Source organism: Sphingobacterium tenebrionis, assembly GCF_037126265.1.
In the GTDB taxonomy this organism is placed as follows: Bacteria; Bacteroidota; Bacteroidia; order Sphingobacteriales; family Sphingobacteriaceae; genus Sphingobacterium; species Sphingobacterium tenebrionis.
The window spans coordinates 1-57,671 of record NZ_JAYLLN010000021.1; the positions used below are offsets into that span (position 1 = coordinate 1).

At 36.1% G+C, this 57,671-nt stretch carries 53 protein-coding genes (1 of these 53 running past the window's edge); 17 read left to right on the forward strand and 36 right to left on the reverse strand.

Translation table 11 applies throughout. The annotated features are described in order from the left end of the window. Positions 1-227: 227 nt before the first annotated feature. The 4 genes from lysA to serC form a co-directional block, all read right to left on the reverse strand. A complete protein-coding gene (lysA, locus tag VJ786_RS09600) occupies positions 228-1,382 on the reverse strand; it encodes a diaminopimelate decarboxylase (protein ID WP_134776417.1) in 1,155 nt (384 codons plus the stop codon). Between the two features lie 7 nt (positions 1,383-1,389). After that, on the reverse strand, positions 1,390-2,703 hold the full coding sequence (locus tag VJ786_RS09605) for an aspartate kinase (protein WP_134776416.1): 1,314 nt from the start codon (positions 2,701-2,703) through the stop codon (positions 1,390-1,392). Positions 2,704-2,815: 112 nt separating this feature from the next. Further along, positions 2,816-3,763, reverse strand: coding sequence for a D-2-hydroxyacid dehydrogenase (locus VJ786_RS09610; RefSeq protein ID WP_134776415.1), 948 nt, complete (start codon positions 3,761-3,763; stop codon positions 2,816-2,818). A gap of 6 nt (positions 3,764-3,769) precedes the next feature. Beyond that, the gene (gene serC / locus VJ786_RS09615; protein WP_099366250.1) at positions 3,770-4,837 is read right to left on the reverse strand and encodes a 3-phosphoserine/phosphohydroxythreonine transaminase; all 1,068 of its coding nucleotides are present in this window, start codon (positions 4,835-4,837) and stop codon (positions 3,770-3,772) included. Between the two features lie 343 nt (positions 4,838-5,180). Here serC and gyrA point away from each other — a divergent pair, with 343 nt between their 5' ends. Genes gyrA through VJ786_RS09630 form a run of 3 tightly spaced genes read left to right on the forward strand, consistent with a single transcriptional unit; the run spans position 5,181 to position 10,030 of the window. Further along, entirely contained in the window at positions 5,181-7,733 is a 2,553-nt protein-coding gene (gene gyrA, locus VJ786_RS09620; protein ID WP_099366249.1) for a DNA gyrase subunit A, read from the forward strand. Beyond that, entirely contained in the window at positions 7,717-8,835 is a 1,119-nt protein-coding gene (locus tag VJ786_RS09625) for a tetratricopeptide repeat protein (RefSeq protein WP_134776414.1), read from the forward strand. Before gyrA ends, VJ786_RS09625 begins: the two co-directional genes overlap by 17 nt. A 19-nt stretch (positions 8,836-8,854) precedes the next feature. After that, a complete protein-coding gene (locus VJ786_RS09630) occupies positions 8,855-10,030 on the forward strand; it encodes a tetratricopeptide repeat protein (RefSeq protein WP_134776413.1) in 1,176 nt (391 codons plus the stop codon). A 60-nt stretch (positions 10,031-10,090) separates the two neighbouring features. Here the strand turns inward: VJ786_RS09630 and VJ786_RS09635 are convergent, their stop codons facing one another. From VJ786_RS09635 to VJ786_RS09645, 3 genes are all read right to left on the reverse strand, one after another. Beyond that, positions 10,091-10,909 (reverse strand): ZIP family metal transporter, encoded by an 819-nt coding sequence (locus tag VJ786_RS09635; RefSeq protein WP_099366246.1) that lies wholly within the window; start codon positions 10,907-10,909, stop codon positions 10,091-10,093. A 126-nt stretch (positions 10,910-11,035) separates the two neighbouring features. After that, positions 11,036-11,506 carry a Dps family protein gene (locus VJ786_RS09640; protein ID WP_134776412.1) on the reverse strand — a complete coding sequence of 157 codons (471 nt, stop codon included), beginning with the start codon at positions 11,504-11,506 and terminating at the stop codon, positions 11,036-11,038. Between the two features lie 45 nt (positions 11,507-11,551). After that, the gene (locus tag VJ786_RS09645; RefSeq protein WP_134776411.1) at positions 11,552-12,511 is read right to left on the reverse strand and encodes an aldo/keto reductase; all 960 of its coding nucleotides are present in this window, start codon (positions 12,509-12,511) and stop codon (positions 11,552-11,554) included. A gap of 175 nt (positions 12,512-12,686) precedes the next feature. Between VJ786_RS09645 and VJ786_RS09650 the strand changes: the two genes are divergently transcribed. The 4 genes from VJ786_RS09650 to VJ786_RS09665 are packed head-to-tail and all read left to right on the forward strand — an operon-like array spanning position 12,687 to position 16,056. Next, complete coding sequence (locus VJ786_RS09650) at positions 12,687-14,369, forward strand: RluA family pseudouridine synthase (RefSeq protein ID WP_134776410.1); 1,683 nt, start codon at positions 12,687-12,689, stop codon at positions 14,367-14,369. Between the two features lie 42 nt (positions 14,370-14,411). Next, on the forward strand, positions 14,412-14,984 hold the full coding sequence (locus VJ786_RS09655) for a Crp/Fnr family transcriptional regulator (protein ID WP_134776409.1): 573 nt from the start codon (positions 14,412-14,414) through the stop codon (positions 14,982-14,984). 8 nt (positions 14,985-14,992) lie between these two features. After that, positions 14,993-15,565, forward strand: coding sequence for a pentapeptide repeat-containing protein (locus VJ786_RS09660; protein ID WP_134776408.1), 573 nt, complete (start codon positions 14,993-14,995; stop codon positions 15,563-15,565). 2 nt (positions 15,566-15,567) lie between these two features. Next, a complete protein-coding gene (locus tag VJ786_RS09665) occupies positions 15,568-16,056 on the forward strand; it encodes a L,D-transpeptidase family protein (RefSeq protein ID WP_336557653.1) in 489 nt (162 codons plus the stop codon). 50 nt (positions 16,057-16,106) lie between these two features. Here the strand turns inward: VJ786_RS09665 and VJ786_RS09670 are convergent, their stop codons facing one another. The 4 genes from VJ786_RS09670 to VJ786_RS09685 form a co-directional block, all read right to left on the reverse strand. Further along, a complete protein-coding gene (locus tag VJ786_RS09670) occupies positions 16,107-17,282 on the reverse strand; it encodes an ABC transporter permease (RefSeq protein ID WP_134776406.1) in 1,176 nt (391 codons plus the stop codon). Positions 17,283-17,294: 12 nt separating this feature from the next. Then, positions 17,295-18,257, reverse strand: coding sequence for an HlyD family secretion protein (locus VJ786_RS09675; protein WP_134776405.1), 963 nt, complete (start codon positions 18,255-18,257; stop codon positions 17,295-17,297). 2 nt (positions 18,258-18,259) lie between these two features. Beyond that, on the reverse strand, positions 18,260-19,657 hold the full coding sequence (locus VJ786_RS09680; RefSeq protein ID WP_134776404.1) for a TolC family protein: 1,398 nt from the start codon (positions 19,655-19,657) through the stop codon (positions 18,260-18,262). 79 nt (positions 19,658-19,736) lie between these two features. Then, the gene (locus VJ786_RS09685; protein WP_134776403.1) at positions 19,737-20,303 is read right to left on the reverse strand and encodes a Crp/Fnr family transcriptional regulator; all 567 of its coding nucleotides are present in this window, start codon (positions 20,301-20,303) and stop codon (positions 19,737-19,739) included. 129 nt (positions 20,304-20,432) lie between these two features. On the opposite strand from VJ786_RS09685, the gene VJ786_RS09690 reads away from it, so the two are divergent. The 7 genes from VJ786_RS09690 to VJ786_RS09720 all read left to right on the forward strand — a co-directional run bounded on the left by VJ786_RS09690 (position 20,433) and on the right by VJ786_RS09720 (position 28,482). Further along, positions 20,433-22,514, forward strand: a complete 2,082-nt coding sequence (locus VJ786_RS09690) for a TonB-dependent receptor plug domain-containing protein (protein ID WP_167554219.1) — start codon at positions 20,433-20,435, stop codon at positions 22,512-22,514. Between the two features lies 1 nt (position 22,515). Next, positions 22,516-23,574 (forward strand): HmuY family protein, encoded by a 1,059-nt coding sequence (locus VJ786_RS09695; RefSeq protein WP_134776401.1) that lies wholly within the window; start codon positions 22,516-22,518, stop codon positions 23,572-23,574. 1 nt (position 23,575) lies between these two features. Then, a complete protein-coding gene (locus VJ786_RS09700) occupies positions 23,576-24,451 on the forward strand; it encodes a heme/hemin ABC transporter substrate-binding protein (protein ID WP_134776400.1) in 876 nt (291 codons plus the stop codon). Beyond that, positions 24,448-25,494, forward strand: coding sequence for a FecCD family ABC transporter permease (locus tag VJ786_RS09705; protein ID WP_134776399.1), 1,047 nt, complete (start codon positions 24,448-24,450; stop codon positions 25,492-25,494). Before VJ786_RS09700 ends, VJ786_RS09705 begins: the two co-directional genes overlap by 4 nt. Next, a complete protein-coding gene (locus VJ786_RS09710) occupies positions 25,491-26,270 on the forward strand; it encodes a heme ABC transporter ATP-binding protein (protein WP_134776398.1) in 780 nt (259 codons plus the stop codon). The genes VJ786_RS09705 and VJ786_RS09710 overlap by 4 nt, the downstream gene beginning before the upstream one ends. Positions 26,271-26,611: 341 nt before the next feature. Beyond that, positions 26,612-27,640, forward strand: coding sequence for a hemin-degrading factor (locus tag VJ786_RS09715; RefSeq protein ID WP_134776397.1), 1,029 nt, complete (start codon positions 26,612-26,614; stop codon positions 27,638-27,640). Continuing rightward, positions 27,637-28,482 (forward strand): ChaN family lipoprotein, encoded by an 846-nt coding sequence (locus VJ786_RS09720; RefSeq protein ID WP_134776396.1) that lies wholly within the window; start codon positions 27,637-27,639, stop codon positions 28,480-28,482. Before VJ786_RS09715 ends, VJ786_RS09720 begins: the two co-directional genes overlap by 4 nt. A gap of 41 nt (positions 28,483-28,523) precedes the next feature. Here the strand turns inward: VJ786_RS09720 and pdeM are convergent, their stop codons facing one another. Both pdeM and VJ786_RS09730 read right to left on the reverse strand, forming a co-directional pair. After that, positions 28,524-29,171 (reverse strand): ligase-associated DNA damage response endonuclease PdeM, encoded by a 648-nt coding sequence (gene pdeM / locus VJ786_RS09725; RefSeq protein ID WP_099365546.1) that lies wholly within the window; start codon positions 29,169-29,171, stop codon positions 28,524-28,526. Continuing rightward, positions 29,164-31,599, reverse strand: coding sequence for a ligase-associated DNA damage response DEXH box helicase (locus VJ786_RS09730; protein WP_134776395.1), 2,436 nt, complete (start codon positions 31,597-31,599; stop codon positions 29,164-29,166). The genes pdeM and VJ786_RS09730 overlap by 8 nt, the downstream gene beginning before the upstream one ends. A gap of 104 nt (positions 31,600-31,703) precedes the next feature. On the opposite strand from VJ786_RS09730, the gene VJ786_RS09735 reads away from it, so the two are divergent. Further along, a complete protein-coding gene (locus tag VJ786_RS09735; RefSeq protein WP_134776394.1) occupies positions 31,704-32,264 on the forward strand; it encodes an NADPH-dependent FMN reductase in 561 nt (186 codons plus the stop codon). A gap of 185 nt (positions 32,265-32,449) precedes the next feature. Here VJ786_RS09735 and VJ786_RS09740 read toward each other — a convergent pair whose 3' ends face one another. Together VJ786_RS09740 and VJ786_RS09745 are read right to left on the reverse strand one after the other, a co-directional pair. Further along, positions 32,450-33,088 (reverse strand): carbohydrate-binding family 9-like protein, encoded by a 639-nt coding sequence (locus VJ786_RS09740; protein ID WP_134776393.1) that lies wholly within the window; start codon positions 33,086-33,088, stop codon positions 32,450-32,452. Position 33,089: 1 nt separating this feature from the next. Then, positions 33,090-34,220, reverse strand: a complete 1,131-nt coding sequence (locus VJ786_RS09745; protein ID WP_134776392.1) for a phosphotransferase enzyme family protein — start codon at positions 34,218-34,220, stop codon at positions 33,090-33,092. Between the two features lie 135 nt (positions 34,221-34,355). On the opposite strand from VJ786_RS09745, the gene VJ786_RS09750 reads away from it, so the two are divergent. Then, positions 34,356-35,675 carry a hemolysin family protein gene (locus VJ786_RS09750; protein WP_134776391.1) on the forward strand — a complete coding sequence of 440 codons (1,320 nt, stop codon included), beginning with the start codon at positions 34,356-34,358 and terminating at the stop codon, positions 35,673-35,675. A gap of 288 nt (positions 35,676-35,963) precedes the next feature. Here VJ786_RS09750 and trxA read toward each other — a convergent pair whose 3' ends face one another. After that, entirely contained in the window at positions 35,964-36,266 is a 303-nt protein-coding gene (gene trxA, locus VJ786_RS09755) for a thioredoxin (RefSeq protein WP_134776390.1), read from the reverse strand. A 28-nt stretch (positions 36,267-36,294) separates the two neighbouring features. Continuing rightward, positions 36,295-37,146, reverse strand: a complete 852-nt coding sequence (locus VJ786_RS09760; RefSeq protein WP_134776389.1) for a GH25 family lysozyme — start codon at positions 37,144-37,146, stop codon at positions 36,295-36,297. Positions 37,147-37,194: 48 nt separating this feature from the next. Between VJ786_RS09760 and VJ786_RS09765 the strand changes: the two genes are divergently transcribed. Continuing rightward, positions 37,195-38,079: a bestrophin family protein gene (locus VJ786_RS09765; protein ID WP_134776388.1), complete on the forward strand. Its 885-nt coding sequence runs from the start codon at positions 37,195-37,197 to the stop codon at positions 38,077-38,079. A gap of 70 nt (positions 38,080-38,149) precedes the next feature. On the opposite strand, the gene VJ786_RS09770 is transcribed toward VJ786_RS09765, so the two are convergent. The 19 genes from VJ786_RS09770 to VJ786_RS09860 form a co-directional block, all read right to left on the reverse strand. Continuing rightward, positions 38,150-40,552, reverse strand: a complete 2,403-nt coding sequence (locus VJ786_RS09770) for a GumC family protein (RefSeq protein ID WP_336557654.1) — start codon at positions 40,550-40,552, stop codon at positions 38,150-38,152. A 4-nt stretch (positions 40,553-40,556) separates the two neighbouring features. Beyond that, the gene (locus VJ786_RS09775; protein ID WP_134776386.1) at positions 40,557-41,348 is read right to left on the reverse strand and encodes a polysaccharide biosynthesis/export family protein; all 792 of its coding nucleotides are present in this window, start codon (positions 41,346-41,348) and stop codon (positions 40,557-40,559) included. Between the two features lie 10 nt (positions 41,349-41,358). After that, the gene (locus tag VJ786_RS09780; RefSeq protein WP_134776385.1) at positions 41,359-42,246 is read right to left on the reverse strand and encodes a hypothetical protein; all 888 of its coding nucleotides are present in this window, start codon (positions 42,244-42,246) and stop codon (positions 41,359-41,361) included. A gap of 23 nt (positions 42,247-42,269) precedes the next feature. Further along, on the reverse strand, positions 42,270-43,898 hold the full coding sequence (locus VJ786_RS09785) for an ABC transporter ATP-binding protein (RefSeq protein ID WP_336557655.1): 1,629 nt from the start codon (positions 43,896-43,898) through the stop codon (positions 42,270-42,272). Further along, positions 43,895-45,004 carry a nucleotidyltransferase domain-containing protein gene (locus tag VJ786_RS09790; RefSeq protein WP_336557656.1) on the reverse strand — a complete coding sequence of 370 codons (1,110 nt, stop codon included), beginning with the start codon at positions 45,002-45,004 and terminating at the stop codon, positions 43,895-43,897. The genes VJ786_RS09785 and VJ786_RS09790 overlap by 4 nt, the downstream gene beginning before the upstream one ends. Continuing rightward, positions 45,004-45,285 carry a PqqD family protein gene (locus tag VJ786_RS09795; RefSeq protein WP_099365560.1) on the reverse strand — a complete coding sequence of 94 codons (282 nt, stop codon included), beginning with the start codon at positions 45,283-45,285 and terminating at the stop codon, positions 45,004-45,006. Before VJ786_RS09795 ends, VJ786_RS09790 begins: the two co-directional genes overlap by 1 nt. Positions 45,286-45,309: 24 nt before the next feature. Further along, the gene (locus VJ786_RS09800; protein ID WP_134776382.1) at positions 45,310-45,774 is read right to left on the reverse strand and encodes a S24/S26 family peptidase; all 465 of its coding nucleotides are present in this window, start codon (positions 45,772-45,774) and stop codon (positions 45,310-45,312) included. Between the two features lie 106 nt (positions 45,775-45,880). Further along, the gene (locus VJ786_RS09805) at positions 45,881-46,990 is read right to left on the reverse strand and encodes a glycosyltransferase (RefSeq protein ID WP_134776381.1); all 1,110 of its coding nucleotides are present in this window, start codon (positions 46,988-46,990) and stop codon (positions 45,881-45,883) included. Further along, positions 46,987-47,988 (reverse strand): acyltransferase family protein, encoded by a 1,002-nt coding sequence (locus VJ786_RS09810; protein ID WP_134776380.1) that lies wholly within the window; start codon positions 47,986-47,988, stop codon positions 46,987-46,989. Before VJ786_RS09810 ends, VJ786_RS09805 begins: the two co-directional genes overlap by 4 nt. 10 nt (positions 47,989-47,998) lie before the next feature. After that, a complete protein-coding gene (locus VJ786_RS09815; protein ID WP_134776379.1) occupies positions 47,999-49,102 on the reverse strand; it encodes a glycosyltransferase in 1,104 nt (367 codons plus the stop codon). After that, entirely contained in the window at positions 49,099-50,187 is a 1,089-nt protein-coding gene (locus tag VJ786_RS09820) for a glycosyltransferase family 4 protein (RefSeq protein WP_245153276.1), read from the reverse strand. Before VJ786_RS09820 ends, VJ786_RS09815 begins: the two co-directional genes overlap by 4 nt. A gap of 10 nt (positions 50,188-50,197) precedes the next feature. Beyond that, positions 50,198-51,514, reverse strand: a complete 1,317-nt coding sequence (locus tag VJ786_RS09825) for a hypothetical protein (RefSeq protein ID WP_209023096.1) — start codon at positions 51,512-51,514, stop codon at positions 50,198-50,200. Positions 51,515-51,527: 13 nt separating this feature from the next. Next, on the reverse strand, positions 51,528-52,523 hold the full coding sequence (locus tag VJ786_RS09830; protein WP_099365566.1) for a glycosyltransferase family 2 protein: 996 nt from the start codon (positions 52,521-52,523) through the stop codon (positions 51,528-51,530). Further along, positions 52,520-53,623 (reverse strand): acyltransferase family protein, encoded by a 1,104-nt coding sequence (locus VJ786_RS09835; protein ID WP_134776377.1) that lies wholly within the window; start codon positions 53,621-53,623, stop codon positions 52,520-52,522. The genes VJ786_RS09830 and VJ786_RS09835 overlap by 4 nt, the downstream gene beginning before the upstream one ends. Continuing rightward, positions 53,620-54,498, reverse strand: coding sequence for a beta-1,6-N-acetylglucosaminyltransferase (locus VJ786_RS09840; protein WP_134776376.1), 879 nt, complete (start codon positions 54,496-54,498; stop codon positions 53,620-53,622). Before VJ786_RS09840 ends, VJ786_RS09835 begins: the two co-directional genes overlap by 4 nt. Further along, positions 54,495-55,340, reverse strand: coding sequence for a beta-1,6-N-acetylglucosaminyltransferase (locus tag VJ786_RS09845; protein ID WP_134776375.1), 846 nt, complete (start codon positions 55,338-55,340; stop codon positions 54,495-54,497). Before VJ786_RS09845 ends, VJ786_RS09840 begins: the two co-directional genes overlap by 4 nt. Before the next feature lie 2 nt (positions 55,341-55,342). Beyond that, positions 55,343-56,242 (reverse strand): capsular polysaccharide synthesis protein, encoded by a 900-nt coding sequence (locus VJ786_RS09850; RefSeq protein ID WP_134776374.1) that lies wholly within the window; start codon positions 56,240-56,242, stop codon positions 55,343-55,345. A gap of 20 nt (positions 56,243-56,262) precedes the next feature. Continuing rightward, on the reverse strand, positions 56,263-57,189 hold the full coding sequence (locus VJ786_RS09855; protein WP_134776373.1) for a glycosyltransferase family 8 protein: 927 nt from the start codon (positions 57,187-57,189) through the stop codon (positions 56,263-56,265). A 20-nt stretch (positions 57,190-57,209) separates the two neighbouring features. Next, positions 57,210-57,671 carry the final stretch of a glycosyltransferase gene (locus VJ786_RS09860; RefSeq protein ID WP_134776372.1) on the reverse strand. It continues 465 nt past the right edge of the window, so the window shows 462 of its 927 coding nt (coding positions 466-927); its start codon lies beyond the right edge, outside the window — the gene reads right to left on this strand; the stop codon is at positions 57,210-57,212.

Genomic DNA, 57,671 nt, shown 5'->3' on the forward strand with positions numbered 1-57,671 from the left:
ACCAATGACGATTAAAAATCTTACTCCCTCTCTCGCTGTATCCTAAATGAAATACAAAATTATATTCTGTTTCTTTAATTCCTATAACTTCCCTACAAACTTACGATGACGAAGGACTCCTCGCAATGACGCGGGGTGGAAAAAATAAAAAGAGGAACAAATGTTCCTCTTATTCAATATCCACATAGGTCTAACGTCTAAAATCTATCATCTAACGTCTAAAAAACCTACCCATACACATACCTTATCTCATCCCTTAAATTATACCGGGATGCCATGACTTCACCATAGGCGCCGGCGGTACGGATAGCGATCAGGTCTCCCCTTTCTGAAATAGGAAGGGTAACTTCCTTTCCAAAGCAGTCGGAGCTTTCACAGATAGGACCTACCACATCATAATTAAGTAATTCTTCCTGGTTTGAGCTGCCTAATTTTTCGATCTTATGGTAGGCTTGGTATAAAGCTGGACGCATTAATTCCGTCATTCCGGCATCTAAAATCAAAAAGTTCTTTTTGATTCCGCTTTTGGTGTACAGCACCTGGCTTACCAAGGTTCCGGATTGAGCCACAAGCGCTCTACCTAATTCAAAATGTACTTCCTGATTGGGATTTCGCTCCAAGAACTTATCAAAAACATCAAAATAGGCTTCAAAGTCAGGCATCGGGTTTTCATCAGGCTGTTGGTAATCAACGCCTAATCCCCCTCCTACGTTCAATACTTTAATGGTCGTTCCACGCTCTTCAAACCAATTCTTCCATTCATTCACCTTTACACAAAGGCTTTTGAATACATTCATATCGGTGATCTGCGAACCAACATGAAAATGCAGACCCAACAGGTTCACATGCTCACAGGATCGTAGTACTGATGCCGCTTTCTCCAATTCGGAATTGGGAACCCCGAATTTATTCTCATCCAGACCGGTGGTGATGTAATGGTGTGTATGCGCATCCACATTCGGATTGATCCGAAGGGAAATATTCGCTTTTACACCCAATTTACCAGCTAATTCATCAATGATCAACAGCTCTTGGATAGATTCCACGTTGAACGCAAATATTTGTTGTTCCAAGGCCAGGATGATCTCCTTATCGGATTTGCCTACGCCAGCAAAAGTAATCTGCGAAGCTGGGAAACCCATATCGATGGATTTTTGTACCTCATTGCCACTCACACAGTCGGCCCCATATCCCTTTGATTGGATAAGTTCCAAAATACGGTCGTTGAAGTTCGCTTTAAGGGCGTAGTGTAAATGAAATCCCCGCTTGTCAGCAGCTTTTTTAGCGGCATCCAAGGTATTTGCCAAAAGCTCCATATCATAATGGTAGAATGGCGTTTCTAAGGATTTCAAATGATTGATATCTAATTGATGTATGTTCATTATAGGTTTAGAAAAGTCTGTTATGTAAAGATCTTAGGGCTTCCACTTTATGTTCAGAATCCAACAGGATGGAAACGTTATAATCGGAACCGCCATAAGACACCATGCGTAATGGAAGATGTTTTACAGCATCTAATACGCGCGCTGCATAGCCATGGGTGTTGGCACCAAAATCACCAACCACACAGATGATAGTCTGATTTCTGTCAACACTTACCCTACCGAAGTCTTCCACTTCGCGGATGATGTCGCCCAGGTTCTTGGTATCGTCGATGGATAAGGACACAGCCACTTCGGAGGTGGTAATCATATCGATCGGTGTTTTATAACGCTCAAAAATCTCAAAGATCTTACGTAGGAAACCATAGGCTAATAGCATTCTGGAGGAATGGATATGGATAGCCGTAATTTCATCCTTAGCAGCTACCGCACGGATAAATCCTTTCTGTCCACCATCTTTCGAAATCAGGGTTCCATAGGCTTTCGGATCCATGGTATTCAATAATCGTACAGGCACATTATATTTTTGTGCTGGGAATACGCTTTGAGGATGCAGGATCTTAGCTCCAAAGTAGGCCAATTCTGCCGCTTCATCAAAGCTAAGGTTAGCGATTGGAGTCGTGTTCTTCACGATACGAGGGTCATTGTTATGCATCCCATCAATATCCGTCCAGATCTGAACCTCATCAGCTTGAATTGCTGCACCGATCAAGGAAGCGGTATAATCTGATCCACCGCGACGCAGGTTATCAATCTCACCGAAGGAATTGCGACAGATAAAACCTTGCGTGATGAACAGGGTGTTTTCTGGTGTTTCTTCTAAAATAGCCTCCAACTTCTCTTTGATAAAAGGCACGATAGGTTCATTATCCTCATCGATTTTCATGAAATCCAATGCTGGCAATAGCACAGACTTCACTCCTTTTTCCTGTAAATACAGGTGCCAAAGATTAGTGGACATCAATTCCCCTTGCGCAAGGATGATCTTATCCTCCACAGGCGTAAACAGGTCGTTTGATAAGGAGGAGATCAAGTTAAAGTGATAATCGATCAATTCTTTTCCATTCTTATATCCGTTCTCTGTGCTGAAGAGTTCCTTGATTAAGTTTTCGTACTTATCCTTATGTTCACTAATTAATTGTTTGGCCTCGTCCTTCTTACCATTTAAAAGGGCTTTAGCAATTTCTACCAAGGCATTGGTCGTTCCAGCAACAGCTGAAAGTACAACAATTTGACGTTCTGCGGGATTTACTATGTCTAGTAATCCTTTGATACGTTCAGCACTTCCTACGGATGTTCCTCCGAATTTTAGAATTTTCATATCTACTTTTTATACAATTTTTTTTTGCGGGTGTGAATATAGGTTTTTTCACAAAAAAAGCGGCACAAATTCCTAAATGGTTTTGTGCCGCATACATTTCTATGCGGAAGAACTACTTCTTCAGGTTCTCAATCAACAACTGAGCAAGTTCTTCACCGATTCTTTCCTGCGCCTCATTGGTCGCAGCACCAATATGTGGTGTCAAGGAAATCCTCGGATGTGTTAATATTTCTGTTCTAGGGCTAGGCTCGTTGTCAAAAACATCAAGTGCTGCAAAGGAAACTTTGCCGGAATTCAATGCTTCAACCAATGCCAGTTCATCGATTACACCACCCCTAGAGGCGTTTACCAATCCTGCTCCATCTTTTAATAAGGCGAATTCTTCTTTTCCAATGACAGGTTTATCGGTAAATGGAACATGCAGGGAGATGAAGTCAGCTTGACGGAAAATAGTTTCCAGATCAGCCTGTTCAACTGGAACTTCCACTTGGATTCCGCCGGAAAGTGTTAATGTTAAGGATTTAGGTCCTTCAAAAAGATCAGAATATAACACATTCATCCCTAATCCCAAGGCAATTTTGGCTGTTTCGCGGCCAATACGACCAAAACCAACCACGCCTAATGTTTTTCCCTGTAATTCTACGCCAGCTGCATAAGCTTTTTTTAATGCACCAAAATTGGTCCCGCCCTCTAGAGGCATCTTGCGATTGGCATCGAATAAAAACCGAACGCCATTCAATAAATGGGCAAATACCAATTCCGCAACGGAATGCGAAGATGCAGCAGGTGTGTTGACTACAGCAATTCCCTTTGATACGGCATAATCCACATCAATGTTGTCCATACCTACGCCACCACGACCGATAACTTTAAGATTTGGACAAGCATCGATCAATGCCTGTCTTATTTTTGTTGCACTACGAACGGTTACTGCATCGTAATCGTTCAAACGAAGAGCAAGCTCCTCTTGAGGAATATGGATGGTATCTACGATAAATCCTGCATCCTCTAATATCTTTTTACCGATGGGATTAATTCCATCGTTTGCTAAAATTCTCATTAATTATTATTTGTGATTTTCTTCAAATTCTCTCATGGTATCGACTAAAGCATTGATGGATGAAATGGTCAATGCATTGTAAACCGATGCACGGAATCCACCAACGGAACGATGACCTTTGATACCTACTAAATTACGTTCTTTTGCTAACGCTAAGAATTCAGCTTCCAATTCAGGGCTGTCCATAACAAACGTAATATTCATTCTCGAACGGTCTTCTACAGCGGCTGTTCCCTTGAAGAATGGGTTTCTGTCAATCTCCTCGTACAAAGTACGTGCTTTAATGATGTTCTCCTGCTCAATGACATCCACCCCTCCTTTCGCTTTTAACCAACGAAGGTTTAACATGGAAACATAAATGGAGAATACTGGCGGCGTATTATACATGGATCCTGCTTTTGCGTGGGATTCGTAATCAAAAATAGTTGGGAAGGTACGGCCTGATTTTCCGAACAATTCATTTTTGATGATCACAAGCGTTACACCTGCCGGTCCCATGTTTTTCTGAGCGCCAGCGTAGATCAGATCGAACTCGGAAACATCAATTTTTCGGCTTAGGATATCCGAAGACATGTCTACTACCGTTGGAACTGCAGTTGCTGGTTTTTCAAAAACTTCGGTTCCATAAATGGTATTATTCGACGTATAATGGAAGTATGCTGCATCTGCTGGGATTTGGAAATCCTTGGGGATGTAGGAATAATTCTGGTCACTCGAAGAAGCCACGATCTCGACATGTCCTACTTTTTTTGCTTCTTTAGCGGCCTTAGTTGCCCAAACACCGGTATCTAAATAAGCTGCCCTCCCATTTTCTGGAAGAAGATTCATAGGAACCATGGCAAATTGTTGCGTAGCACCACCTTGTAAGAAAAGAATGGAATAATCTTCAGGGACATTCAATAGCTCCCTAACGAGACGCTCAGTCTCTACGACTACCTCTTCAAATTCTTTGGAACGATGCGAAACCTCTAAGATAGAAAGACCTGTACCATTAAAATCAAGCACTGCTTTTGCAGCTTCTTCAAAGACTTCCTTTGGTAGAATACAAGGACCTGCACCGAAATTATGTTTCATTTTTTACTGTTAAATTGTTAAAAATAAGGATGATAAATCGTCTGGTGAAACGGATTTTATCGTAAGAAAGAACAAAGGTAAAACATTTTTAAAATTTTTTAAAGCAAATTCCTTATTTGTTTTAAAAATCACAAAATATATTATTGTTTGATATTAATTTGTCATACAAAAGGCATTTAGGCTTCCATAAATTCTTTTGTCAAAAAAATTAACAATTGCCTTTGAATGTTGATATTTTTAATGCCTTAAATACTGTTTAATGCCACAAAAATTGTGTACCTTCGCCTGTTAGGTGTAATCAATTGGATGATGCACCTGAATGTTTGATTGAAACCAAAAAAGAATGGCTGAAGAAACAGAAAACGAAAACAACTTAGTACCTGCCGAAAACAGGATTATCCCCATCAATATTGAAGACCAAATGAAATCGGCCTACATCGATTATTCGATGTCGGTTATCGTTTCTCGCGCCCTACCGGATGCACGTGATGGTTTCAAACCGGTTCACCGCCGTGTATTGTACGGTATGTTGGACTTGGGGGTAACTAGTGGAAAACCTTTTAAGAAATCTGCCCGTATTGTCGGGGATGTATTAGGTAAGTATCACCCACATGGTGACTCATCAGTTTACGATACGATGGTTCGTATGGCTCAAGATTGGTCCTTACGCTATCCATTGGTCGATGGACAGGGAAACTACGGTTCCCTAGATGGTGACCCACCAGCGGCAATGCGTTATACCGAGGCTAGACTTCGGAAGATCGCTGAAGAAATGCTTGCCGATATCCAAAAGGACACGGTAGACTTTCAATTGAACTTTGATGATTCCCTTCAGGAACCAACCGTTCTTCCGACCAGGATCCCGAACCTATTAGTAAATGGTGCTTCCGGTATTGCGGTAGGTATGGCCACCAATATGGCGCCTCATAACCTAACGGAGGTGATCGATGGTACTATTGCTTATATTGATAATAGAGACATTGAGATTTCGGAATTGATGACCTATGTAAAAGGTCCTGACTTCCCTACCGGAGGTTTGATCTACGGATTTTCTGGGGTTAAAGATGCATTCGAAACTGGTCGTGGCCGTATTGTGATGCGCGCTAAGGCGGAGATCGAAACGACCAAAACCGGTAAGGAAATTATTGTGGTAACCGAGATCCCTTACCAAGTGAACAAAGCAGAGATGATTAAACGTACTGCTGACTTGGTTCATGAAAAGAAAATCGAGGGAATTTCTGAGATCAGAGATGAATCGGCGAAAGATATCCGTGTGGTTTATGAAATTAAGCGTGACGCCAATGCCAATGTGGTATTGAACAACTTATATAAGTACACCGCTTTACAGACTTCTTTCTCGGTAAACAATATCGCCTTGGTAAAAGGTCGTCCGATGTTGATGAACTTAAAGGATATGATCCATGAGTTCGTTGAACACCGCCACGATGTGGTTATACGTAGAACGAGGTTTGAATTAGCCGAAGCTGAAAAACGTGCGCATATATTAGAAGGATACTTGATCGCATTAGATCACCTGGATGAAGTGATCCAATTGATCCGTAATTCCGATACGCCAGAAGATGCGCGTGTTGGATTGATGGAGCGATTTGGATTGTCTGACATACAGGCAAGAGCTATCTTGGACATGACCCTAAGAAGATTGACAGGACTAGAGCGCGATAAGATCAAAGAAGAATATGCGGAATTGATGAAGACCATCGAATACTTAAAAGAAGTTTTAGCGGATGAGTCTTTACGCTTTAAGATCATCAAGGAAGAACTTGTTGAGGTTAGGGAGAAGTATGGTGATGAGAGAAGATCTCATATCGTACATTCTGCTGAGGATATGCGTATGGAAGATTTCATCGATGATGAAGAAGTGGTGATCACTATCTCCCATAACAGTTACGTAAAACGTACGCCATTAACAGAATACCGTCGTCAAGGACGTGGTGGTAAAGGTGCTATCGGGTCAACAACCCGCGATGAGGACTTTACAGAGCATATTATTACGGCATCTGCACATAACTACTTATTGTTATTTACAGAAGCTGGACGTTGTTTCTGGCTGCGCGCCTTCGAGATTCCGGAAGGAAGCAGAACATCTAAAGGAAGAGCACTACAGAATATCATCAATATTCCAAAAGATGAAAAGATCAAGGCTTATATCAAAGTCACCAATCTGAAGGATCAAGAGTACCTGGAAAACAACTACATCATCATGTGTACGAAAAAAGGTACGATCAAGAAAACATCATTGGAAGCATACTCAAGACCAAGAGCAAATGGTATCAACGCGATCAACATCAATGATGGAGATCAATTGATCGAAGCAACCTTGACTTCGGGTACAAGTGAAATTGTGATGGCGCTTCGTTCTGGTCGTGCGATCCGTTTTAACGAGTCGACTGTTCGCCCGATGGGAAGAACGGCAACTGGTGTTCGCGGAATCACCTTAGCACATGAAAAAGATGAGGTAGTTGGCATGATTAGTGTTAATGATCAAGAGACAACTGTATTGGTAGTTTCTGAAAAAGGTTTCGGAAAACGTACGGATATTGAAGATTACCGAATCACAAACCGTGGTGGTAAAGGTGTAAAAACCATTAACGTAACGGATAAGACCGGTGAACTTGTTGCGATCAAAGGTGTAACCGATGAGAATGACTTGATGATTATTAATAAATCAGGTATTGTTATTCGAATTGGTGTGGAAAGTTTACGAGTGATGGGACGTGCAACGCAAGGTGTAAAACTGATTACATTGAAAGATACGGATGCAATTGCTTCCATTACTAAAGTAGAAAGACAAGAAGAGGAAGAATTTGATGGCGAAGAAACAGAAAATCAATCTGAAAATAGCTCAAGTAATCCTGAGAATGAAGAACAAGAATAATCTATTTATCGGAGCTTTAGCTCTCCTATTTGTATTATTTTCACAAGCTTCTTATGGGCAATCTGCCTATAAGGAGGCTAGTAATGCGTTTGCTTTATATACGCAGACTGGAGATATCAAGAATTTAGATAATGCCATGAAACAATTGGGCAATATCTATAAAACCAAAAAAGACTCCACGAAGACTAGGGTAAATGTATTACGCGCGATGGTGTTAAGCTCGCTCGCTTATGCGGATTCTAATCGTACCGTAAAAACGAACATCAATCAGGATCCTATCGATCTTACTTTCCAAACTCTTGGAAAATTAACTGATAAGGATAAGGAAGGATATCCTGGTGAGATGGATTACGTGAAGCAGAATTTGGCAGCTGCATTGATTACCCGTGCGAATAAGGCTTTGAAAGACAATAAATTTGATGCGGCATATCAAGATTTCAGTAAAGTGGATGAAATGCACGTCAAATCGGAAGATGTCACCTATAACCTGGCATTATTAGCAAATAAGGCTGGTAAATTGCAAGAGTCGGTTAAGTTTTATAAAGCTATACTTGAGTCGGAAAAAGTTACTCCTCAGCAATACATTGAACTTTCTGATATTTATGATAAATTAGGGGAAAAGCAATTGGCTTTGAGTACGCTTGAAACTGGTCGAACCAAATTTCAGGAAGAAAAATCCTTATTGTTCCTTTTGATTGATAAATATGCGAAGAACAAAGCTTACGATGCGATTGTTCCTTTAATTGGAGAAGCATTAAAATACGAACCGGAGAATATAGATCTTAATTATTTAGCGGGTTATGCAAATGAAAATGCAAACCAGGTAGCTATAGCTAAGACCTATTATGAAAAGGTTTTGCAATTGGATGCAAATAATTATGAATCTAATTTAGCCTTGGGATTAATCTATTTAAAAGATTTCTTGTCTGATACCTCGAATCAAGAAGCGCAGTATAATGCACAGAACTATCTTTTAAAAGCGAATGAGATTAAGCCTTATGAGATCAATGCGTTGAAATCATTGGCGTTGTATTATGAAAAGGCGGAAGATGCAACGCAATTGGATCGTGTAAACATGTTATTGAACCAACTTACAAATTAATAAACAAAACAAATACGATATGAATCTGAAGAAATCCATATTATTAGCAGGCGTACTTTTGGCGACAGGAACTACTGCTGTATTTGCACAAGCTAGTAACGTAAAAAAAGCTAAAGCTGCAATTATTAAATTTGAAGAACTAAAAGCTGCTGGAACGGCTGCTTTAGGGAAAACAAATCTAACTACTGCTCAAGAAGCAATTGATGCAGCTGTTGTGCATGAAAAAACAAGTAATGATCCAGAAGCTTGGACTTACTATGCCTTAGTTTATTCTAATATTGCATTTATCGATAAGAATGCAGAAGCTGCTACCAAAGCTTCCGAAGCTGTTAAAAAAGCAACTGAATTAGATAAGGAGAAAAAGCATACAGATAATATTACTGTTGCGAGCCAAACATTAGGTCAGTTTAAATTCAATCAAGGTGTTGCTGCATGGGATAAACAAGATTATAAAAATGCATACAATGAATTCAACGATGCATTGACTTATCTTCCTGGTGATACCACATTGACATTCTACGCTGGTTTGTCGGCTGTACAGACAAAAGATTATGACAATGCGATTCCTAAATACAAGGCATTGATCCCTAACAAAGAATTCTCAAGCCATAAGACAGTATTATTGGATCTTCCAAAACTTTATATGTCTAAAGGTGATACAACATCGGCATTAGCTGCTGCTGCTGAAGCGGTTGCTGCTTATCCAAACGATAATGATGCTGTTGTACAGAATATTGAGTTTAATTTGATCACAGGTAATGAGGCGAAGATTTTGAGCGATATCGAAGCGCAAATCACGAAGGATCCTCAAAATAAAAGCTTGCACTACTATTCTGGTTTAGCATATGGTACTGCTGGAAATACGGAGAAAGCTTTAGCGGCTTACAAAAAAGCGCTAGAGATTGATCCTAATTATCCTGAGGCAAACATCAATGCGGCTGTTGTGATCATGAATTCTGGTCGCGATGAATTATTGGCGATCAATGATGATAAGAATTTACCTGCTGCTGAATACAACAAAAAGCTTGCTGCGATCAAAGCGAAAATCGCTACAGCTCTTCCTTATTTGAATAAAACAATCGAGTTAGATCCAAATAATAAAGATGCTTTACGTAGTTTGAAAAGTTACTACGACTTTATCGAGGATACAGCGAAATCTACTGAAATCCAATCGAAGTTAGATGCTTTGAATTAATCAAAGTATGGAAATAAAAAAAGCCATTCTGAAAAGGATGGCTTTTTTGTTTGTCTAAATTTATCCCAATGCGACATCCAATACCATCATCACCACAAATCCCAAGACAAATCCTAAGATAGGGATATCGGAATGTTCTTCTTGTTGGGTTTCTGGGATTACCTCTTCGATAACCACAAATATCATGGCCCCTGCGGCAAATGCCAATGCATAAGGCAAAATGGGAAGGAAGAATCCAACAGCAAAGGCGCCAAGAACAGCAAAAATAGGTTCCACCACGGCCGATAACTGTCCGTATTGGAAACTCTTCCATCTGGAGAGCCCCATTCTCCTTAATGGCATGGATACGGCAATTCCTTCCGGAAAATTCTGAAGTCCAATTCCCATCGCCAATAAAACTGCCCCAGCAATACTTGCTTCTGGAGATCCTGCTGCCGCTCCACCAAACAATACCCCTACAGCCAATCCTTCTGGAATATTATGTAGGGCAATGGCTATGGTCAATAAGGTGGTTCGATGTAAGGATGATTTTGGACCTTCTGATTTTAAAAAGTTCAAATGCAGGTGTGGCATGAGCTTGTCCAAACCAAATATGAAAAGTGCACCCAATATAAAGCCAATGGCGGCTGGCATCACTTTTTCAAATCCACTGCCGTCACTCATTTCTATTGCTGGTGACAATAAGGACCAAAAACTAGCAGCGATCATAACGCCACCTGTAAAGCCCAACATGCCATTCAATAGTCGTTTGTTTACTCCTCTGAAAAGAAAAACGGATGCTGCTCCTAATGCGGTCACTCCCCAAGTGAATAAACCTGCTAATAAAGCTGCTGTAACGGGATTTAAGGTTCCCAAATAGGCAATTAATTCGTCGATCATTTAAATAACTAATAAAATCGCTTTGAAATTAACTATTCTTTGGAACAATCCTATCTATTCTATTGATTATTAAATGAAATTCAAAAAAAAAAGCTCCCGAAGGAGCTTCTAAAATGTAAGTATATGCTATTTAAGGTGTGATCTTAGCATCCAAGCTGTTTTTTCATGTTTTTCTAGAATGCCAACCAAAAAATCTTCTGTTCCGGCATCCTTGTTTTTTTCCACTTTATCGATATCCTCTCTCAAGGAAATGATCAGGCTTTCAAAATCGTTGAGGATTTCTTTGATGAATCCCTTGGAATCATTTTTACCATAAGCCATTTCTGTTAATTGGGTTATTTCTAACCAAGCTTTCATGGTTCCAACAGCATAATGGCCAATGGATCGAACTCGTTCCGCTACTTCATCAATGATTTCCGCCAATTCATCATATATCGTTTCAAAAAATAAATGTTGAGCATGGAAGTCTGGTCCTTCTACGTTCCAATGAGCGTTTCGAACCTTTGTATACAGCACATTTTCATCTGCCAATAATTTGTTCAATATTTCAGCTACTGCTGAGGTGTTTTTTTCTGTAATTCCGATATTAGTTTTCATAGTATTATATATTTATTTGTTGTTTATACTTTTTGAGAATTTATTCTAGTATTTACTTGCTTCCTCAAGTTTCTTCAGTGCCTCCTCCCCTAATCTCAGTTGAACAGCGGCTTCAAAGGCTTCAAGATGTTCTGTTTTGGTCGCACTAGCAATAGGTGCTGTGATGGTAGGTTGGGCTAATAACCAAGCTAAGGCTACTGCGGAAGGGCTTGTTCTGTATGCATTGGAAACTTCATTTAATGCCGCTACAATTCTCCTTCCCCTTTCATTCCAATAACGTTTCTGAATGCCTTCTCCCCTAGCTGATTTTGTAAAATCAGATTCGGTTTGATATTTCCCACTTAGAAAACCACTCGCTAAAGAATAATAAGGAATAACGGCTAATTCATTTTCCTCAACTAATTTCAAATAGGTCTTTTCATAGTTCTCCCTATCGTATAGATTATATTCTGGCTGTAGGCTGATGTAAGCAGGTAAATTTTGTTCTTTGGAAATAGTTAAAGATTCCTGCAACCGAGTAGCTCCAATGTTTGATGCCCCAATATGTTTTATTTTACCTTCCTGGATCAAATCTTCATATGCCCTTAGCGTCTCTTCAATTGGGGTCACTTCATCATCATAATGAGTTTGGTATAGGTCTATATAATCGGTCTGTAGTCGTTTTAGAGAAAGTTCTACTTGTTCCTTGATATAACTCGCCTGGGTATTTGGTTTGGTATCATATCCAAATCGGCCACCAACTTTAGTCATGAGGATAATTTTTTCTCTGTTTCCTTTGCTGTTGATCCAGTTTCCTAAAATGGTTTCAGATTCGCCGCCTTTGTTTCCAGGTGCCCAATGGCTATAATTATTGGCTGTATCGATGGCATTGAAGCCTAATTCCATAAATTGATCCAAGATATCAAAGGATTGCTGTTCATCTAAGGTCCAACCGAATACATTACCACCAAATATAAGAGGAACAATCGTTAGGTCTGATTTTCCCAATATTCTTTTGTTTTCCATATATATCCCTAATTTTGATGTATACAATTTACCAATAAAAACTGCAATAAAAGATATTTTAAAGGCATTTTTATGTCATTTTAGGCTTTAGATTTGTTGGAATTTGAACTTCATCATTATTATCTTAAATCCTTCTTAATATTTGTATTTTTGCCCCGAATTGAACTGTCATTAAATGAGTAATATATCATTCCTTCATCGCTTTCAGCACGATGTATCGCATATCAAAAAACCGGAGAAATTTACATTTCCCTTTTGTTATGAGCCGCATGCGTTAAGTATGCTTGCTGCAAAGCAGGTGCAGGAATATTTATTGACCCAAAAAGATTTCGAACATAATTTTGGGCTAGATGATCATAATAGTGCTTTAGTGATTGGAAAGATGTTTGGGGTTTTGGTCGTTGAAGATGAACATGGTGGCTTAGGTTATCTTGCCGCCGTTTCTGGGAAGCTGGCTGGAACGAATCAACATCGTTATTTTGTACCTCCAATCTTTGATATGTTAAAGCCTGAAGGTTTTTTTCTGGAGGAAGAACAAGAGATCAATCGGATCAATAGGGAATTGGAACAAATAGAAGAAAATGGAAATCTTCAAGCTTTGAAACTTCAATTTGAATCTGCCAAGGAGGAACAACAAAAATCACTTTCGACACTCCGGGTGTTGCATAAACAAAATAAATCGGAAAGAAAGCAGATTAGAACCATCCAAAAACCGATCCTTTCGGAAAATGCCTATCAGGAATTAGAAATTGATCTCATTAAGCAAAGTTATCGGGATCAACATGAATATGATGTAGCGAAGGGAAATGCTTTAAAGGTGATAGAACGTTTCGAGGAAAAGTATCTTATGGAACAACAGCAGATCGAAGCGTTAAAGAATGAGCGTAAAGAAAGGTCGTCATCCCTGCAGCAACGTCTATTTGATCAATACCATTTTTTGAATGCGCAAGGGGAATCAAGATCAGTGTTAGATATCTTCCAAGAAGCTATTCAATTGCAACCTCCTGCAGGAGCTGGAGAATGCGCTGCCCCAAAATTATTGCAGTTTGCCTATCAACATAAGCTAAAACCTATTGCTATGGCGGAGTTCTGGTGGGGAGAATCGCCAAATACAGAAGTAAGAAAACATTTATCCTTCTACCCTGCTTGTCGTGGTAAATGCGAACCCATCTTAAACCATATGCTACAGGGATTGGAAGTTGATGATAATCCCATGCTTCAGCATCCGGATAGTGATTTGGACATTGATATTATATACGAAGATGAATCGATCATTGTTGTCAATAAGCCAGCAGAGTTTTTATCGGTTCCCGGGATCAATGTTAAGGATAGTGTTCAGACCAGAATATTGGAAAGATTTCCAGAAATAACCGGTCCATTGATCATCCATCGTTTGGATATGTCGACTTCCGGAATTTTAGTGTTGGCAAAGAATAAGGAATCCCATCAATTTATTCAAGATCAGTTTATAAAACATACTGTTAAAAAGCGATATACCGCCATTTTGGATGGTGTAATAGATCAGCAGGAAGGACTTATTGATCTGCCGTTACGAGTAGACTTGGATGATCGTCCAAGGCAAGTGGTCTGTTACGAATATGGTAAACCTGCTCAGACAAAATTTAGGGTTCAAGCAATAGAAAACGGAAGAACCCGGATCCATTATTTTCCTTTAACAGGTAGAACGCATCAATTACGTGTGCATTCAGCGCATAAAAAAGGTCTATTCTGCCCTATTCTGGGGGATGATCTTTATGGCCAACGGGCAGATCGTCTACATCTACATGCAGGCTTTATTGAATTTACCCATCCCATTTCTAAGGAGAGGATAAGTTTTACGCTCGAAGATCCGTTTTAGTTAACTGAAATTTACTTATCTTGGATGTAAATAACTCCTTTTATGGAAATCTTAAAATACGCCTATCAACACCCACTTTTCGAAAATGAAGATCTGGAAAAAATTTTTGCTGCCCATGAAAAAATTCAGGTATCTAAGGGTGAATTCTTGTTGAAGAAAGATCAGGTATTGAATCAATTTTATATCCTTGAAGACGGATTGGTCAGAACTTTTCTATACGATTATGAAGGGAATGAAATCACGACAGGCTTTTCTGGAAAGAATGAAGTGGTTATTGAAGTGGCCTCTATTTTTCAACGTATCCCATCCCAGGAATATATCCAATGCTTAACGGATTGCGTGCTATGGAAATTAGATTATGATGTATTTCAGGAACTTTTCCATCAGATTCCGGCCTTTCGGGAATGGGGTCGTGCATGGATGGCTTTCGAATTATACCTCAGCAAAAAAAGAGCAACAGAGATGATCACGGAGCCAGCCAAAAGTAGATATCTCCATCTCATGAAGGATAAACCTCAAATCATCCAACAAGCACCACTGAAATTCATAGCTTCCTATCTGGGTGTAACGGATACTTCTTTGAGCCGAATTAGGAAGGAAATCATAAATGAATAATTATAAACATGGCTGAATATTTCGAAGATAAAACCTTTACAGCAGAAGATCTTGGCGATCGACCCTTAGTAAAAGGAGAATACGAATACTGTAGATTTGAAAACTGCAATTTCGAACGGATGGACCTTTCCGAAATGAAATTTGTGGATTGTACTTTTTCGCATTGTAATCTTAGTCTAGCCACCTTGGAACATAGTATGATTCAAGATGCAAAATTCGAACATTGTAAGTTATTAGGATTAAAATTTGATAGCTGTAATCCTTTTAACCTGAGTTTTAGCTTTGATCATTGTATCCTAGATCATTCCTCCTTTTATCAATGTAAACTGAAGAAAACAAAGTTCATATCCTGTAAACTACATGAAGTTGACTTTGAATCTGCGGATCTGCTGCAGGCGTACTTTGAATATTGTGATTTATTAAATAGCACCTTCCTAAATTCCAATTTGGAAAAAGCAGATTTTTCAACTTGCATAAACATACAATTAGATCTAGATCAGAACACGGTTAAAGGCGCAAAATTTTCTATTTCTTCCCTACCGGATTTATTGGTGAAATATAAAATACAAGTAACTGGGTAGACATGGATCGCATTGATATAGCGAAGAAGAAACATTTACCCAGAATTTTAGCTACTCTCCAGCAGTTGGGGATATACAATGACCAATTGGAAATTCAATTTTTAGGAATTAAAAGCCAACAGCTGCTTCAATTATGGGTAAGGAATACGGGCGATACTTCATTTCAACTTTATCAACAATTTCCCTTGACGGCTTTTTCAGGTACTTTAGGTCCAAAAGAAAAAGAAGGTGACCTTCAGATTCCCGAAGGAAACTATTATATCAATCGTTTTAATCCCAAGAGTAAATATCACCTGTCCTTAGGAATCAATTACCCGAATGAGGAAGATCTATTCCTTGGTCGAACAGGTTCTGATATCTTCATCCACGGTGGATCAACTTCCAAGGGATGTTTGGCTATTGGTGATGAAGCGATTGAGATTGTTTATTTATTGGCCTTAATGGCCAAAGATAATGGACAAAAGGAAATACCTGTCCAAATAGTTCCATAAAAAAACACCGAAACAACAGTTCCGGTGTTCACTCATTTGTTAAAAGACAATTAAACGGTTTGTTTAATCGGAGTATCTTTTTTGATCTTTGATATTTTCCTTTGTAAGAGTACGATGGAAAGAATTAAGGTGATACCAGCAATCCATCCTAAGCCCCAAATAGCATCTTGGACATATTCTACTGATCCATTTTCGATGATCAAGGTTCGGAATATCTGTAGATAGTGTGTTAAAGGAATCATGTTGGCAATAGCAACTATCCAATCTGGCATTTGACTCAATGGCCAGGTAAAACCACTCAGAATAAAACTAGGCGTAGCAATCACCATTAAAATTTCAGTAGCTTTCAATTGGCTAGGAATAGCCAGGCTGACCAAAATACCAATAAAACTGACAGCTGCTAAGAACAATAGTGTGGTCCAAAAGAAGGCCGTTCCATTAACATGCAATGGCATTCTATACCAAAATGAAAAACCATAATATAGCCCATAGATCAAGATCGACATGAATAGGTATGGTAGTATTTTCACTAAAATCAAAATGAATACATTTTGTGATTTTCCAACCAACTCTGCAAAAGTTCCTTTCTCAAATTCAGAAGAAAAACTAAGTGCCAAACCTAACATCATGACCTGCTGTAAAACAGTCAGTAAAACTCCGGGCAGCATGAAATAAAGGTAATTACCACTTCGGATATGCTGTTTGATAATAGTCGTTTTAAAGGGTTCATATTGCTGTGCCGCGACAAACTCTGGGACTCCCTTTTTTTGTTGGGCTTTGATTTGAATTCCTGCTTTCATGGTTCCGGCTGCTACATTCGCAGCCATCATCGCATAGTTTGATGTTAAGGTGTTGGAAGCATTCACAAATAAGGTGACTTCTGTTGGCCTATTGTAATTAACATTCGAAGAGAAACCTTTAGGTATTTGCACCACGACCGTTGCCTCATGTTTCATGGCCTCATCGTTAGCATTAAAAGCATCATCCAATACTTTTGCCACATAGATTACTTCCCCGTCATTGAACATGTCAATTAATTGCCTACTCAAGGGGCTGCGATCTTCATCCACCACGATGATAGGTAGATGCGTTACTTTTCCTTTTTTATAGACCCCTCCTACCAATACACCATAAAGAATCGGGGCACCAAGAAATAGTACCAAAAGGACCTTATTCTGAAAGAATAATTTGAATTCCCTTTTGATCAGTGCTATAAAATTTTTCATTTTCCCCTCCTATTAGTCTTCTTTTATGATAAATGTAGCTTTTGTCAAGAGATCTTGAACTTGTTTAGGGTCTACTGCCTTTAAGCGTATCTCAAACATGGATTGCTGTTCTTCAAAATCCGGATAAGCGGTACTGATGTTTGCATAAGCGGTTAATGGTTTAACCGTCTCGATACGAGCTTGAATTTCCTCATTGTTCTGATATGGAATAACCAATGTTTTTTGGCTACCCTTTTGAAAATCCTTGATTTTTCCTTCAGGAACCGTTACTCTGAAATAGGTGCCATCCTGAATATATCCTGATACCAAACTATAACCAGCCAAAGCCAATTCTCCGGTTTTGAGGTTGATGTTTTCAATACTCATATCCTGCGGAGCCAAAATAAATCGCTCTTTAGCAGCAACCGTAACTTCAGATACTGCACCTAAAGCACGTTCCTTTTGGCCTAAAGCCATTTTCTGCTGTTCAATTCTTGCTCCATGTTGGACGTCGGCCAATTCTGCTTGGGCAGCTAAGTATTGGTTTTTTGCGCCTTGGTATTTGGCATAGACTTCATCGTATTTTTGCTGTGCAACTAGGGAATCCTTCAATAGGTTATTCATCCGATTTAAAGATTTTTGGGCAAAGTCATATTGTTCCTTTAATCCGGATACTTTTGCGTTCAATTGTTTTATCTGTCCATCAGTGGCACCTTTAACAGCCATTTCATATTGTGCTTGTGCAGCGTTGAGTGCTCCCTGTGCCTGAATGGATTTCGCATCCACTTCAGGAAATTCCAGGATAAGTAAGGTGTCTCCTTTTTGAACAAATTGTCCCTCCTCTACCAATACCCGCTGAATCTTACCAGGGATTTTGGTGGTTACGGCAATTTGATCCCTTTCAATTTTACCTTCTATTTTAATTTGTTTTTTAGGATCTGTTTGACAGCTCTGTAATAGTAAGAATGCACTAAGGCTATATATTAATTTTTTCATGGTTATCGAGTTATAGTTTCGTATAAGTTTCCGTTAGCTTTCAAAAGTTCGCTAGCCGCTTGACGTTGTGCCAGCACTTGCTGGAAGTAGTTTAAAGACTGTTTATAATATTCGTTTTCAGCTTCCAGGCGTTCCGTAACATCTGTCAAACCTTCTTCAAATTGTCTGGATGCAAGATGAAGGTTGTTTTTGGCAATAGCTACCTGTTGCTCATTCACTTTGGTCTTTTTCAAAGCAAGCTGATAATCTACCGTGGTTTTTTTCTGTAATAAGGAAAGCTTTTCCTGTGTATCCAACAGTTTGTTGTCATTGATCTGCATATCCAATTTTGTTTTCTCGATGGCAGTTTTATGTGCCTTTCCTTCAAAAATATTCCATTTCATTCCGATTCCTACCGCATAATTAGGGGCCATCTGAAAATGATTACTTTCCAATTTTAGGTTGCCCATTTTAGGAAGATTTTTGATGGTTAAATCTGTTGAAAATGCATTGATATAGGATAGATTACCAAAGGCAAAAACCTGGGGTAATCTACTACCCTTTTCTTTTTTGTAAACATATTCATAAGCTTTGCCTGCAGCCTCTAAAGCTTGAACTTCCTTACGGTTCATTGTTTGGGCATCTTCCAGATTCAAGCTGAGTTCCTGCAAATTGTAATTAGTTTCTTTTAAGCGTTCTATCGGTAGTCCTGTCAGTTCTTGAAGTTTGAAGAATAAGAGCTCCCGATTACTTTCCAGTTCTGCTTTTCTACTTTCCAATTCCAACATCGCCAATTTAATCTTGTCCCGATCATAGGGAATAGCTAAACCATTATCTATCGCTCGAACCACTTTTTCGTGTTCCTTTTTCAAGCGTTTTTCAGAATCTTGAATAAGTACATCCACCTCTTTCAACAACATCAGCTGATCAAAACTCAGGACCACTTCTTGAGCTAATTGATCATAACCTGCTTGATTCATTAAATCCTGTGCTTTGAATTTTTGTTCGAGGGCTTTTTGTCCGTTAGTGATCTGCAGTCCACTAAAAATAACCTGGGTGGCAGTTACCCCTGCCATGGCTACTTGTGAAGAAACATTTAATTGTTGCGAGCCATCATAAATGGAAGTTCCTAAAAGGGGCAATTGTTTTGTAGGAAGATCTATATCCATATTACTGTTCAAATAGCCATACATGGCATTTGCACTAACATGAGGTAGGAATTTTCCTTTTACATGCTCCCTTTCCAAGGAAATCTTTTGATTTTCCAAGGTGGCATTCTGAATAGATCTGTTGTGTTGAATGGCTTGTTCTACAGGTTGTTTAAACTCTTTAAATCCGATTTGTTGAGCTTGAACGGATATTGTAGAACCAAATAATACGGCAGTACTTATTAAAGCCTTTCTAATTGTTTGATTGTTCATGACCAGTTTGTATTATCTTTTAACAATACAAAGGTCATGAGGATAAGGGAGGATATTTTTAAGATATCTTAAAAAAGGTCTATACCTTTCCTCTAATTACGGATAAAGTTTGTTGTGATATGCCAAGATATGAAGCAATATGTCCTAAACTGGCATTTTGGAATAATGTAGGGTTTTGGGTTATAAGACCTTCATACCTTTCCTGGGCAGTTTCAAATTGTGTGTTGTAGAACCTGTTCGAAAAATTGATCAATGAATCCAATAGCACTTTCTGAATGATCTGATTGACGGTTATATTGGTTTTGGCAAGTTCTTCTATGGGAGCAAATGGCATTAGCCATATTTTTGATGGCGCTAATGCTTGAAATCCAAAAAGTGAAGGTTTTCTGTAGAATACACTTTCAATACCTGTACTAAAGCTATTAGGACCGAAAAAATAATGCGTAATATCCTTTCCGTTTTTATAATAATAGATTCTAGTGAAACCACTCTCAATAAAATAGATATACCTTAAATGACTGTCTGGTTCAAAAATAATATCTCCTTTTTGATATTCTTTCTGTTCCATGATCTGGTCGAAAAATTGTTCAACCTCATCATTAATATGATAATATTCACTAAAAAAATTCAATAAGGGTGTTCCCATGAAATAAAAATAAGGCTTTTATTTCCGATTATTAAACTAAAATTTCCTTTCACGTCCCTTTCTTATTTGGAACTGTTCTAAACAAGCTATAAGTTTGTAGTGTTGTTTATAATGATTCTAAATAATTACATGAGACTTACTTTTTACATACTTTGCTATTCCTTATTACAAACATCAATTAATCCTGTTTTTGGTCAAACATCTTTGGATAAGGATCAGCGCCAAAAGCAGGATTCTTTATTTCAAAAACAAGTTATTGAGCAGGTGGTTGTGACAGGACAAATAAAGCCTACCTCCTTAAAAAACTCCATATATGCCGTTCGAACCATCAATCGGGATGATATCATTCGACGAGCTACAAGCGATATTACCACTCTTCTGAATACGCAATTAGGAATCCGCTTTAATAATGATTTGGTTCTTGGTGAATCTGACATTGAATTAATGGGTATGAGTGGGCAAAATGTAAAGATCTTATTGGATGGCATTCCATTGATTGATCGTGGAAGTACGAAACAAAGTCTGTCACAGATCGACATCAATACGATCGAGCGCATTGAACTTGTTGAAGGACCTGTGTCGGTCATTTATGGAACGGATGCTTTGGCAGGTGTAATCAATATCATTACAAGAGATGCAAGTACCTTAAAGAGCCAATGGAATTTGGAAGTCAGACTTCTTGAAGAAACGGTAAATACCGAATATAATCCAGCCTATGCAGAAGGTCGACATAACCTACATGCCAATCTGATTTACAGCAAAAATAATTGGTATGGGAATATGACCGCCAGCAGGAATACCTTTGGTGGTTATCAAGGCAATCTTTCTGGAAGAGCACTGGCCTGGCAACCGAAAGACCAATACCTGGCATCAGGAAAAATAGGTTATAATCATAATAATCTGCATGTATTTTACAATTTTAGTTTGCTGGACGAGGATATTTATACACCGGGGAACATCTTACCCAATAACAGATATATAGATAAGAATTATCTAACCAACCGATATAACCATATGGTTCAGGCCGACTGGCAATGGAAGGAAAAATGGAATTTTGTTAGCTCTTTTACCCAACAGAATTACAGGCGTGCCACCGTAACCAATATACATGACTTTGAAAAAGGAACGATGGAACTGAGTACGGGCGCTGGTGAACAGGATGTTTCTACTTTTTATCAAAGTTTTGGGAAAATTACTGGCCATTATAAATGGTCAAATCGATTGGATTTATTGAGTGGCGTGGATATTGATTACGATCGAGGGTCGGGAGCCCGAATACAAGAGCGATCTGAAATTTGGGATCTTGCAGCTTTTATAACGGCAGATTACCGACCAATTTCTTGGTTGATGATTAGACCTGGTCTACGGTTTATACATAACTCCATATATGATGCTCCTCCGGTAATTCCTTCTATTAATGCAAAATTATTGTTGAATGAACATTTTGATTTGAGACTTTCCTATGCTCGTGGTTTTCGGGCACCAAGCCTAAGAGAACTTTACTTTAACTTTTTTGACAGTAATCATCAAATTGAAGGCAATAAAGATCTGAAAGCTGAACATAGTAACAGTTACCATTTAAATCTAAATTTTGAAAAAGCATTTCATTCACAAGCTTTTCTAAGGACAAGTTTTGGTAGCTACTACAATCAATTCAATAATCTGGTCACGATGAGTATGAAGCCTGGGGATAACAGGGTGAATACTTACCTCAATTTGGCCCATTATAAAACCACTGGATTTAACCTTGCCAATACTTTTTCTTACAAACACTTAAAAATAGATCTTGGCCTTGGCTATATAGGTAGATATAATATGCAAAAAGCAATTAATCAAGAACTAAAACAATTTTTATGGACGCCAGAGCTTAATGCTGGAATATCGCAAGAGATACCTCGATGGGCGACAAATATTTCTGTATTTTATAAATATAATGGCAAAAGGCCGGGATATGAAACCATACAGACCAATACTGGCGTAGAAGCTAGACAGACCAGTCTCGCCAGTTTCCAACAACTCGACCTGAGCGTGAATAAAACCCTTTTCAAAGGTTTAAACCTACAGGCGGGTATTCGAAACTTGACCAATACAGAAAATATTGAAAATACGGCCACAGTTGGTTCAGGAGCACATAGTTCTTCCGTTTCCTCTGTACCTATTAGTTATGGAAGATCATACTTCTTTGGTTTGCTTTACAATTTGAATAAATAATATGAGAACAATTACTACTTTAAGTGCTGTTGCGATTTTAGGATTTTTAATGTTAGGATCTTGTAAAAGACAAGATGCACCTATCCCTAAAATAAAACCTTCTGATGGAAATAAATTAACCTTAGACGGTGGACCTGGCGGTTCGTATGCCGAAAATGCGGTATATGTTGATTTGAGCACAGATAAACAATCGTCAGTTAAACGAAGTTCCTGGAACTTAGGCTTTCATTGCGGTGCAGAATTCAGTGTTATTCTGAATAGTTCGATGGATATGTCGGCAATGGTTACCAATTCCACCGACATTAAATCAGTCAATAAAACTAATTTCGATGTTGAACAATTGAAGTTAGATATCAAGCCTGAAAAACTGAAGATTTATGATGATACATTAGGTAGGCTAAACCATAATGTCATCGCTGAAATCAAGGCCAATGCTAACGACAATAAGGTCTATGTAGTTAACAGCCCAACTCCCAAAGGCGATGATGAATTTTGGAAAGTTAGGATCGTAAGAAGCGGTACAAATGCTTATACCCTGGAATATGCAAAATTAGAGGATCAACAAATCAAATCATTGAGTATAACGAAAGAGGAGGCTTTTAATTTTAAATTCATCTCCTTCGCCTCAGGTCCGGTAAATGTAGAGCCCAAAAAAGAAGAATGGGATTTTGTGTGGACAAGATCAATCTATTTTACTTCCATGGCCGGAACTCCTGTACCCTATTCTTTCAGTGATTTAATATTTACCAACCATCTTTACAAAGTTACTTCTGAACAAATCATCTTTTTGGACAAAGATGGAAAAAGCAATGGTAAACCCACTTATGCTGAATTTGACGAAAGCAAATTATCCTTAGTAACCTTTAAACCCAATAGAAATGTGATTGGTGCTAATTGGAGAAGTGCTTTCTCTCCTGGTGCCTATAAAGATCGTTACTATGTAATCAAGGATAATCTTGGAAACATCTATAAGTTGAAATTTATCGCCATGGGTGCTGGAGGTGATGGCGGAAAACGTGGATATCCTGAATTGGAATATAAACTTGTAAAAGCCTATTAACATGAAAAATATTGGATACTTGTTCGTATTTATGGCCTTTGCGCTGTTTATTTCCTCCTGCCAAAGTGGAAATTCGGAAACACAGAGCGCTGCAGCCAATAACCCTGATTCATTACGCATTGTCTCGTTGAATGGTACTATAACGGAAATATTGAGCTTGGCCGGATTAGAAGATCAGATCGTAGGCACTGATGTAGCTTCGACCTATCCAGAGTCCATAAAATCCAAACCTAAGGTTGGTCATAATCGTAAAATCCCGGTGGAAGGTGTATTAGCCTTAAACCCCAATTTGGTTATCGGAACCACAACAGAGGTTCCAAAAGAAACTGTTGAACAGTTTCGACAGGCAGGTCTAAAGGTCTTACTGCTTGATCAGGAGTATTCTGTTGAAGGCTCGAGGAACCTTATCCGTGCATTAACCGATTCGTTGAACCTGAAACTTAAAGGAGATTCCATTCTTTCATCGTTCGATAAAGAAATTGCGGATGTAAAGTCTTTCCCGGAATCCCACGGAAAACCTAAGGTCCTATTTATTTATGCACGTGGTAGTGGAACCATGATGGTTGGTGGATCTGATACCCAAGTGGATAAAATTATCCAATTGGCAGGAGCGGTGAATCCAGCAAAAGATTTTAAGGACTATAGACCATTAACATCCGAGTCTTTGGTGAATTATAATCCTGATGTATTGTTGCTGTTTGATTCTGGATTATCCAGCCTAGGTAGTGCTGAAGGCCTATTATCAGTTCAAGGCGTAAAGCAGACCAATGCTGGCAAAAACAAGAAAATTATTGCCATGGATGGACAGTTATTATCGGGCTTTAGTCCGCGGTTGCCACAGGCGATCAAAGAGTTACATACTAAAATTCATGAATGATAGAAAAATATAAAACGATTTTCATTATCTCTCTACTACTATTTCTAATTGGCTCCTGCATACTTTCCATATGTGTAGGGGCCATAGAAATACCCTTAGGTGATTTAATGAAAATAATTAACAAACAATTCCGATCAAATAATCCTGTTGAATCCCAACAGGAGGCCGTGTTAATGGCTATCCGTATGCCCAGAGTCATCCTTGGTCTTTTGATCGGTGGAACATTAGGGATATGCGGTACAGCCATCCAAGGGATTTTCCGAAATCCATTGGCGGAACCTGGGCTGATAGGGATATCCTCTGGTGCATCCTTATTTGCTGTAATGTTCATTGTATTAGGAAATTCCCTATTTTCTAGTTTAACGCATTATATGGGTTACTATGCTTTAGCTATAGTTTCGTTTTTAGGAGCTCTGCTCACGACAACTGTACTTTACAAGTTTTCAGTGAGGAAAGGAAGAACTTCCATCACAACCTTACTTTTAATGGGCATTGCTATCAATGCATTGATCGGGGCATTGGTGGGTCTTTTTACATTTATTGCGAATGATGAAGAGTTAAGGAATATCACTTTTTGGAATCTAGGAAGCTTGGGAGGTGCTAGCTGGCAATCAGTTGCTGCCCTGCTCCCATTTGCATTGATTTGTATGGGCTCTTTGCTATTCTTTGGAAAACCCCTAAATGCCTTATTGTTGGGTGAATCCCAAGCGGAACATCTAGGGATTAATTTGCAGCAAACCAAAAGGACTATTGTGGTATTAACAGCAATCGGTGTAGGCGCCTGTGTGGCCCTTTCAGGAATCATCGGATTTCTGGCACTTCTTGTTCCACATTTATTGCGGATGACCGTTACGGCTGATCACAAATTCCTTCTTCCCGGCTCCGTACTTTTGGGAGCTAGTTTATTGGTATTAGCAGATTTATTGGCTAGAACGATCGTTATTCCTGCCGAACTTCCGATAGGAATCATTACAGCTATCATGGGTGTGCCCATGTTTTTAGCCATAATTATAAAGAATACGAAGGAAGGAAATATATCATGATTTCCATCCAAGGACTTAATTATTTCATTGGATCCCAAAGGATTCTTCAGGATGTTCAAATGCGGGTTGTTGGCGGTGAATTGGTTGGGATTATCGGTCCTAATGGTGCTGGGAAATCCAGTTTATTGAAATTAATCAGTAAGGAAAATCATGGATATTCTGGTGAGATCTTGATTAATGGTAAGAATTTGAAGAAATATAAGATTTTGGAATTGGCTAAATTCAGAGCTGTTCTTCCGCAGAGCAATTACCTTGCTGTTAATCTTAAGGTTTTGGATATTGTTTTGATGGGTAGATATCCGCATTTCAATTATAAGCCGAGTTCTGAAGATATTAGGATTGCGAAATGTTGTTTGGATGAAATGGGTATGGCGGGGTTTCAGGAAAGAATGATTTTTACGTTATCAGGAGGAGAACAACAAAGGGTGCAATTGGCAAGGGTTCTTGCCCAGATTTATCAGCAAAGGGACGGGATATTGTTGATGGATGAGCCGATCAATGGATTGGATCTGGAGTATCAACAGGTTATTTTAGAAAAGGCAAAGGATCTGGCAAGGCTTGGAATGTGTGTTATCTGTGTGTTGCATGATATCAATTTGGCGGCGCAGTATGCAGATCAAATTCTTTTATTGAAAAATGGGAAGGTAAAGGATTTTGGACCTCCTGAGGAGGTTTTGACGGAGGAAGCGGTTTTTGATATGTATCATACAAAAGTGAAAAGAATTGAAAAAGGAATTTTGGGGTATACGGGCATTCTTCCTTCAGGGATGGGATGATAAATAGGGGCATTGTGATTTTACGTCATCGCGTTTTACGTCATTGCGAGGCACGAAGCAATCTTTAGCCATGTCATTGTGATTTTACGTCATTGCGAGGCACGAAGCAATCTTTTGCCATGTCATGTTGAGCGAAGTCGAAGCATCTAAATATGGTACCCGTACAGATCCTTCGACGCTGCTCAGGATGACAAAGTCGAAAGATTGCTTCGTCGTACCTCCTCGCAATGACGCTGAGATTGCTTCGTCGTGCCTCCTCGCAATGACGAGTAAACCATCTCCCCATGACTGACCAGAACAAAAAAAAAAACAAAAAACAAACAAAAATTAAAAAACAAAAAATGAACAGAACAACAGAAAATAACATCAGATCTATCTACGAAAAATACAAACAAGAGAACCCAAAAGTTCGTATCAGAGATGCTGCAAAAGCTTTAAAAGTAACCGAGGCAGAATTGGTTTATAGTTCAGAAAACAACCTTTATCTCCTCCCCGATTTCCATAACCTATTAAACGAATTAAAAGAACTCGGTTATGTCATGGCATTAACAAGAAATGAATATGCCGTACATGAAAGAAAAGGCATATACAGCAAGGCGGGGTTCCATGGTACCATCGGATTGGTCGTAAATCCAGATATCGATCTGCGCCTCTTCATGAAAGATTGGAAATTTGTATTTGCTGTCAATGAAAACAATAGAAAAAGTATCCAATTTTTCGATCGGTTTGGAAATGCCATTCATAAAGTATATCTCACTGAAAAAAGTTCTGTAGAGGCTTATGAAAATTTACTGGATAAATTTCAAACCGACCAACCTGATCACCTATCCATTGAAATTCAAATTCCATTAAAGGAACTTCCATTGGAAACGGAAAAATTTGATGCAAAGGAATTTCATCAGGAATGGAAAGATCTTCAGGATACCCATGATTTTATGGGAATCCTAAAAAAGCATGGATTAAGCCGAATTCAGGCCATGCAAAATGCACCAAGTGGATTTACAATGGAAATTCCAAGATCAAAGATTGAATCTATTTTAAATTTAGTATCTTCATTAAAGACAGAAATAATGGTCTTTGTAGGAAATTCAAGTTGCCTGCAGATCCATACTGGACTTGCGCAAAGGATTGTTCGGACTGGTCCGTGGATAAATATCCTGGATGAAGAATTCAACCTTCATTTAAATGATCAAGCTATTCATAGTCTTTGGATTGTTAAAAAACCAACAAATTTAGGTTTGGTCCACAGTGTAGAGGCTTTTGATGATCAAGGAAACCTGATCATTCAATTCTTTGGCAAAAGAAAACCTAGTATTCCGGAAAGCGAAGACTGGCGGTTATTGGTTCAATCATTAACAGAAACCTTATGAAAATAATTGGCATATTGATCTTATTCTTGTTGCCCAATATGGTTGTTCTTGCACAAGAAGTCGAAACCCAGGAATTTGTAGAAGCTGAAATCATCCTCAAAGACAAAAATGGAAAAAACAGCAGTTTGGAGAATGTTGTTCAAGCAGTCGAAGAAAGGCCATTGGTGTTTTTTGGGGAACTTCATGATAATGAACAAGCCCATAAGGTACAACTAAAATTACTCACTCTATTAAACAAAGTTCATCCTACTGTAGTTTTAGGAATGGAGATGTTTGAAACAGATGTTCAACATATAATAGATGAGTATTTTGCCGATTTGATCAGTCAGAAAAGTTTTGAATCAGAAGCAAGAGTCTGGTCCAACTACCAAAACGATTATAAACCTTTAGTGGAATTCGCAAAAGCTAATAAAATAAAATTAATTGCGAGCAATGTTCCTCGGAGATACGCTAATGCAGTTTATAAACAAGGGATAACCGTATTGGATAAATTCGATAGCAGGGTTAGATCCTTTATGGCTAAATTACCTTTAAAAGTGGATACTACGTTAACCACCTACCAGGATATGCGTGAAATGCTTCCTGGTCATGATGCTACAAATATGATCTTTTCCCAGGCATTAAAAGATGCTACTATGGCTGAATTTATCCTGAAAAACTATCAGGAAGGACAAGTTTTTCTACATATTAATGGGGCTTATCACAGCAAAATGAAAGAAGGCATCATCAGTTTTTTTCCAAAAGACATTCAGCAAAAAGTGTTAACCATCAATACCGTCAAGCGAGAAGAAGTTACTCCTGAACTATTAGCAACAGCTGATTTTACGTTGATTGTTGATTAATGAATTGATTCTTGACTGAAGAGTAAATAATTAATTGAAGATCAAACTTCAATCACAGCATCATTTACAATGGCAAATACTTTAGCGGAAATTGATTTTTCCATCAGGTACAAACCTGTAAATTTCCCAAAGGCAGGCATGGTTAAAATTCTATTTTCCAGATGGAAACATGGTAATTTGAAGGACTGCCTGCCTTTGGTTTCAATCAAACATCCAGGATGGATATGTCCAACAATATTATACATATAGGCAGGTAAACCATTAATGGGTTCATGAGATAATATAACCCCTTCTGATAAAATAACCTCTTCTTTAACCTTTAGATTTATTTGAAGGAAATGATGATCAGCAAGAATATCATGATTACCCTTCGTTAGGGTAAAGTCAATTTTATGAAAATAGCTATTAACAAATAATTTGAATTTTTCCCAATCCTCGTTCCAAGACGAATGAAAAAGATCACCTAGAAAAACAACCTCTTTTACCTGTAAATCGTTCAATATTAAGTTTAACCGATCAAATTCTTCTTGAGGATCTGGTGATGGAACGAAGAAACCCGATCTTCTAAAATGGTTGAGTTTACCCAAATGCCAATCGGAGATCACCAACATTTCATAGCTAGGGATATAAAGCCCTTTTTGAGGTAATAGGAAAACCTCTAAACCATTTAAAATAATTTTTTTAGCCATTCAACAACTGCATTTTCACTTTTTCTAAGCGGCTTTGCCAATCCTCATTGGAGTACCGCTCTCTAAAGGATTCCGCAAAAATCGGAAAGGAAAAGGGCGTTAGTTTTTCAGGACGGCTGAATAAGATTTTATGATTTGCTATTCGTTCAAAGGCTTGTTGCATTCTACCTTCTTCCAATTGAAAATCAAAAACTTCATCATATGCTTCCCGCAAAAGTAGGTTGTTTGGTTCATATTCCGAAAAAACTGAAAAGAACAAACCCGCATTCGCCTGGAGGTGTTTACTTTTCATCTGCTTTCCTGGGAACCCCTGGAAGACCAATCCTGCTATTCCAGCAATATCCCTAAATCTACGTTTGGCCATTTCCTGCACATTAATTCCGGAGTTTATATCCTGATGGAGATGCTGGGGCGAGAATAATTTTTGCAGAAATTTATCATCCACCTCATAATCTGTATCCGATAACAACTCAAAACCGTATTCATTACTGGCAATGCTGAACGTGGCCGGTTTGATGTTTCCTAATCGATACGCAATAACCTGCGCCATTCCTTCATGTACTAATTTTCCATCAAAAGGATAGAAAAAGAAATGGTTGCCGTATTTGGTTTGAATATACTCAACCAATAATTCATCCTCCTTGGGTAGTTTGGATAATCTTTCTTGTTCATCGAACAAAGGCTTTAAGAAGGTTATTTCGGGAGAAACTCCCCTTTTTTTATGAATATTCTTGAAACTATGTCTGATAGCTATCCCCAGATCTGGTGAAATGGCGAACCTTCCTCCCATCCAGGATGGAATGACCCCTTTCTTCTTTTCCGATGCTCTTACTATTGCATCATTGGCAATGATCTGGACCAATTCTAATTGTCTTCCCGAGAACCAAAAAACATCACCAATATTTAATTTCGCAATAAACGATTCTTCGATAGATCCTAAGTATTTGCCTGAAAGGAACTTTACCCGCATCATGAGATCGGATACAATAGCGCCGATGGATAACCTATGCCGCATAGCGATCCTTCTATTGGTAACTTTATATAATCCATCTACCAGTTCCAATCGATGAAAATCATCATAAGCTGTTAAGCTGGTTCCTCCATGGATCAACAGCGCCATACATTGGTCAAATTCCTCCTGACTGATACTGGAAAAGCAATGGGTCTGGGCGACTTCCTGAAGAATATCTTCCGCTTGGAAACCATCTCCAACAGCCAAGGTCATGAGGTATTGGATCAATACATCAAAGGATCGGATATAAGGGATTCTACTCTCTACGATATGATTCGAAACAGCATATTTTAAGGAATCACCTTCAATGATCTCCAGCGAATTGGTGGGGACATAAAAGATAACTGAAGTGGCATCTGGTCGGTGTCCAGAACGCCCGGCTCGCTGAAGAAATCGGGCTATTCCTTTGGGGGATCCCACTTGAACAACACAATCAACAGGTCTGAAATCTACACCTAAATCTAAACTACTTGTACAAACAACGGCTTTTAATCTTCCTTCATGTAAAGCCTCCTCTACCCAAAATCGCACCTCATCACTTAATGAACCATGATGGATGGCGATCAATCCTGCAAATTCTGGATAATGGGTAATGATTTGTTGATACCAGATTTCTGCTTGGGATCTGGTATTCGTAAAAATAAGGGTGGTTTGGTAGTTATTGATGATATCGACTACTTTATCCAACAGTTTGATTCCTAAATGTCCAGCCCATGGAAATTTTTCCAAATTATCTGGAAACACAGTTTCAATTGCTATTTGCTTATTGATGTTTGCTTTAATGAGTGTGCCTTTGTTATGTTCACCCAATAAAATATCCTTTGCTTCCTGAAGGTTTCCAATGGTGGCCGAGATTCCCCAAATCTTTAGTTTGGGGTTTATGGATTTAATCCGGCTGATGGCCAATTCCATGAGCACACCTCTTTTAGATCCTAATAATTCATGCCATTCATCTACGATAATGAATTCCAGGTTTTTGAAATAGTCTTGCCCGCCTTTCGTGGCCAGGATCAGATGCACACTTTCGGGTGTAGTGATCAATGCTTGAGGGGGATTTTTTCGTTGTTTCTGTCGTACTGCTGTGGTGGTGTCTCCTGTTCTTAGTTCAATTTCATAGTCGAGATCTAAATCTTGGGAAACTTGGGAGGTAGCTTTATGAATTTCTTTGGATAATGCGCGCAAAGGCGTAATCCATAGTGTATGTAATTGTTTTTTCTTGGGTTTGTTAAGTTGATTTTGTTGATCGTAATAGGACTTTAATACCCCAAACCAGATAGCAAAAGTTTTTCCGTATCCTGTTGGTGCATTTAATATCCCGGATTGGCCTTTGGAAATGGCTTTCCAACAGGATTTTTGGAAATCATGTGCTGTCCAACCTTGGTTATAAAACCATACTTCCGCCAATTCGTTCTGCATATTCTTAATTTGATAAAATAGATAACAATCTATGAAGATTTTTGTTAAGTATAAAAGAGTTTAAACAATTGATATAAATAAAACTTATAAATCAGTTTAATATTATGGCAAATAAAACCGTTGGAATTTTTGTTGGAAGTCTGAGAAAAGATTCCTTTAATAAGAAAATAGCAAATTATTTAGTGAGTATAACGCCTGAAGGTTATACATTTAAGATTATAGAAATTGGACAATTGGCCTTTTATAATCAGGATTTTGATGATGAAGGTACTGCTCCTGAGAATTATGCGACATTTCGTGAGGAGGTTAAGGCTTTGGATGCTGTATTGTTTGTAACGCCGGAATATAATAGATCAGTTCCTGCTGTTTTGAAGAATGCTATTGATGTGGCATCACGGCCATATGGGAAGTCCGTTTGGGACAAAAAGCCTGGTGCGGTTATTAGTTCATCGATAGGTGGTATTGGTGGTTTCGGTGCCAATCATCACTTGAGGAAGTCTTTGGTTTTTGTGAATGTTCCTACCATGGCGCAGCCGGAAATGTATTGTGGGAATATCGCGGATAGTTTTGATAAGGAAGGGAAACTGACAAACAAGGAAACTGAAAAGTTTTTTAAAGGATTTTTGGAGGCTTATGTAAAATGGGTGGAAACTTTTGTGAAGTAAGGAATTATTTTTTCCGTCATTGCGAGGAGGTACGACGAAGCAATCTTTCCGCTTGTCATGCTGAGCGAAGTCGAAGCATCTACAGTTGGTACCCGAACAGATCCTTCGACGCTGCTCAGGATGACATAGTCCAAAGATTGCTTCGTTCCTCGCAATGACGTATGCTTTACAATGCAATCCTGGTTTTAAACAAACCTTACCTCTCCAAAAAATTCTGGTAAATGAAAATTTGGTGTCGGATTATCTATCAAATTCCAAGAAATAAAATGAGGATTTGGTAATTCATCACCACATTTATAGAAATTAGCAAATGCTACTTTGCCTTTCAATGCTCCATGTTTAATTCCAATTAACTCTACAGGAATTACCAAAATCTCTTGCCAGGTTTTCGCCGTATTCAAGGTACGAATATTACTATAAGTATCTACTCTTAAGATTTCTTCCGAAGACAAACGATTTCGTTTAGCCTTTACTGCTGGACCATAACCGATCAAGCCAGTTCCCAAAACATTGAATTCAAAATTGTAATAATTTTTTCTTTCATCCAATGAAATGAAGAACTCCACACAACTATCCTCCCACACATTCTCATTCGGCCTAATAAATTGTCCTTTTACAAATTCCTCTTCCACATCATAATGGAGGATAATATGCGATTTAGAATAAGCGATCTGAAACCTCACTTTCGGGATATACGGATAATCTTCCTTCCAGGAAGCCTCTGATATACCTTGCCAACTGATTTCACTCATTGCTTGCGCAATACTATGATAATCTTGCTGGATATGGGTCAAATCAATCTCGCTTACTTCTAAATGCTTCATCTTATTTACTTAAAAGATTTTCTGCTAAAATCTCGGTTAATTTGGCATGATTTGCTTCCAACTCCTGCACTAATTTCAATTGTGCTTTTGTTCTAACCAAGTTATGTTCATCGTACGCAATTTTATAATACGTATCGCCATCAATATAATCGGTCAAGAATCTAACAGCTTGCATGTAAGGTAGCAAATGTACCGCATAAATTAAAGAATCAACTTCTTCATCAGTTAGGAAATCTTTAGCTTCCGACAAATAACCTGATGTGAAAGATTGAAATAAAGGGATGTTCAGAACCACTTTGTCCAAGTCAGCCTCGTCCTCTGCAGCTGAATTGATGATAGTACGGATAGCATCGCCAAAGTCATATGCCACATAACCCGGCATTACCGTATCCAAGTCAATAACACATTGCACATTATCGTCCTTATCCAATAGAACATTATTGAATTTCGTATCATTATGCGTTATTCGAACAGGTAATCTATTCGCACGACCCATTTCTAAAATGGTACGCATTTTATCTTCTCGTTCGAAAATATAATCCAATAGATCTTGAACTTTTTCAACCCTTTTAACCGGATCTTTTGCAATGGCATTACGTAGGTTCGTCAACCTGAATTCGATATTATGAAAGTTAGGAAGTATTTCTACAATTTTTTTAGGGTCAAGGTCACTTAACTGTTTTTGAAATTGGCCAAATGCCATTCCACCCGAATATGCCTGAGAAGTAGTTTCCAAAATGTCATAGCTCCTTGTTTCTGGTATCAATAAGAAAACCCGCCAATAGTCTCCCGCTTCATCCTTTACATATTTTTTTCCATCCCTAGTTGGCACCAAAGTCATTGTTCTCTTCAACACTTCATCTTCGCCAAGATGTGCCAATTTTGCTTTAAGGTGATTACATACAGCTTCTATATTATTCATCAAACCATCCACATTGGTAAATATATGATGATTTATACGCTGTAATAGGTAAAGGTTATTATTAGCTGCGTCGGTGGTTATTTTAAATGTATCGTTGATATGGCCTGAACCAAACGGAACAGCGGAAATCACTTCCCCGTTAAGTTCAAATTTTTGTGCCGATAAAATGCTCTTTTCAGTTTCTTTGGTTGACATTACTTCACTTTTCATTCATAATTCTATGTAAGTAAACGCAATATCATCATAAGGACCCAATTAATAAAATATTTTTTTCAATCAAACGGTTGCATGATTTTTTACCTATATTTTTCGTAATTTGGGCTTATATATCGTTCAACCCCCTATATGGTCACGGAAATTATTATTATACTTGTCTTAATTGTATTAAACGGAATTTTATCAGCTTCAGAGATTGCTATCGTCTCCAGTCGAAGAGCCCGACTCGCTGCTCAAAGTGAAAAAAATAATGGTGCTCGTGCAGCATTGCAACTTAAAGAGAATCCCAACAACTTTCTTTCTACCGTACAGATTGGAATTACCCTTATCGGAATATTAACGGGTTTTTTCTCGGGTGGTACTATTTCAACCTTTATTGCTGATCAATTGAATCAGATTCCAGCATTATCCGCATATTCCAACCAAATATCGGTTATTCTAGTGGTTCTGATCATCACCTATTTATCCCTTGTCATTGGAGAATTGGTACCTAAGCGCATAGGAATGGCAATTCCGGAGAAATATGCTTCCTTTATTGCGGTACCTATGTCTATTCTAAGTACCATAGTTAAACCTTTTGTATGGTTACTAAGTGTATCTACTGATTTTATTGTCAAATTATTCAATATCAAATCCGGAAGCAATACGGTTACTGAAGAAGAAATCAAAGCTTTGGTAGATGAAGGCGTTGATAGTGGTGTAATTGAAGGTATCGAACATGACATGGTGGACCGCGTACTTAGCTTAGGTGACAAAAAAGCCATAAATCTTATGGTTCACCGAAGTAAAATAACTTATTTGGATATACAAAGGTCTTTTGAAGAGAATAAAGCCTTTATTTTGGCTGATGAACATACCGAATATCCTGTTTGTAACGGGAATTTTGACCATGTGATCGGATTGGTTCATGTAAAAACTTTGTTTAAGGAATATTTGAGTGGAAGAGAGCCTGATCTTACGAAGATATTGCACCCTATCCCATTTGTAAACGAGAATACGTATGCATATAATGTCTTGCAAACACTGAAAACTTCTAAAGTTTTACAGGCCGCAGTTGTGGATGAATACGGTAGTCCGCAAGGTATCATCACCATGACGGATATTGTAGCTTCCTTAGTTGGTGGTTTTGATTCTCCTGAAAATGAAGAAAAGAAAACGATCAGAAAACGGGAAGATGGCTCGTTTGTCATTGATGGTTCTTATCAATTAAGTGATTTTATTGAATTATTCAACCTTGACCTTTCTGAAGACGATGAGGATGAGATAGGTAATTTAACTACAGTAGCTGGCCTAGTGTTTTTATTGTTGGATCACATTCCAGAAGAAGGCGAGAAAGTGGTTTATAAAAACCTGGAATTTGAGGTGCTGGATATGGATGGTCACCGGATCGATAAATTGATTTTAAAGGCATTGAATCCTCCTCAGGATGAAACTTATAACATAGACTAATAATTCTATATTAATTATTACAATTTCATACGCTAAAAATAATTCTTCAAGGCTAAGGAAATAATACCAATTATTTTCTTAGCCTTGACTTATTTGGTTCATTATGGATCTGTATTTTAAGTGAGGTTTAAGTATCCTATAAGTGTGTTTTAGCACTTACACCTCACTTACACCTTACTTACATCTCACTTGCAACATGAAGACAAAATATGTCTTGTCTGTCTTGTCCTTATATAGCTATACAGATATTGGATTAACTCAGAATTGGTTATTCAGGCTATAAGATGATTAATTTGTGCTGAAAGAATTGATTAATTTAATCAGTTCACTTTTTTGCTGTAGTCCACTTTGCCTCCAAACTTGGGTTCCATTTTTATATAGGATTAAAGTAGGTACCCCTTGTACCTGGAATTTTGCAGCTACAGCTTGGTTTTTGTCCACATCAATTTTGATTATGCTTAATTTATCTCCCAATTCTGCCTTAACTTCTTGAAGGATGGGTGCCAATATCTGACAAGGGCCACACCATGCTGCTGAGAAATCAACTAAAACCAATGCGTTACGTTGTATTATTTCGTTGAACGATGCCATTATTATTTATTTAAAGAGAATAATTTATTTAATTTAAAGGAAGACATAACTCCTCCAATTCTTCAATATCTCCATTGAACATATTAAGATCAACTGGTCCTTTTATTCCATTAACAGTTCCTTTTTCGGAGAACTGCCATATATTCCAATGTTTTTTAGGTTTTTCAACCCAAAAATTATAATTGGCAATCCAAAGGGTATAGTCAGCAAATTCCTTTTCTAAAAAATCTGCAAAATATTTATCTCCCGAATAAAGAACAGGTTTTACCTGGAAATGTTTTTCTACCTGCAACAACCAACGTTTCAGTCCTACCTTTAAACTATCCATGGATTGATTTCTAGGCATTTCTTCTATATCTAAAACTGGTGGAAGATCACCGGGTTCCAACTTTACAGTTCGAATAAAATTATTGGCCTGTTTAATGGAGTTTTCATTCGGTCTAAAATAATGGTAAGCTCCTCGGAGTTTGTTCTTATCTTTAATGGACTTCCAATTGGATTTAAATTTGGAGTCTTTTGCTTTTTCGCCCATCGTCGCACGAACGAAGATAAAATCAATCGGAAACTCATCGTTAATTGTCAGGACTTGATCCCAGAAAATAGTTCCCTGATATTGCGATACATCAATGCCGTAGATTTTATCATCATGCCTCCGCATTAATTCTATATTCCTGACATCATATTTTCCATTATCTTCTTGGCTGATCTTTTCCTTTTCGAACCATTTTACCCATAAATAGGCAATTCCAGCCCGGTGTTGGATACCAAAAATCACTAAGACAAAAACTGCAGGCAGAACAATACTCCAAATCAGTAATTTACGCTGATCTTGTTTATCTGGGGTTATTTTTTTCTTGACTGTTTTGCGGGTTTTTGTCATATTGCGTGAAATTAGGCTATTTCTGAATAACCTCAAAGAAAAATATAAATGATCATATACAATCCCAAAGACTGGCTAAGTACCACTATTTATCTTCATACTTTTCGAATTTTCAAAAGACTCCTTCCCTATTTGATTGCATCCGCAGTTATCTCAGCAGCATTGGCTTATTGGGAATTATCTTATGTGGATGCAGAAGATCGAAATATGTTGAAGAACGTCAGCATTGTTCATAGTTTATTGGGTTTTGTCTTGTCGCTACTCTTGGTGTTTAGAACGAATACAGCTTATGATAGATGGTGGGAGGCCAGAAAGCAATGGGGATCTCTTACCAATACCAGTAGGATTTTGGCCATAAAGATGAATGCTTTTTTGTCTCCTGATGATAAAGTGAATAGAAGTTTTTATAGGAAATCAATCGCTTTATTTGCTGAGACGCTTTCATCCTATTTAAAATCTGATTATACCAAGTTTATGCTGGACGAAAAGATAAATCCGGAGTTGAATACATTGGATGATAAAAAACATGGACCTAACCAGGTTGCTGCATTGATTTACAAGAAAACTAATATTTTATATAAAGAAGGTAAAATTACTGGGGACCAATTGATTACGCTAAACAAGGAATTAACGGCATTAACTGAAGTTACAGGAGCTTGTGAAAGAATTAAGAACACGCCTATCCCATTGGGCTATAGCTCATTCATAAAAACATTTATTATCTTGTATACAGCGACTTTACCGATTGGTTATGTGTTTTCTTTAGGCTATTTTGTGATTGCTGCTGTACCATTTATTTTTTATGTTTTGGCTGCTTTGGAAATGATTGGGGAGTCAATTGAAGAACCGTTTGGAGCTGATGCAGATGACCTGCCAATTGAAAAAATGGCTTCAAATATTAAAAAGCATTGTAATGAGATTCTGGTAGCTTAACTAAATCAATATCTCAAACAAAAAAGCGAATCATGTCTGATTCGCTTTTTTAATGATTCATTATTTAAATCTATCGTTTCTTAAAGATATTAAAAATTGATTTTTTCTTTTTATGGTTTCCATAACCGTAACCATATCCATAACCATATCCACCATAACCATAACCATAGCTTCCATAGCCATAACGGGTATCATTAAATTTTACACCATTTAAAAGGATAGCCATATTGGTTAAATCTCCAGATTCATAGATTTTTTGAACTTCTGGCAATTGACGTTTATCCATCTTACCAGCACGTACAACAAATAAAGTCACATCGGTAATTCTATTAACAATCTTAGCATCAGCTACAATTCCTAATGGTACATTATCAACAATGATATAATCATAACGATTCTTTAACTCTGCAAATAAATTGTCAAGTCGTTCTGATAATAAAAGCTCCACTGGGTTAGGCGCTATTACTCCAATTGGAATGATATCAAGTCCGTCTGCAATTCTATCCTTATAAATAATATCATCGATTTGCGTATTGCTATCGGCAAGATAATGTGTAATTCCTACTGGCATTGGAACTTTGGTTTTATGACTTAATGTTCCTTTTCTTAAATCCAAATCAACTAAAACCACACGTTTTTTTAGAAAGGTAAAACTTACACCTAAATTAATGACAGAGAATGTTTTACCGGCTCCTACATTGAAGGAGGTGAAAGTCAAGACTTTCTGTTCTTTATCCCCGGATGACATAAAGCCCAAATTTGTTCGGAATATCCGGAAGGCCTCAGTTACCTCATCGGTTCCCTGCTCTTTAACAACCACTTCCTGTTTTGCGGATTGCATATCCGTAGAAAATGGAATCTCTCCAGCAAATGGAATGGAAACTTCAAATTCGATATCCCGCTTGTTTCGAATCTTCGTATTGAATAATAACATCAATAATAAAACGATCGCTGGAATTGCCAACCCTATTCCTATACCAATAGCAAGCTTCTTTAATTTATTTGGATAAATTGGCCAATCACTTCCTGAGGCGGAGTCAATGATACGGATATTATCATCAGTCATCGCCTGGTTAATTGCATTTTCCTCTCGTTTATTCAATAAGAAAATATACAGTTCTTCTTTAACTTTTTGCTGGCGCTCCACAGAAAGCATCATCCGCTGTTTTGTTGGTAAGGATTGGGCTTTTCTGATAGCGGCATTTTCCTCCTGTTGAAGGTTTCTGATTTTAATATTAAAACCAGTGATTACATTGTCTACAGCTCTAACGATGTTTTCGCGCATAGCCACTAAAGCGTTGTCCATATCCTGGACAATAGGGTTGTTCGAGTTTTCCCCTGCTTGCAATCGATTCCTTTTTAAAAGGACACTATTATATTCAGAAATAATCGATTCAATGTTACCATCAACTAACCCAGTATTGCTAGGAATAAGATCTCTTGCACGCGCGGGATCATTTAATCGTTGACGCATGATCTCTACCAATTTTTTCTGCGTTTCTATATCCTTACTCGTCGATTGGTACCCACGAGATTCAGACCAATATTGTTCGCCTGCAGCTTTTACATCCAAGCCTTGGTTTTGAATTTTCATTCCTTCTATATCGGATTCAACAGAACTTAATTCCTCTTCAATAATCGCTATCCTATCCCTAATAAAATCAGCCGTATTATGAGCTATCATATTCTTATCTTTGATAGTCATCACATTATAGACTTTTATTAATTTGGTGATCATATCGGCAGCTCGCAATGGATTGCTATCTTCCATAGTAACCTGCAAAAGCTCTACATCTTCCAATTGACGAATTTGTAATTTACCCAAGAAATAACCAACCATGGCATCTATAGGAGATTTGGTAATGGTAATCTGTTCATCAGAAGACTTACGGTAATTCAAATTGGGATTAAATTGAATTATCATTTTTCCAACGGGAGTATTTACCAATTGGTTCAAAGGAACAATAATAGATTTTGCCTCTTTATTAGTAGAAAAATCTGATAATTCCACTTCATTAGCATCTTTACGTCGTAAATTGAAAGAAAAACCTGCATTTTGGTTGATGCCTTCAAATTCTACTAAATAAGGTGATGTGCGATATAATTCTAATGTACGCAGTCCCGATTTAACTGAATAGCTAATATCTGTATTTAGTGAATCAATGGTATTTCGCATTAATTCTTTTGAACGTAATTGTAAAATCTCACTGTTTACATTGACGGCATTATAAAAGTTATTAGGTCGTGCAATCCGTGTAGCAACCATGGTATTACTAGCTGTCTTAATCATAACAGTTTCAGACTGGCTATATAAATAAGGAGTCTTACTATATTGATAATAATAATATCCTCCAAAAATCAATACAGATAATAAGAACCATTTCCAGTTGGCTAATAAATAGCGGAAAAGATCTAATATATTGATTGACTTTTCTTGTTGTTTTTGCATATATGTGTTACTTATTTTAGACATAGTTTTATTTTTTGAATACAGCTAACATAGTAAACACCAGGGTAGTTAATCCTGTAAACATACCAATATATCTCCAGGTCATATCCTCTCTAGGTGTAGTAACAGCTGTTCTAGGTTTCACATATACAATATCATTCTGTTTTAAATGGAAAGTGGGAGATTCAAAGAGAGCTACCTTTTCGATATCATTCAAATACATTTTCCGTGTTCCATTTTCCTCACGGATGACAGCAACTTCATTTGTCATCGCGTTATTGGTTAATCCACCACTACGTGTAATCGCTTCCAATAAATTGATTTGACCGTCTGGTACATTTAGAATTCCAATACCCCCTACTTCACCCATCATAATGATTTTCAAATTGGTCAATTCAACTTTAACAGTAGCATCATTTAAAATTTTATCACCTTCTAATCTACTTTTGATAAGGTTCTTTATCTCATCAATAGATTTTCCTTCTACATTTAGGGTTCCTAAAATTGGAAATTCAATATTTCCATTCTGATCCACTAGGTAACCTCTATCTGAGCCGACTACATTTGATAAAATAGCTCCCTTTTCATCCACAGTATATAGTCCAGATTCATTATTAAATGGAGCGGCTAATTCCGGATTTTTTGAGCCAACTTGTATACTTAATCGGTCATTGGCTTGAATTTTCAATGGTGGAATTTTTTCCATTTCATATTGAAGGTTTGGAGACATATCTTCCACGAATACGACCTTTTTGGATACCAAACAAGAATTCAATAATAAGAGCGTAAAAACGCTAATTCCGAAAATGATTTTTTTCATGATGGATTTTTTATGTGGATAAGTTAGTGTATGACAAAGATGCAGCTTCAGCGTTAGGTAAACAAACTAAATTTGCTATTGGTATAATTTGAACAATTTGAATTAAAATATCGGTCATGGATGAAAACAGGTCGGCATTCCATCGAATGGCTGAACAGCTCGGTAAAACGGATATCAATTTATCGGTATTTTCCATAAAGGTTAGTGTGTTTTGAGGTCCTTGCTTTAATCTCACAAAACCAGCCAATTTCCTTTTTTCGTTACGATAACAGGCTGTTTTTCCGCTCCAAGGCGTACCAAAAATTAAAACTTCGCCATTTATCAAACGAATTGCTGGATTATCATCATTTAACAATGAAAATCCAGGAATGTTTTCTAACCAAAGTCTACTGTGTGTACTCTTTCCAGTACCACTTTTTCCTAAAAACGCGAATGCATTTAGCCCATTTTCAACCACAGAAGCATGGATTAAAATGGTATTTTCAGATAAAGAGGCTTGAGCAAATATTACCATTAAAAACCAGGTTAAAACATTCTCTTTATATTTGTTAAAACTTGCTGCTTTAATCCGAACCTTTTTAAAATCTTTACTACTTAGCATGGACCATTCAAATTGACCATCCTCACTTTTTAGAATCGTTAAATACTGGTCTCCATATTCATAAAATTTGAATCTATCCTGCCAGAAATTGGAAATATCAGAAAGTAATTTAGCCTCTTTCAGATCATAGGATAATTCATTAAACGAAACCTCAACTCTACTAATAATTGGAATTTCTTCAGAAAATTTGGATTTAAAATCTGTAAAAGAAGGTAATATAACATCCAAATTGAAGGTTTGAGGAACTTGAAGTTCTAATCCAAGACCTGCAACTGCATAATAAACCGTTTTGTGCATAGTTTCCAATTTTGAATGCATGATTAGTTCATTTGAATTACTTTTTTACATCTTAAAGCCACTTTCTCATCATGAGTAACAAAAATCATGATCTTTTCTTTTGCATATTTCATCAAATTATCAAGCAGTCGATTAGATGTTTCTTCGTCCAATGCAGATGTTGCTTCATCAAAAAGCCAAATGTCGCAATCTCTTAAAATGGCTCTAGCGATAGCGATTCGTTGTGCCTGTCCTTCGGATAAGCCATAGCTTTGTTCGCCAATTTTGGTATGTAGTCCTTCAGGAAGCTGAAAAACAAAATCAGCGCAAGCGTGATTTAATGCATTGATCATTTGCTCTTCGGTTATGGATTTATTGATAATCCTTAAATTATCATAAATGCTACCTGAAAATAAGGTATTACCTTGAGGTACATAGGAAAAGTTCAATTTATGCGAACTGTTCAAGTCCTTTACATCCCCAGTTTTATGTTCCAATATAATTCTTCCTTTAACAGGCTTTATCAAGTTTAATAATAGTCTTATTAATGTTGTTTTGCCTTTACCACTTGCTCCTACAATAGCAACCGGCTCCCCAGCTTTCATATCCACATTAAGTTTATGTATCACATCCTGATGCTCGTAAGCAAAGGTTACATTTTCAAACCGTATAGAATTAATTTCTTTTGCAAAATGGTTATTGGAAGTTTCAACCTGTTCAATAAGATCAATTTCCATTAATCGATCTGCTGAAGTACGAAATCGGATGAAAGCAGGAAAAAACGTAATCAATGATAAAATAGGTGATTGAATGCGCCCAACCAATTGTAAAAACGCAGTCATAGTTCCAAAAGTAATTTCATTTTGGTGCAATCGATAAATTCCCCAGATAAAGGCAGTTAGGTAACCTACATTAATGGCTACTTTCATCATGGTTTGGGTTAATAGATTGAAATTCAATTGTTTAAGTTTTAAACCTAACGAATTTTGCTGTGCAGATTCCATGATGAAATGGCGGGCTGCAAATATACTTAGGGACTGGATTAAACCCCTGTTCCTTAAATTTTCCTGCATAATATTTCCAACCTCACTCTCCGATTGTTTAACATTATAGTTTAATTGGCGAAGTCGCTTAAAATATATTTTGGAAAATAAAAACAAGGGAGAAATAGCTATAATCATGATGGCTAGCATAGGATCAATTACCCATAAGAAAATGAAAGTAGCTATCAATTTTAAGGTAGTTACAATAAAGTTAACTCCAGCATGACTGATCATCTGAACAACTTCATTACAATCGTTTGTAATTCGAACCATCACATCACCAGTAAACCATTGTTTTAGTACCTGCCAAACTGCATTCAATTGTTTAGCAACAATTTGGTTCTGAATCCTTAAGGTAAATTTCAGTTGGGTTTTCTGGTTTATATAAGTCGCGATCAATTTAGCAACTATACCCGCAAAAACGCTTCCTACCACTAAAAATATATGTAATCTTAAATCCCCTGGTATTACATTTAATGCAATGTCTACCGACTTTTTCGAATAATAAACAAAGAGCAATGAAAAGACAATACTGCTTAATTCTAGTAAAAAATAAACAAATATCTGCGCATGGAAACCTTTTGCAAAGTTCCACGCCCAATTGATCTGTCTTTTAATGGAATAATTCATTCTTTATGTCCAATTAATCTATCACGTGTTTTAAAAATTGGAAACCAAAAGGCTTCTGCAGGGGCATATTTTTTAGCATTCAAAAGATGAGGTACTACCCGTTCCAAAGCATTGTTTCGTTGTCTATTTTCTTTTAAATTATCCGAGTGTTGAGCATATCGTGTATCATGGAAACCAAAATTACCAGCTATAAGCACATCATTTAATAACCATTTGGCATCTTGCTCAGGATGATTCTCAAATGGAAGAAAATTTTTGGATAATCCTAAATATTGAATAAGCAGGTTATTAACCATATACATCCAATCCAATATTCCTAATTTTTTATAATGTGCCTGAAGCTTTAATTTATCAATTTCGCTTATTGATTTTTTATATAACCTTGCCACATCACAGAATTGCCGTAAGCCAATTCCAAAACCCAAATAATGTTTTAAAATATGGGAATTGGTCTGAATATGTGCCAATGTCCAGGATATACCATTAATGGTCTTTTCCTGAATTTTTAATTTCCTATAAAATCCCTTTTCAGCATTTATCAATTTTTTGATATAACGCTGTTTAAATGGATTTAAGATATCCATCATTTTGGTATGGTGCTCCACTTCACATGATTTCCATAGGTAGATTGAACTGTTCAATGCACCGGTATTTACTTGGATGTTTTTTGATCTTATTAAAGCATTAGCCCGTTTAAAATCTTTAATAGAATCAAAATATAGATCAATATCTCCACTGCTTCTCAATAAAGGTTTTTCATAAAGACTCGCTAAACTTAACCCTTTCAGCAAGGTAAAAGGAATGTCCTCTTCTTTAAAGATATCATCAATTTGAACCAATATTTCGGCCATCAATTTATTTTGTCTTTCAATTTGTTCTACCCTCACAGTCCATCGAAGTTGAAAGATTTTATGTGGTAAAAAAGCTGGAGGTAATTTCAACATTCCTTCATAAACAATTCCCTCAACAGTTTGTGCCATGGAGATGCTGTATAGGTTTTTCCATTCCTCCTTATCTAAAGGAAAGATGGAAAGATCGTCAATTGGACTATCCCAAAGTCCAGATCTTAATAAAGTGAGAAATGCCTGTTGTACCTTATTTAACATTAATCTTCTGCCAACAAATTATTCTTTTTAAAAATGGCAATTAAATTTTCAGCATCAGCTTCAACCGTTTTGTGATCATTATCAGAGAGTTCGTATTCTTCCATCAACAATTTAACCACATCATCAACAGTGAAATCTGTATTCTTAAGCGAATTCCACAGCCAAGCTGCAGTTTCATTCAAGGTATACACCTTAGAGAAATCCATCATGCCCTGATCAGGTTCTATAATCACATAATCCTCCCCTACCTGCCTTACTTCTAAGTCCTTACGTAACCTCATGTATATCTAAATATAATTCTACTTCTACTTAATCTTAAATATTTTATAAACAAAAATCCTAAATGGTCGAGCTAGAAACCAAAACATCGCAGCTATTTTAGAAGATGCAGTTTGTAAATTGATTTGTTTTCCATTTCTAATCACTACTTCAACCGATGCAAACACTTCCTCTTTAAATATTTGCTCTATTTGAGCTAAATTACCATCTCCAGCCATCCATATTAAATTATTTTTAATACGGATAATCCTATGCATGACATAGCCAGATTTTGTATCTGCTAAAACAATGTGCCCAATTTTTAAATCCCTTTCCTGAATAGGCTTAAGAATTATCCTTTCACCTGGTTTAAGAAATGGTCGCATACTTCCTCCTACTACTGTAATCTGAACTGGTTTGCCCTCTTTTAATAAAGGCTTGACCTGTTCAAAAAAGAGCTCATTCTTAATACGGAGGACGCTAGGATCATTGTTTTCGTATGAATTATGCATAGTAGAAAGGCAAAATTAATAATTAATTAAAATAAGGAATATGCTTCTCGAATGTAAACGGCTAAAAATTATTATTTGTAGCTAATTTATGATTTCAGAGGCAATTTTAAAGACTTTTATAGATGGTAATAGTCTTATCAATCATTTTATCTAAAGTAAAATTTTGTTGAAAGCGTTCTGATGCGCCTTTACTCAATCGGTCGTAAAATTCTTTATTTTCGCCTAACCTTAATATAGCATTCCTAAAATCATCAACATTTTCTATTGGAACTGTTAATCCAGAAACCTCATGTTCATTAACCCAGCTAACACCAGAACCAGGAATTCTAGTGGAGATAACAGGCTTACCTAAAGACATGGCTTCGATCTGTACGATAGCAAATGCTTCCGTTTTAATAGTCGAACTTAAACAAAAAATATCACAAGCTTTAAAATAGTTGGGTACATCTTCGTCTGCTATAAATCCTAAAAAAGTAATTTTATCTTGTAGATTTAAAGCTTTTACTTGATTCTCTAGCTGTTCTCTTAATGGCCCGATTCCACCAATGAGTAAATGGTAAGAATCATCCAAACCCTGGATTGCATCTATTAAAAAGGGATATCCCTTATATTCGACCAGACGACCAAGCGCAAATAAAATTTTTTTGCCTGCAAATCTTCCTATTATCAAGTTTGCTTTTGTAGAATCGGTTAACAAAGGTTCAACTCCAATAGGGATATGAGCAATTTTTTCTTGAACTTTGGTTAAGAACTGAGACTCTTTTACATAAATTGGACTCGTACCTACTATCAAATCTGCTCTTTTGATCAACCAATCCTGAAGCGGTTTATATAGCTTCAGCAAGGTTTTTTGTTTCAGGATGTCACTATGCCAGTGCAATACTACTTTTCCTTTAAAACCTGCTAAAAACAGGCTTAAAGTTGCCATAGGATCTGGATGATGGATATGAATGACATCATATTGGTTAGCAATACTTCTAAGCTTGCTAATCATCTTTGGTGCCAACATGGTAGCAGCAACTTTAATTTGCGTGGAGACAACGAATAACTTGGCATATTGATTTATAACTATATCTGTTTCCGGAAAATTTTCAGTGGAAGCACATAACATGTCACAGTGAATTTCCCTTTCGGATAGTCCTAACATGAGATCATACATGACTTTCTCCACTCCGCCACGAATGGGATAAAACTTTCCTACTTGTAATATCTTCATTTTTTGAGCGTATAAATGTAATTAAAAAGCTTATGAAATAAGGTTGCCAGAAAAATTGTTGATAATATAGAAACTCCTAAATAAAGCCAATTATTCTGTATAAAAATATGGTTACCTCGGAGTATAAAGTATAGAACTCCGTGGATAAGGTAAGTTTCATAAGAAATCTTCCCCAAGAAATTAAATATGCTACCCTTTGATAATCCAGAATAACTTAAAAGAATGACGACTGCTAATACTATAAAAACATATGAGAAGATATATAAAAACTCGATTTTAAAAAACGCGAAAATAAAGGCCAATCCTAAACAGATTGGGACAAATAAAATATTACCAAATTTTGTTCTGCTCCATCCGATTAATCGTGATTCTTGGGCTTGAAATAACATACCGAAAGGAAATGCAAGGTTAGACACCCACCAAGCACGATCGAATCCTTTTTGATAAAGGAGATATGAAATAATCAATGAAATGGAAAACATACTGATTATTTTAATTTTCAGGGACCATTTTGTGCTGAAAACCACAAAAAATACTAGATAAAAAATCAAAATAATATATGCAAACCAAGAATAAGGTAAGGGGGTTAATCCGATCCAAAGATTTTGGAATATTTCTAGATTGAATATTCCTTTATCAAGAAATTGAGTGAATAAAAAAAAGAAGGTGATGACCAATAATGGTAAAATAATTTTCCATAATCTCTTGCCTAAAAAACCTTGAAGATAAGATTGTTCTTTTTTTCGGTAAGAAGCCATTAATCCATATCCCGAAATAAAAAAGAATAGGGCTACTTTGGTTCCTGCCCATTTTGTGATAGTCAAAAACAAAGGCATTTCAGCATGGAAATTGAGATGGCTCAGGACAATCAATATACTTAATATTCCTTTGAAACTGTTGGATTGTTCAATGGTGAATGGTACATATTTCTTTTTCCACAATGAAATGGATAATAGATATAATATTCCAATAATTGCTATGAAAGAAATAGAATTCATTTAATTTCCCTTAATTCAATAATAGTTGAAATAACTGCAACCAATTCGTTGCTTTTGGTTCTTTAATTTCAATAGATGGAACGGCTTTTAATTGGTGGAAATCTCCTTCAATTAATTCTTTCATTAAAATGGCTAATTGTTGTTCATCATCTGGATGGAAGAATGCTGTTAATTGGCTGTCCTGCGCTGTTTCATGTGCATATGGTAAATCTGCCAAAAGCATAGGCTTATTAGAAATTTTAAATTCAGAAATCGGCAATCCCCATGATTCAATTTTGGAAGGAAAAATCAAACAATCAGTTTTGTTATAACATTCCATTAACATACCTTTTGGAATAAAGCTCATGAAGTCAATTTGTGCTATATTTTTCCAATTTTTATACAACCATTCGGCATATTTATTTTCATTTCCCTTTACGGTAATTTTAACCTTAAAATCTGTAATATGGTATTTTTCAATCAATATTTTTGAAGCTTTGCATATTACTTCAAAATTCTTATGGCTGTTCGGTGAGCCTGCAAATAAAAAGCTTTTAACTTTTTGTATTTTGGAATTTGACTGAATTGCATGTTGCAAGTCCATATCTGGAGGGGAAACAATAATTCGTTTCTCGTTGAGATCAAACATTTGAGACAATGCTTTTCTAAACCATTCTTGTTGTACGACCAAATAATGGTTCTGATGGATATTTGTTTTATAAATGTATTTGGTCATCAAAGCAAAGAGAACAATTTTTGGCGCAAATATTACATCATGCATTTTCCAACGATAAAAGGAAAAAGAATTGTGGCAATAAACGGCCTGACGTTCCGCTTTTACGGTAGGGCTTGTATCATGTAATGAAAACCATAAATAAACAGGACCAATTTCTTTGGAAATACGGTTCATGGAAACATATTCGTACCATAATCTATTTGTCCATCTTTTTTTTGGCCAGGTGGTCTCTATATACTCAATATTAGGAAAATCTGCCAACTCCCGTTTAAAAACAATAGCTGTCACATGATAACCATGCTTAGGTGCAAAATCAGATAGAAATGCTAAACAATCTCTTAAAATAGCTAATGTACCAGCTTCCACTAAATTAACAGCAGATATGACAATCTTTTTCATTTTTTAGCAGTTAATTCAGTAAAAAGGTTTATCCATTTTTCCATGACGCGATCCTCGGAATAATTAGTTGAATTTTCAAATGCCTTTCTACCCATTTCCCTTCTCCTATTTTCGCTATTCATTAATTCCAATAGTCGTTTTGCAAATAACGTTTCATTCTCCTCTGGAATTAAAAATCCATTTTCTCCATCAGTTATAATATCTTTCGGTCCACATTTACAAGCATAGGCGACCATAGGTAGACCACAGGCTTGTGCTTCTAACAAAGCCATAGGTAAACCTTCATACCTTGATGTTAATGCGATGATGGAACTATTAAGATATTCTTTCTCAATATTCTTAACTGGTCTTTCCAATGATACGCTATGTTGCAATTGAGCATCATTTATCTGTTGTTGTAGTTCACTTTCTAACGGACCTGAACCAAAAATCTTCAGTTTCCAATCTGGGTTCTGTTTATCCACTCTTTCCCAAATCCGTATTAAAGAATCGAAATGCTTTTGAAAATCATATCTTCCTACTGCTATTACTTGTTTGATATTTAATTCAGCCAAGCTATTGGGTGTAAAACTATTTGCATTTGGTATTACGAGAATATTGTTCAATGCACCCCAATAATTTTTGTCCTCTTCGGTTAATACTACAAATCGATCAAATAGTTTAATGGTTTTTAGATCCTGTTTACTGCGCCATCTATCTACCAAGTTCCAAAGGCCTCCTCTTCCATATTGGATTCGTTTAAATCTCGAAAAATGAATTTCTGCTATTTTCTTACTTCCGTCTTTGATTTTTAAAATGATAGCTGCATCATGATCGAATAAGGATATGGTAATATCTGGTTTAATTTTTTGAAGAACCTTTTCTAAAGATGCTTTATGTTTTCGTTGTTTGCGTGGAAAATCTAATATTTTGGTCATTAGACCTTGGTTATTATTTTCCGTATAATTTATATGAAGATCAATTTGGTCAATTTGTTCATTAAGTTGAAAATAGGGTTTTCTACCGAGTTGATCAGTGGTAATTATTGTTATTTGGTGGCCTAATTTACTCAAATAATTGGCTTTATTGGCCAATACTCTTTCCATCCCACCCGAATTAAACGTACCGAGGATACAATAGACTATTTTCATCTAATTTTTCATTATTACCTATGACATCCAATTCTTCAACCTCATTTTCTTCATCGTCTGAAAACGTATCTAGGCAATAAAACAAGGCATAAATAAAGAAAATATCCGTTGCCACCTTAACCCAGAAAATAAAGGTTAATACCAAGAAAATAAGAAACATCATCCAATATTTTGGATAGCGATTCATAAAATATAGTGCGTTAAAAACAAATAGAAAAGCAAAAACAGAAAAGCCAATTAATCCACAATAAAGAATAAAACGACAATAGCCGATATCTGTACTGAATTCATATAAACCAAATTTTCCTGATCCTATAAGCCAGGTTTTTTGGTCTTCTGGCCATATCCACATTTCTCTATTTAATTTGTCGGTAGATCCCGTTCTCCATTCCCCATGTTCTATCCAATTAAAAAAACCTTCGAATGCGAATCGCATTTGATCATAGAATTCTTTATTGTTATTGTATAGATAGACGGAAATAAATATGGCAAGAACTAAGAGAAATCCAAATAGAATCCCAAGTTTTATAGATTCCATTTTAACAATACTTCTAAACAAACCAGATCCTACAAAAAAATAGATCAATGAACTAGATACCCCAAGAATAGTTGTACGAGCAATCGCATTACCAATTACAGAAATGGTAAAAAAAGCAATCAATAACATGGCAATATACCATGAATTTTCTCGCGTTTTAATACTATTATTTAAGGATGATGTTATCAATACAAGGACAAGAGAAAACCGGACCCCTGCAGAATCAAGAGCAGCCCCTATTCCATATAAACGATTTACTTCATCAAAAAAATCCTGGCCTTGATTTACAATACTATCTACCAACAATTTAAAAGCAGGAATATTATCAATCATTAAAGCAGCAACACATTGAAAAAAACATACAGCAGCCAAATAATTTGTTAGGATCCTTAAGGAAGCAATTTCATGAACTATTCTAATAATATAACAGACCGCAAAAGCTCCAAAAAACCAAACAGAGAAGCTTACAATATAACTTGCATAGGAGTAATCTGTCGTATTATTTATATCAGTAGAATAATAGCAAATAAAAGAAAATAATAAAGATATAATAATGGAAATAAGCAACCCTCTACTTACAGTTAAATTCTGTGTTTTCAACCAGTTCAAACCAGCAAAACCAATACCTAAAACGCCCAACATCATCTTTGTATTGAGACTAGCAGGTAGAAAAGTAAAGCTTATTGGAAAAAAATAAAAGCTAACTATAACCGCAATAAATATGTAAGATATTATTTTGAACATTTTATAAATCAAGTTAATGATAAATAATTCCGTAAACTACTCTAATTATCACATAATAATGAAGTTTAACGAACCAAAATTGTTTTTTTGTAGCCATAAATTGTAAGAACCTAATTCGTAGCGATTGTGCTTTGTTTTCCATGGCATATTTATTCACTTCTGGAAATAAATTCAACCACCTGATATATTGTTTTTTTTGGCTACTAATTAGCATTGGAAGTTTAATATTCAATTTTAAAAAAGCCAAGAGATTTTCCAAATCAACCATATTATTGTTGGCCTTTAAAAAATTTTCTACTTCCTCCAAATTTCCACTAACTTCTTGAATATGTTTTTCAGCATAAACTTTGGTTAATGATTCTTGATTAGACTGTCCATAGTGATAAAATGCATCTGAAATTTGCCCTACTTTTTTTGCGTAATGAAATAATTTCACACTCACCATCAAATCTTCACCCATATTTTTCCCAGGAATGAACCTAATATTATGATCCTCATAAAGCTTTCGTTTAGCAAAAAATATCCAAAGATTCCAACGTAAATTCCCATTCAACATAAGCCTAATCGCATCTTGATTATCTTGAAAGGTTGCCTGAATCATTTTGCGTTCATTATTGGAAAATTTTAAATACCAATTGAAGCCCAAAATATCAAAATCTTCCTTTTCAGCCTTAGTAACCAATAATTCAATGGCATGATGATCTAATTGATCATCAGCATCCACATAATAAATATATTTACCTGTAGCTAAATCCAGTCCTGTATTCCTAGCGCAAGCCACTCCTCTGTTTACATCATGGTTTGCTAATACAATTATTACCTCCTTATTTCCATCAAATGAAGCCCGGAAATCCTTAAGCATTTTCAGACTTTCATCTTGGCTTGCATCATTTATAAATATCAGCTCCAGATATGGATAAGTTTGATTTCTTAAAGAGTCTAAACTTAAACCAATGGTTTTCTCCGCATTATATACAGGAATTATGATTGATACATAAGGCAATTTCATGTTTTAATCGTATTTTTTTTGAGTGTAATCTCCCTATTACCAGTAATTAAATTTATAAATGTGGGCATAATCCTTCTCAAGAATACATAAAGGTAATAGCAAATAAATAAACAGATAAATGGGATGATGAAATAAAACATAAGTTGCAACATGCTATCATTTGTTTTATTAATTCGAGCAAAAAATCCTTTTATCCAATTAATAATATAAATTTCATGAACAGCATAAATAAAGAATACAGATCCTGCGGTTTTGATTAAAAGGTTTGAAAGGTTATTGATTTTGCTTAACAAATATCCTCCGTAAAATACAGCCCAAATACCAATAATAGCATACACACGGATTAATTGTTCGTAATATGGATATTGACTACTATTTAAGCAGACTATAATCAAAATCAAAGAAATAAGTATGAAAACTAAACCTATTTTATAATCAGTAATGATTAAGTCTAATTTTTTCAAACCAAAATAGGACCCAATTCCAAAAAATAAAATACCGGTTAAACTAAAACCTGGAATATTAATTTCTAGATTTAGTAAATAGGGTATCATTAACAGCAATATGCCAAATGCGCCAAGAAATCTGAACAATAAATAGAATAAAGGAGTCAATAGGGTCATACAAATTAAATCCCTAAGATACCAGAGCGGAAAATTTAATGGATAGTTCCAAAATATATCCATTAAACTGAGATTTTTAAATTCTTCACCTTCTATATTTGGAATACCCAATAAGTCGAAAACATTAACCTTAACTAGTATGCCGATAAGCATGAGTAAATTCCAAGCTAAATAGGGTATTAAAAGGGAAAAAATTCGTTTCCTAAGTTGTTCTTTATAAATAGTGATTGTAAATTCTTGTATTTTCAAAAAAAACAAATAACCGGAAAACACAAAAAAACTTGGAACAACAATTCGACTAAAGGTATGTGAAATTGCTTCGGAGACTAATATATAAATAGATTCAAAATCCCAAGACCATTTTACTGGCAGAATATCAAATCCAACCGTATGCCCAAATAATACAATGATCATTAAAGGCATTCTAAGTATGTTTATTACTTTTAGATTTTCAGTTTCTAAAGCTTTAAAAATCATTGATTTACAGAAAAATGATTTACTAATAGATTAACAATATTTAGATCTTTGGAGGAAAATTTCCTAGCAAAAAGGTATGGAGAACTTACAAGCTTATCAAAATCATCAGAACGCCAATCGATAATTTGATTATCTACCCATTGAATGTATCGCATACATCCTAATCCTTCATCCTGTTTGTTATATATATTTCCTCTAAAGTCAGAATTCCAACAAAATGTTTGTATGAAAATTTCATCAGGACAAAAAGTATTGGAGTACATTTTTTCAATTTCTTTTCTTTTTTTAATGATCAATTCTACAAAATCAGATGTCAGACTTACCCATTGGGTTCCTTTTTTAAAATTTGTTCCAGAATTCCTTTCGATGTTCAATTTTTCTTGAAGAACTAAATGGAGAGACCTAAATAGCTTTTTACTAATATTTATTAAACCATTATTTTTTCGAAAAGATTTCGGAAAAATATGAAACCTTTTAACTTTTCGCTTGATTTCTATTTTATTATCTTGTTGATAATATCCTATAAACTCTTTGCCATCATGTTTATCAAAAAATTGATGAATCTCATCTTGTGATTTAATAGGCATATCAACACCTGAAAGAAGATGAAAATATTGATAAGCATTTTTGTGAAATGCATTCTCAAATAAATTAAGCTCCGCTTCAACTACGGATACATCAGCCCACCTCACATCAACGCGATTTTCAAGCACAAATAATCTAGCATTATTTACAAATAATTCAGGAAGATTATTAACTTTTTTATCAAAATGAATAAATATATCATTCCTGTTATCATCTAATAATGTAATTAATTTCCTAAGGATAGGGAATTCATTATGTGCAAGTATTAAATAGGCATGTTTCTTCTTCATGATTTTAATTTATCTAGAATCTTATCAACCAGGTCCAAATGCTGTTCACTAAATTTTCTTGCAAATAATGCCTTAGATTGTTGTATTTGAGAATAATCATCCATAGTTAAAATGGTAGAATTTGCATCACCCACCTTATGAAAAAGATAACCCTCTAAAAATTTCATATTAAATTTTTTGTTCGATACGGCTAATTCAGTAGGTATGAATAATTCGTCCCCACACATGCTATATTTATATTTCTTTAGGATTTTTGATTGATTTTCTAAAAGATATTTTACGGCTTTATCCGTTAAACTCACCCAATTAGAAGCTTTAATAAATTTGGTTTTTTTATTGATTTTAAAATGAATTAATTCTTGAATTCGAATTCCAAGACGCCAAATCTTTTGAGCTGTTACGTTCGTTGAAAATGATTTCATCATCAGATTCAGTCTATTTCCTTTTCTAATTAATTCTTCTGAAGAAAACAGCATTGTTGCAAAATATTCTACTTCATCTCGACCATTAAAAAATTGATGTATTACATCTTGATTTACCAAAGGAAGATGGGTGCCTGAAATAATATGATAATAATGATAAGCACCGTACTGAGCACTCTCTTTAAATAAGGAAAATTCTGCTTCTATCTGTGATACATCTCCCCAGCGAACATCTATTCTTTTGTCACCTTCCAAAAACTTAAGTCTTGATTTATTAGTTTTTATTTGTGGAAGACTGCTTACTTTTCGATCAATATGAATGTAAATATCATTCCTGATATCATCTAATGTATCAACCAAGATTTGAAGGATATTGAATTCCTGATGAGCTAAAATTAAAAAAGCATGTTTTGAACCCATATTTACAGAACATTAAATTTTTGAATAAATTTTTTCAATTGTTCCTGACCATTTTCATCAAAATAAGACATTTTATGGAGGCTGCATTTTGCTAAAACTGTTTCAATTTGCCAAAATTCGGCAGAACCATTGAATTTAGTCTGTAGAATATGAGGAAAAACATCACTCAACAACATACATTTTTGGTCTTTCAGTTGATTTTCTATTAAATGTTGGTAAAGAATCTGATAGAAAAAATAATCTATAGGTTTACTTTCTTTTTGCCAATAATATAATAATAGATTTAGACTGTCTCCGATAACTTTATTACCTTTTTTAGCAAAAATAATGCTATTTAAAACCTTGACTCTAAAATTTTTATCCCATCCCCAATAATATGCGTAGGACTGTTCCCAAAAGGTTTTATGCTCCTCATTTGGATCCCGTTGAAACATGAAATAAGGTAAATCCATCATTTTTTTGGGAAGGGAATCTGTTAGCAAAATGGTTGCATCCAACCAGACACCTCCATAATGGTATAATAAAGCTAACCGAAGAATATCAGAAAAGAAGGTTCTACTTAATGATCCATTTTGAAGTTTATCTATTAAATAAGACGGAAATTCAAGGTAATCAGCGATATTTTCATCATTTAACCTAATAACTGAAAAGTCTGCACAATATTTATCTACACTTTTAAAACAAAGATTGACCACTTCAGGCAATGTATTATTTTCAACTCCTTGCCCCCAGTATTGCCAGATAATTTGATCTGAGGTAAGCTCCTTAACCTTTTTTATTACTGGAATTTCAAGTTGGTTTTGGTAATAGTTTTCGACCACAGGTTTCCAATAATTAGAAACAATGGAATGTTTCCTTTTAATTTTAGCACTTCTTATAGTAGACCAAATTTTTCTTAACATATAATTCTCAAGTAGTAAAATTAGGCTTTAAGGTTCCTATATCCATTTATTACATATTCATATAGATTACCAATTATTGGAAATGAAAGTAATTTAGATAACATCTCCATTTTTTGGTTTGTACGCCACTGTTTTTTGTAAACCAGTGGTAATTTATTATAATATTGCCACCAAATATTAAATTTTACGGTTTGGTTGTTCCATGGTTTTGCTCCTGTGTAATGTATATTTCCATGATGTTGCACTTTCTCCCAATCCTCTAATTTGTATCTTCTTAAAAATTCTCTTTTATATTGTGGCAAAAAATAAGTTCGGATACTGTTATAAATAGGTTCTAAACCTAAAACCTTTCCTTTACAATACATATTTAACACATCTTGATCAGGAAATTGGAGATATGGTACTTTCAATCCATCAATTAAAGTAGTGCTCAGGTTATCCGCCCTCATTTTATTCAAATTCATGATTAAAAATCCAGAATTAAAATAGTATCCCGGTTCACAACCTATCTGCTTTAAATATGGCTTTTGGCTATCTAATGCTGCTTCATATACAGCAGCTAAATAATAGTTTTTTAAATCTACAGTATGATAAAGTTGATTCAGATCATTTCTAACAATTATATCACAGTCTAAATAGAGTACTTGTTCGTAATTTTTTAAAATTTCTGGAAGTAATAATCTAAATGAAGCTGCAATAGTGTATCGTTCATCTATATATACACCTTCCAATGCCCCCGAAAGATTTATGAATTTTAATGTTAATCTCTTCGGATCAAAATTATCAAGTAACTTTATCTGGTCTGAAGCTAGCTCTTCAGTTAATAAACAAATTACTTCATAAATAGCTGTAGGGGAAGAATTTTTAAGTATGGACGATATACAGGTAACAGCAGGAATAAAATAATTCGGTGTAAAAGCAAGTGCAATAGGTGTGATTTTTTTCATTTTAAAATTTAGCAAGGGAGTTATTTACCTATAATTTTATCTTTGAAATATCTCAAAATCAATTTGAACTGATCTTTTGGAGATAAAATCTCACATTTTCTAACTAAACTTAATTTATGGATAGGTAAATGTCGAACAACTAATTGATAATAATCATACATGCATTTGGCATATAATTTTTCCCATCTAATTTCATGTAAGCAATATTTATCAATTTCATTTTCTGCGTTAGGAAAAGTTAAGTTCTTAAACCAATTGAATAACTGAGTATTTGCACTTAATTTATCATTAATTTTTCCTAAATTACTTGATAGGTGTATACTAGAAATTCTAAAATTAAAAGCCCTCGATCCTATTGATCCCATACCATTATCAGTCATCTGAATTACGGAAGCTGTATCTGAACCAAATGCTGATGGAAAATCAATGAATTTTAATTCCTTTATTTTAGAACTCTTAAATAAATAATTACCAATACAAGT

Bases quoted from the DNA above. Each gene is read 5' to 3' on its own strand.
- lysA (WP_134776417.1), bottom strand. From the start codon at position 1,382: ATGAACATACATCAATTAGATATCAATCATTTGAAATCCTTAGAAACG.
- VJ786_RS09605 (WP_134776416.1), bottom strand. From the start codon at position 2,703: ATGAAAATTCTAAAATTCGGAGGAACATCCGTAGGAAGTGCTGAACGT.
- VJ786_RS09610 (WP_134776415.1), bottom strand. From the start codon at position 3,763: ATGAGAATTTTAGCAAACGATGGAATTAATCCCATCGGTAAAAAGATA.
- serC (WP_099366250.1), bottom strand. From the start codon at position 4,837: ATGAAACATAATTTCGGTGCAGGTCCTTGTATTCTACCAAAGGAAGTC.
- gyrA (WP_099366249.1), top strand. From the start codon at position 5,181: ATGGCTGAAGAAACAGAAAACGAAAACAACTTAGTACCTGCCGAAAAC.
- VJ786_RS09625 (WP_134776414.1), top strand. From the start codon at position 7,717: ATGAAGAACAAGAATAATCTATTTATCGGAGCTTTAGCTCTCCTATTT.
- VJ786_RS09630 (WP_134776413.1), top strand. From the start codon at position 8,855: ATGAATCTGAAGAAATCCATATTATTAGCAGGCGTACTTTTGGCGACA.
- VJ786_RS09635 (WP_099366246.1), bottom strand. From the start codon at position 10,909: ATGATCGACGAATTAATTGCCTATTTGGGAACCTTAAATCCCGTTACA.
- VJ786_RS09640 (WP_134776412.1), bottom strand. From the start codon at position 11,506: ATGAAAACTAATATCGGAATTACAGAAAAAAACACCTCAGCAGTAGCT.
- VJ786_RS09645 (WP_134776411.1), bottom strand. From the start codon at position 12,511: ATGGAAAACAAAAGAATATTGGGAAAATCAGACCTAACGATTGTTCCT.
- VJ786_RS09650 (WP_134776410.1), top strand. From the start codon at position 12,687: ATGAGTAATATATCATTCCTTCATCGCTTTCAGCACGATGTATCGCAT.
- VJ786_RS09655 (WP_134776409.1), top strand. From the start codon at position 14,412: ATGGAAATCTTAAAATACGCCTATCAACACCCACTTTTCGAAAATGAA.
- VJ786_RS09660 (WP_134776408.1), top strand. From the start codon at position 14,993: ATGGCTGAATATTTCGAAGATAAAACCTTTACAGCAGAAGATCTTGGC.
- VJ786_RS09665 (WP_336557653.1), top strand. From the start codon at position 15,568: ATGGATCGCATTGATATAGCGAAGAAGAAACATTTACCCAGAATTTTA.
- VJ786_RS09670 (WP_134776406.1), bottom strand. From the start codon at position 17,282: ATGAAAAATTTTATAGCACTGATCAAAAGGGAATTCAAATTATTCTTT.
- VJ786_RS09675 (WP_134776405.1), bottom strand. From the start codon at position 18,257: ATGAAAAAATTAATATATAGCCTTAGTGCATTCTTACTATTACAGAGC.
- VJ786_RS09680 (WP_134776404.1), bottom strand. From the start codon at position 19,657: ATGAACAATCAAACAATTAGAAAGGCTTTAATAAGTACTGCCGTATTA.
- VJ786_RS09685 (WP_134776403.1), bottom strand. From the start codon at position 20,303: ATGGGAACACCCTTATTGAATTTTTTTAGTGAATATTATCATATTAAT.
- VJ786_RS09690 (WP_167554219.1), top strand. From the start codon at position 20,433: ATGAGACTTACTTTTTACATACTTTGCTATTCCTTATTACAAACATCA.
- VJ786_RS09695 (WP_134776401.1), top strand. From the start codon at position 22,516: ATGAGAACAATTACTACTTTAAGTGCTGTTGCGATTTTAGGATTTTTA.
- VJ786_RS09700 (WP_134776400.1), top strand. From the start codon at position 23,576: ATGAAAAATATTGGATACTTGTTCGTATTTATGGCCTTTGCGCTGTTT.
- VJ786_RS09705 (WP_134776399.1), top strand. From the start codon at position 24,448: ATGATAGAAAAATATAAAACGATTTTCATTATCTCTCTACTACTATTT.
- VJ786_RS09710 (WP_134776398.1), top strand. From the start codon at position 25,491: ATGATTTCCATCCAAGGACTTAATTATTTCATTGGATCCCAAAGGATT.
- VJ786_RS09715 (WP_134776397.1), top strand. From the start codon at position 26,612: ATGAACAGAACAACAGAAAATAACATCAGATCTATCTACGAAAAATAC.
- VJ786_RS09720 (WP_134776396.1), top strand. From the start codon at position 27,637: ATGAAAATAATTGGCATATTGATCTTATTCTTGTTGCCCAATATGGTT.
- pdeM (WP_099365546.1), bottom strand. From the start codon at position 29,171: ATGGCTAAAAAAATTATTTTAAATGGTTTAGAGGTTTTCCTATTACCT.
- VJ786_RS09730 (WP_134776395.1), bottom strand. From the start codon at position 31,599: ATGCAGAACGAATTGGCGGAAGTATGGTTTTATAACCAAGGTTGGACA.
- VJ786_RS09735 (WP_134776394.1), top strand. From the start codon at position 31,704: ATGGCAAATAAAACCGTTGGAATTTTTGTTGGAAGTCTGAGAAAAGAT.
- VJ786_RS09740 (WP_134776393.1), bottom strand. From the start codon at position 33,088: ATGAAGCATTTAGAAGTAAGCGAGATTGATTTGACCCATATCCAGCAA.
- VJ786_RS09745 (WP_134776392.1), bottom strand. From the start codon at position 34,220: ATGAAAAGTGAAGTAATGTCAACCAAAGAAACTGAAAAGAGCATTTTA.
- VJ786_RS09750 (WP_134776391.1), top strand. From the start codon at position 34,356: ATGGTCACGGAAATTATTATTATACTTGTCTTAATTGTATTAAACGGA.
- trxA (WP_134776390.1), bottom strand. From the start codon at position 36,266: ATGGCATCGTTCAACGAAATAATACAACGTAACGCATTGGTTTTAGTT.
- VJ786_RS09760 (WP_134776389.1), bottom strand. From the start codon at position 37,146: ATGACAAAAACCCGCAAAACAGTCAAGAAAAAAATAACCCCAGATAAA.
- VJ786_RS09765 (WP_134776388.1), top strand. From the start codon at position 37,195: ATGATCATATACAATCCCAAAGACTGGCTAAGTACCACTATTTATCTT.
- VJ786_RS09770 (WP_336557654.1), bottom strand. From the start codon at position 40,552: ATGTCTAAAATAAGTAACACATATATGCAAAAACAACAAGAAAAGTCA.
- VJ786_RS09775 (WP_134776386.1), bottom strand. From the start codon at position 41,348: ATGAAAAAAATCATTTTCGGAATTAGCGTTTTTACGCTCTTATTATTG.
- VJ786_RS09780 (WP_134776385.1), bottom strand. From the start codon at position 42,246: ATGCACAAAACGGTTTATTATGCAGTTGCAGGTCTTGGATTAGAACTT.
- VJ786_RS09785 (WP_336557655.1), bottom strand. From the start codon at position 43,898: ATGAATTATTCCATTAAAAGACAGATCAATTGGGCGTGGAACTTTGCA.
- VJ786_RS09790 (WP_336557656.1), bottom strand. From the start codon at position 45,004: ATGTTAAATAAGGTACAACAGGCATTTCTCACTTTATTAAGATCTGGA.
- VJ786_RS09795 (WP_099365560.1), bottom strand. From the start codon at position 45,285: ATGAGGTTACGTAAGGACTTAGAAGTAAGGCAGGTAGGGGAGGATTAT.
- VJ786_RS09800 (WP_134776382.1), bottom strand. From the start codon at position 45,774: ATGCATAATTCATACGAAAACAATGATCCTAGCGTCCTCCGTATTAAG.
- VJ786_RS09805 (WP_134776381.1), bottom strand. From the start codon at position 46,990: ATGAAGATATTACAAGTAGGAAAGTTTTATCCCATTCGTGGCGGAGTG.
- VJ786_RS09810 (WP_134776380.1), bottom strand. From the start codon at position 47,988: ATGAATTCTATTTCTTTCATAGCAATTATTGGAATATTATATCTATTA.
- VJ786_RS09815 (WP_134776379.1), bottom strand. From the start codon at position 49,102: ATGAAAAAGATTGTCATATCTGCTGTTAATTTAGTGGAAGCTGGTACA.
- VJ786_RS09820 (WP_245153276.1), bottom strand. From the start codon at position 50,187: ATGGAAAGAGTATTGGCCAATAAAGCCAATTATTTGAGTAAATTAGGC.
- VJ786_RS09825 (WP_209023096.1), bottom strand. From the start codon at position 51,514: ATGTTCAAAATAATATCTTACATATTTATTGCGGTTATAGTTAGCTTT.
- VJ786_RS09830 (WP_099365566.1), bottom strand. From the start codon at position 52,523: ATGAAATTGCCTTATGTATCAATCATAATTCCTGTATATAATGCGGAG.
- VJ786_RS09835 (WP_134776377.1), bottom strand. From the start codon at position 53,623: ATGATTTTTAAAGCTTTAGAAACTGAAAATCTAAAAGTAATAAACATA.
- VJ786_RS09840 (WP_134776376.1), bottom strand. From the start codon at position 54,498: ATGAAGAAGAAACATGCCTATTTAATACTTGCACATAATGAATTCCCT.
- VJ786_RS09845 (WP_134776375.1), bottom strand. From the start codon at position 55,340: ATGGGTTCAAAACATGCTTTTTTAATTTTAGCTCATCAGGAATTCAAT.
- VJ786_RS09850 (WP_134776374.1), bottom strand. From the start codon at position 56,242: ATGTTAAGAAAAATTTGGTCTACTATAAGAAGTGCTAAAATTAAAAGG.
- VJ786_RS09855 (WP_134776373.1), bottom strand. From the start codon at position 57,189: ATGAAAAAAATCACACCTATTGCACTTGCTTTTACACCGAATTATTTT.